Below are 56,290 nucleotides of genomic sequence, written 5' to 3' on the forward strand. Positions count from 1 at the left end.
AACAGAGCCGTTAAGCCCCGTACTGCCGATGGTACTGCTGTCACAAGTGGGAGAGTAGGTAGGTGCCACCTTTGAAATAGAAGGCCTGTCCAGATGGACAGGCCTTTTCTGCGTTTAGCACCTACCCGAAATAAGTAGAGAAAGAAAATCAACCTCTTTTGTTATATTAGCTTTACAGTGTCAATCCAGCATATTCATGGCTCTCTTCAAACTACTCGTAAACGGTCGTAATTATCAGGCTGATGTTGATCCCGATACCCCTCTTTTATGGGTTCTGCGCGATCATTTTGGTTTAGTCGGTACTAAATACGGATGTGGTATCGCCCAATGTGGTGCCTGCACTGTACATCTAAATGGGGAAGCAACCCGTTCCTGTGTGTTGCCAGTCTCCGCAGTTGGTAAATCGAAAGTTACAACGATTGAAGGCCTATCTTCCGATGGAACACATCCCGTTCAACTTGCCTGGGACAAGGTCGATGTACCTCAATGTGGCTATTGTCAGGCTGGCCAGATCATGACGGCGGCTGCCCTTCTTAAACGTAATCCGAAACCAAGCCAGTCCGAAATTGATGACACCATGACAGGTAACCTCTGTCGGTGTGGTACGTATCATCGGATTCGCGAAGCTGTAAAGCTAGCTGCTGAGCATCCTGTATCGGGTTCTTCTAAAACGCCAAAAACGAAATAGTCATGCAGACGATAGCTAATACCAATCGGAGAAACTTTCTGAAAATTGCTTCGCTCGCTGGAGGAGGTTTAGTTTTAGGCTTTAACTGGACAGGCGCCGATGCCGCTACACCGTTAACTGAGGCTGGAGCGGCTGCTGTGCCGGGAGTCGATTTCAACAGTTATCTGTCAATAAATCCGCAGGGAATCATAACCATCCTATCGCCTAACCCTGAGGTGGGGCAGGGTATTAAAACGGCTTTCCCAATTATTGTAGCTGAGGAGTTGGATGCCGATTGGACGAAGGTAGTTGTTGAACAGGCTCCACTCGATACCAAAAAATTTGAACGGCAGGTAGCTGGAGGGAGCGGCTCAATCCCGCATTCCTGGAAACGGTTACGGGTAGCTGGCGCAACTGCTCGCCAGATGCTGCTGCAAGCTGCGGCCAAACGCTGGAACGTACCTGTATCCGAATGCTCTACGGCTAAGGGTGTGGTGTTGCACTCGGCCAGTAATCGTCAGTTGAGTTATGGTGAGTTAGCTACTGAAGCCGCTCAAATACCGGTGCCGACCGATGTGAAGCTTAAAGAAGTTAAGAATTTTAAGTTGATCGGCAGTACTGTTAAGAACGTTGATAACCCAAAGATTATCACGGGTAAGCCACTTTTTGGACTGGATTTCTACCGGGAAGGCATGGTGTTTGCCATGTTACAGCGACCTGCTTTTGGGTATAAACTGAAGTCGTTGGATGCCAGTGCTGCAAAAGCTATGTCAGGTATTATTGATGTAGTCACATTCGATAATAATGTGGCGGTTGTTGGTAAGTCGACCTGGCAGGTGAAAAAAGCGAAGGATGCGCTCAAAGTTGAATGGGAAAAAGCTGATGCCCTGGAAAGTACTGCCGACCATAATCGGTTATTCAAAGAAATGCTCGATAGTTCGGAAGCTACCGTTCGGCGGAAGGATGGTGACGTAGAGACCGCTTTCAAAAATGCGGCTAAAGTCATAAAGGCGGAGTACCAATGCCCATTCCTGCCGCACAATCCGCTGGAGCCGATGAACTTTTTTGCCCATGTTCGTCCGGATGGCGTTGAGCTGGTAGGTCCTACACAAACCCCCGAACTAGCTCGCAATGAAACGGCTAAACTGTTAGGTATATCCCCTGATAAGGTGACTGTGCAACTTACCCGTATGGGAGGTGGTTTTGGACGCCGACTGAAAGCCGATTACGTACTTGAAGCAGTACAGGTATCGAAATTGGTAAAAGCACCCGTAAAGCTCATCTGGACACGGGAAGATGACATGACAGGCGGAAGCTATCGGCCCGCAGTTCGTTATCGCTTTGAGGCCGCTTTGGATGCTCAGGGTAACATGGTGGGTTACAAACTGCGCGGAGTGAGTATCAATGCCGGAAATGCTACCCGTGAAGATAATTTCCCCTCAGGAGCGGTTGATAACCTCCTGATCGATAGTGTAGATCATAAATCGCCAATCACTACAGGGCCTTGGCGGGCGCCAATTACTAATTTCCTGGCTTTTGCTGAGCAGTCATTCCTCGACGAAGTTGCCCAGGCGGCTGGTAAGGACCCTGTTCAATTTCGACTGGAGTTATTAAATAAAGCCAAACAAAAGCCGGTGGGTGCTATCAAATATGATATTGATCGCATGATAGGCGTGATTCAACTGGCCGCTGAAAAATCGGGCTGGGGTAAAAAGAAAGGTCCAGATGGAAAACTCCTTGCCCAAGGTTTTAGTGTTTACTTCTCGCATCGGTCTTATGTAGCTCAGGTTGGTGAAGTGGTGATGCAGAAAGGAAAACCGGTTCTGCAAAAAGTGTATTCTGCGGCTGATTGTGGCGTGGTCGTTAATCAAAGTGGTTCTCAGCAACAGGTTCGTGGCTGCGTGGTCGATGGTATTGGGCATGCCATGTATGGCAATATCACGTTTAAAGACGGTGTACCGCAACAGAAGAATTTTAACGAGTATCGATTGATTCGATTGGCTGAGATCCCAGAGGTCGAAGTGCACTTTGTTCAGAATGAAATCGAGCCGACTGGACTTGGAGAGCCATCCCTGCCACCTGCCGGAGCTGCTGTTGCTAATGCAATCTTTAAAGCGACTGGTAAACGGTTGCGTAGCCAGCCATTTGTCGAACAGGACGAATTCAAAGGGGTATCATAAACCTCTCTAATTGAATAGAATAGAAAGAACCATAGTTTGATTATGTATATTCCTCACCTTTAGCCTGTTAACCCATGTACGCACGCGTTATCCAATTCCCTTTTAAGCCAGAAAGTATTGATGAGGCTGTAAGTTATTTCCAGAATACGGTTGCTCCTGCTTTACAAAATCATGACGGTTTTCGGAGCAGTCGGATGTTAAGTAATCCAGAAACCAATAAAGGATTGATGGTTACACTCTGGGATACGGAGGCCAATCGACAGGCCGCTGAAACCAATGGATTTTTGCAGGGTGTTATCAAACATATGAGTAACTATTTTGCAGGGCCACCTACCATTGATTATTATGAAGTCAGTGTACAGGTTCCGTGACCTGGATACAAATAGATTGATACACAAAAGCCCAGATGTAAACCTGGGCTTTTGTGTTACTGATTCTGTCGATTATTGCATGGCAACAATGCGGGTTACTTTCTGAACGGGTGCTGGCCCTAAGGTAATCTGTTTAATAATGCTGCCTTCATCGGATTTGAATTCTAACTCATAAGTCCCATCTACTAGGTCATCGACATTCAACTTCACAGCATAGTTAGACTCATTCTTACTTAGGCTCCGGCGAAACAAGACTTCATTACTTCTATTCCGAAGTATAATCAGAACTGGTTTGTCACTACCCTTATTGACGGCAAGTCGGATTTGGTTATTGGCGGTAACGAATGCACTTGCATCGAATGAAAGGCTTTTTGGCGTAGTTGGGTTGGTAAAGGTAGAAGCGCTGATCAAAACGGATGCGACAACTTTGCTCATTAGCGTTAACATGGCTGTATTGTGTTTAGTAGTTTAAAATGGTTGCTCACTGTTCATAAGTACCGATCCAAAGCACATGCCAATTAGTTAAATGGTTGATATTTAAGTAATTGTCTCTGGTGACATGCTTGTGCCATGTCCGCAACTGGACAAACCTCGTACAATACCGGACAAAAGAATTGTTAATGTTTTGAGCGCATGCTTGCCTGGGTGAAACTGGACACAATTGGATTTTAAGACCAGGTCAATACAACGGAAAATGAAAACAGTACACTATTTTTGCGGCCTCTGAATTGTTTTCAACGGTTTAAATCAACACTATGTCAAGTTCTGCTAAACCCCTGCGGGTACTCGTTGTCGGTTGCGGCAACATGGGGGCATCGCATGCTATTGCCTACAAAACCATCGGTGGTTTCGAAATTTGTGGTATCGTTTCGACCGGAAATAGTAAGGTTGTATTGAATGAACGTTTGGGTGGCGGGTATACCCTGTATGATGATTACAAAACGGCCCTTGACGAAACTAAACCCGAGGCCGTCTGTATTTCCACCTATCCCGATACGCATGAATCCTTTGCTATCATGGCGTTTGAACAGGGCTGCCATGTGTTTATGGAGAAGCCAATAGCGGATACGGTTGAAGGAGCCAAACGCGTCATGGAGGCTGCACAGCGGGCCGATAAAAAGCTGGTGGTCGGGTATATCTTACGGCATCATCCCTCCTGGGAGAAATTTGTAGAAATTGCCCAGCAACTGGGGAAACCGCTGGTGATGCGGATGAATCTCAACCAGCAGAGTCATGGTACAATGTGGACCGTGCATCGGAATTTAATGAAAAGCCTGAGTCCGATTGTAGATTGTGGCGTTCATTATATTGATGTCATGTGCCAGATGACTCGTTCGAAACCATTGCAGGTCAATGCAATAGGTGCTCGGCTTACGAATGATATTCCGGTTGATAATTACAATTATGGCCAGTTACAGATTCGTTTCGAAGACGGTTCGGTGGGTTGGTATGAAGCCGGTTGGGGACCCATGATGAGCGAAACCGCTTTTTTTGTGAAAGATGTTATCGGGCCTGATGGCTGTGTGTCCATTGTGGCCAAAAATGCAGGGGCCGCCGGTAAGTCGGATAATGTCGATTCTCATACCAAGACGGAATCGTTGCGGGTACATCGCGCTAAACTTGATAAAAATGACCAGTTTACTGAAGCCGATACTTGGATTGATATGCAGGATGAACCAGACCATCAGGAGCTATGTAATCGGGAACAACGCTACTTTTTGAAAGCTATTCGGGAAAATCTTGATTTAACGGATCATATGCAGGATGCAGTCAATAGTTTGCAAATTGCATTTGCCTGCGACGAATCGGTTCGGACTGGTCAGCCAGTTATGCTGTAAAAAGTTGAGCCGTATAGCGGTTGACAGGTTCATTAACGATGCAAGTCCAGTAACTGTACTGCATCGTTAATGAACCTATTAACGTGTAGCCTATTAAACCAAATAGCGCTCGGTGATATGACGAGTGCGTTCGGTCGTTTCGACAAGCAGAGGATGCCTTGGTTGGCCGAGTGCAGTTTCCAGATCAGCAATCGTATCTTTAAAAAGCAAATTGACCGGGATTTCGTGGGATTCCTGTTTGCTTTTGATATACATCAGCGATGGACGGACGGTACCCGAAGCGGCTAGTTCGTTGTATTGCTGTTTGGCTGCAACAAACTGCTCGTCGCTATTGCCAAATGAAACAACGCGCTCCGGTAATGGATTCGCTTTGCGATTAGCTAACTGGGCATCCAGACCAGCCAGCAGACTTTTAAGGTGGAAAGTATCTTTTCCGGTGCGTATGCGCTCTCGCAGAGATTGCCGAATAAGATAGGTCAGCGAATTAGCCAGGTTGAGCCCAATTTCGGCCATCTGCTTAAAGATGAGCGACGAAGGCGACATACCGGGTATGGTGTTAGGATCGTGTAGTAACACATCGCCAGCCGGGGTCAGAAAACCATCAATTCGCGCATACACATTTATACCCAGTCGGGTAAAGACCTGCTCAACGGCCAATTGAATTTTACGATTATTCTCTAAGCTTGTCTCAACCGGTATACGTTTCTTGGTCGTGCTGAGTTTATACTTGGATTCAAAGTCGAAACTCGTCACATTATAAATTTCGGTTGGCGGTAGGGCAATGGCAACCTGGTCGTCATCCTGAATAACTCCACAGGAAAACTCCTGGCCACTGATAAATTCTTCGAAAAGCACTTCATCTTCGGCATTTAATGAAGCAAGGCTAATGCCTGGGTTATTCTGGAGGGCATCAAGTTTTGCAATAAAATCTTTTGGATGATGGATTACTTCGCCCGTTTGTTCAATGACAACCGGAAAGCTAATCCCTGAATCGAGGCTAACCATTTTCTGGGCTAGCTCTTGCTTTTCCTCTGACGACAAATGGCTCCATTCACTCAACTTACTCCAGCCATCGGGTTGAATGCTCATTGTGAAAAAACATTGCTCGACAGACCGGCAAAACTGCTCCAGATCATGTTCACGCACAATGGCTACACCAATCGACGAACCCTGATGGGGCGCCTTAACGACAATTGGTAAGCCTAAATGCTCCGTTAGCGATTGAAAGAACTGGGCTTTGTCGGCTTGTTCATAAGCATCCCGGCTGATCGTCGCTGTTTTTTTCTGCTGACCATTCGCCAGCGCAATGAGTTCGTTTTGCAGGATTTTATTGATACCTACAGCCGATCCAACCAGACCTGGTCCTGTATAGGGCATGTTATACCATTCGAGTAGGCCCTGTATTGCCCCGTCTTCGCAGTTAGGACCATGCATCGCCAGAAAAGCCATATCGAAATGGTCGCGAAACTGTTCGGGGCGAAGTTCGGGAAGGGCTGCATCCAGTGCGTCGATGGCGAGCGATTCGTCATAAACTGAAAATCCAGAATTATCTTGTGGCAGCGCATCCCGAAGCGAAGGGGCCTGTAGAAATTCAGGGGTAACGAGTCTAAAACGACCCCGCCCATCAACGAAAATTAAAACCGGCTCAAATAGGCCTTTATCTAAATTTGCTAAAGCTGTGCGGCCACCCGCAAACGATACCTCACGCTCCCGCGCAGGCCCCCCAAAGAAAATGCCTATTTTCACTGAATTGATGAGAATGTTCAAGTGCAAAGAAACAAAAAAAACGCCTTTTTTGGCGTTCCAGATCATGATATAAGGTCACCGACCGAATGGATTACGAAAGCTGACAAACTTGTACCCATATCAGCCCTATGGTTAAGCACTTATAGCTGATATGGGTATCTATAGTTATGTGGATTGCAGAGATAATCCGCAAATAATAATTAAAAAGCTGGGGTAATATTAACAGCTTCGACTTTATTAATTTCAGGTACAGCCCGTAAGATAGCTTCCTCTAAACCTCCCTTGAAAGTCATAGCCGACATAGGACATGAACCGCATGAACCAACCAGTTCGAGCCGAACGGTTTTATCCTCAGTAACTTCCAGTACTTTCACGTTACCTCCATCGGCAGCCAGATAAGGGCGCATGCTATCCAGAGCGCGTTCTATTTTCGTAATCAGTTCGTCGTTGGTAACTACCGTTTCCATTAAATAGTTGATTTACGGTAAATTTAATAATACCGTTCTATGTGTTTGCGAATCAAGGGGTTAGAAAAAAGGCACTGAAACATTACTAAAACAAGCATTCGAGTTTCTTTGTTCCTTCACGCAAGTTAAGAAAAAAACAAACCCCGACCGCAACCGGGCCGGGGTGTAAAGATTTCACCTTTTTACAGATTAATGATTTTTATGGTACTAGCTGAATTTTTGTCAATGTATAATATCGAGCAGTACTTAGCGCCTTATTGACGTTATCTATGACGGCGAACAACTGCTGCCAATCGAAGTCCTTTAGCGCATCGATACCCATACTGGTATCGCATCCGATTTCGTTTTCTGCTTCACATACCAGATCAAGAACCGAGTCTTTAACAACGTCAGAGCTGATCTTTAAACAATCAGAATCTTTGTCGAATAGTAGCCATTTATACTGATCGAATTCGTCGTCTTCCAGATCGGTAATATCCCGCAGGGTTTGCCAGCCTTCACCGGCTAAGCCGCAATACTCATACCCTTGTTCAATGGCTTGCTGCCGGGTCAATACTTCTACAGCGTCACTACCTGCAATGATGTACCCGGCCCATTCGCCGGTTGTCACTCGCATATCGCCCATACTACCGTATACCCCGGTGAATGGCTCTACTTCAAAAACGTTGCCTATCTGGTTGGCGTAGCTATACCAGGCTAATCGGGTGCTGGCAGCTATGATTTTTACGTTCATTGCTCGCTCAGTTTAGGAATTCCGTATTGTATGGCTACTAGGTTGCTGAGTTTAGCCCGTTGGTAGACGCGGTGGGCCGTCACTGGATTGTCGCCTACTGGCGGGTTAAGTATCCGTTCAATTTCCGTTTCTACCGCTTCTGCGTTTGCGTATAGGGATGCCTGTTCACGGCAGATATGCCGTAGCTTTGCCAGTAGCTCAGAGTCCATTTCCCGGATGCAGGCTAGTCTGCCGGTCTGGTTATCGACCAGCAACATATAAATGCGTTTGCTGATCGACCGCAACCACGGCTTTCGTTCGTCGCCCACAACCTTGAAAATGTTGAGCGTATACAGCATCGTCAGCGGGGAATTCTGAAACGTCAGGCAGATAAAGGGGATGTCCCGGAACTCAGTTAGAGCAACGGCCAGGGTAGCCTGACCCCAGATCGGCAGGTCAGCCTGAACGTCGTTACTGTAGAGGATCAGGTGTAAGCCATCGGCAAAGGTTGCCAGTACTGGCCCCTCCACCCGGTCGGGCAGAGGGTTTTCTATCTGGAAAGGTTCGTTAACCGTGAACGTCAATTCTGGATAATAGATTTGCATCTTAGTACGGGGTTGGAGATACTGGTTTAGGGAAAATGCTGAGTAGTAGTTTCTCGAAAAAGTCGAGGTCGGTAATGTCGAGCGTGCCTGTGTAGAAGGTTGATCGTTTACACTCGCTTACAGTATCGAACGTATAGGGCGATAAGAGCAGACGGTCAAAAATTATGTGCAGGTTAGTATTATATGCCTTCCAGTAATTACAAGGCAGGATAATTCGGGCTATCTCGTTTTTATCGACGCAAAACAGGAACCGTTCAGGTTTGCCGCCTTCTTCTTCGTCTTCTTCATTTGTAAAGCCATGTTCGGCAGCTTTCGCAATCAAGGCTTTGACGGCTGCAATCATGGCCTGTTCGGTTTGCTTTGCTGTTAGAATGTAAGTTTCAGGATACTTCAATTGCCACTCGGTTTTTTCATGTGGTTGATTTTCCATTGTCTTAGGCGTAAATAGGTTGAACGATTGAGTTGATGATTGCCTGTGTTAGCGTTTCCTGTACGACAGGAGCCAGCGGCAGCATACGAACGGGCGAGTACCCACGGCTGATTACTTCGTCGGTGCGTAGGTTGATCGACAGAAGATCCCGGATAGTTGGTTCGTAGTACTTCACTAAGTAGCCGTTGTCGGTCACGGCTTCAATCCGGCCAGTGTACAGGGCGACACAATCGCCGAGGTCAAAACTGAATGTTACTGTGTACATCGTGTTAATCTGTTTGGAGTTAAAAGTAGTATTAATATTACTCTGCCGGGCGTGGTGATACCCGGCAGAGTGGGAGAGGGTTACTTTGCAAGTAAATGGTCAAGTTTCCAGTCTTGAATTAACTCATTGAATGAAAACGCTTTCGGGTCTGCTATCTCGCTGTATTTTTTGCCAAAACGATTAGTGCCATACAGCGATGGAGCATAGAATGTATTTTCGTTCATTAAAACATTAGGCTCAAATCCGGGTAACGAGTCGCAACCTTTGTAGCTATAAAGATTTAACTTCGGGCGCAGCATCATAGCAGCGAAGAAAGCCGTATCTGCCATGCATATGCTGGTTAGATAGGCATAGTTAATTGGCTCGCTATGATCTTTAATTATGGTTGTAACTTCGTAGATTTTACCGACGCTGATTGCGTCCGAGTAGTTGACGCCTATAAGACGAACACGGTAATTTGAATTTTCAAGTGAGTCAATAACACTTATAGCAGCAGCGTAATAGGCGAATGAGTTTTCGCGGCTAATGTTATGGCAAACATCAATATTGATGTAAAAATCTACGAAGCGAGTGTCTGATGATTGGCTATAATCAACCATGCATTCCGGCTCTCCACTCATATACCGGCCAATATCAACGAAGTCCCCAGCTATAGCGTAGTTCGACTCGATATTATGAACTGGCACATCTATTGGATGTTTCTGACGGTACTGTTCAAACAGTTGCAGAATATAAGGATTGCCTGTAATTAGCTGGCCTTTTTGGAAATTTTTTGATGTGTCTCTCTGACTACTTGAGCCAATAATATCGAAGGGGGTTCCTTCGCCTAGATTAACAAAACTTGCCGCCTTTACTCGGTCTGCATAGCTATTTTTAGATATAATTTGGTCTGATAGATTATTCATTGCTGTTTGGTTTAGAGTATGTGTAAAGATAATACTAGTATTACTATTGTCAAGGTGTTTGGCAGGAAAAATAATATTAATATTACTTTTCCTGCTAATAAAAGTTTATTACTTATAGAATTGAGCGAAAACAGTTTTAACGCGCTCCGATAGGTTTACGGCCATTCCCTTTAGAATCCGAGTTTGCAGCACATAATCAGGCTTGCAACCAGCAGCTAACAGTTTGCCGCCCTGGATTGATGCGCGGGGACTAATTACTACTCTTTCTCCTGCTAGCTCTTTTCGCACAGCCTGAACGAACTGGCAGAACGTTTTATCAGGCGAAAGGGCGGTTTCCAGCTTCTCATCATAACCGAACTCGATAACGCTAAAACGGTCGAGCGTTGCGCTGTCCAGTTGATTGCGGCCAACGTATTCCCGGCTGGCTCCCGTTCCGAACGTATTGGCGCAGGCGATCAGAACAAAATCCTCATGCTTGCGAATCATACCGTCAGCGAAGGCACAGTAGTTGTTCGCTAGTGCTGAGTTCAGCACCGCAATAACGTTCGGGTTACCGGCGTCGATTTCATCAAGGACGAAAACCCCGCCATTCTGATAAGCCACCCGGAACTCAGTGCTGACAAAGTTGCCGTTTGCATCCATATAGCCGAGTAGTTCAGACTTCGAGGTTTGAGCGCAAACCGATTTACAGTAGAAATCCAGCGCAAGAGCCTGAGCAACGTTTTCGCATACGGTCGTCTTGCCAGAACCAGCGGGGCCAACCAACATAACGTGGTCACGGACAGCAACGTGTTTCAGGATGTCTTCAAAGCGTTCATGAACCAGCCCGTCAACCTGTACAGCGGCTTTGTCATTGACTTTTACGTGAATGGTTGTCGTGTTGTTCTGAACTTCCTGCTTGATCTGTTTCAGAAGTTCGTTGCACTCGTACAGTTCGTTATTCAGTATGTTGTGGAAACCTTTCGTTTCTTCCTTTACAGCATCCTGAATCATTTGCGCAACCTGTGCAGGGTCGATCTGAGCGTTACCCGGCTTAGGAGATAAACCCGCCAGCAGTTTAGCCAGTTGACGGGCTGTTTCTTCGACATTATCAACATCGGCAGGAACCATAGCAATATCGACAACAGGTTTAGGCTTTGAAACAACCGGCACAGCAACAGTAGCAGGTTTTTCAGGGCGTGGATTCTCAAGAACCCATGCAGTCATAGCAGCGTCGAAATCGTCCTCATTCTGGAAGTCCATACGACGGGGGGCTTTCGTTTTCGGCTTATCAGGAATAGCAACTACTTCGGGCGCTGCATTCGCTACTACTGACGTTTCAGGTTCAGGTGTTACTACTGGCACTTGTACCGTAGTAGCTTTTACTTTCGTAGCTACTGACTTCTTGGGAGTAGTGGCTACATCGGTAGATTGCTCCTGTTGTGCTTTCCATGCGTCATAGATTGAACGACGACCGCCTTTAGGATTGATGGGTACCCCTAAATGACGGGCTAAGTCCATCCATTCGCCTTCTACGTGTTGTAAGCCGGTAGCTGCTTTGTATTCTTCTACTGAATTGAACTGACGGGCGTTAATAATTTGAGCGTTCATGATGTTAATCTGTTATAAGGTGATTGTTAGTCGGGTGTTTCCCCGTTTGCTTGTTGCAAAGTTAATATTAATATTACTATTGTGTCAAGGGTAATGTTGGGATTTTTTCGAGGAAAATTGAGGATTCTTTGCGCCCCACTGATTCAGAAGAGGTTAATTATGCGGTTTTTGCTGCCATTTAGTTTGTATAGGCAAAGATTTAGAGACGGTGGGTATATTTTGCAAAAAGTAATATTAGTATTACTTTCGGGTGTTAAACGTTTTCATGTATGAATCTGGTTATATCGCCCACCCTGGACAAGCTACCCACGATCAATAGTAACGAACTGGAAGACTTGCAGGGTAATTTTAAAGACCTCAGTAAGAGCAATTACACGAAGCTGAAACACTCGCTCGAAACAGAAGGATTTTTATTCCCGCTTTTTGTCTGGAAAGAGCCTGTTTACGGTGTCATGTATTCATTTGACGGACATCAACGCTTGCGGGTTATTCAGCGCGAAATCCCTGGCGGCATTGAATTGCCGTATATTCTCGTTCATGCCGAAACCCGTGACGAAGCCAAGCGTAAGCTACTGCTGTTTAACTCGCAGTATGGCGAAGTCACAAAGGACGGCTGGGACGAATTTATTGCCGACATGGGGGATGCCGTCGATTACGTCAATGAGCTAACCACCTTCGGCGGGTTTCTGGATGAGAATTGGACGCCACCCGGTAATGATGTCACTGACGAAACCAAGGACGCGGGTTCTGCTGGCTCTGACGGCTCAGCCGGTGCCGGGGATGTTACGTATCGAATCGAGGCTATTTGTGTCTCTGAGCGCGAGCAGGAAGAATTGTACAACGAACTAACCGACCGGGGATTCACATGCAAAGTTTTGACACTCTAAAGATGGAAAAGATATATCGCAAATATCTAAAGCGACAATATCAATTCCGGCCCGTACCACTAACACCACGCCAAAGAGTAGCAGCCATGTTCGGGATATTCTACAATAAACGGATGAGTGTCGTGAGCCTAGGTTTGCCAGCGCATGGTAAAAGGTGGTATAGGAGTCAACTTGAAGGTATTCAGTATCAATCGAAAATAATGCGACATAATGAAAGCCTTTGACATTGTAAAAAAGTCAACGCCCCCGGCATCGTTCCGGGTTGCGTCTGTTGTTGGCACGTTCGATCTGCAATCCGAAACGACCGAAGAACGATTTACGGGCAGCATTGACCCGCCAGAAGGCTGGCAGGTTGGGCTGATCGTCGGTGCATCCGGTACGGGTAAGACGACGATAGCCAAAGAGCTATTCCCCGAAGCGTATATAACGGCGTTCCGGTATGATCAACCGAGTATATTAGACGACATGCCGTGGCATTGCCCCGTCAGTGAGATTACCAGCATGTTTAACGCGGTCGGGTTCTCCTCGCCCCCGTCTTGGCTCAAACCGTACGACGTACTAAGCAACGGCGAAAAGATGCGGGTTGACCTGGCTAATGCCCTGCTGCGAAAAGACAACCTGATTGTGTTTGATGAGTTCACATCGGTTGTCGATAGAACCGTTGCTCAGGTTGGCAGTTATGCCGTTCAGAAAGCAATCCGACGAACGGATAAGCAGTTCATTGCTGTAACCTGTCATTACGATGTAGAACAATATCTGCAACCGGATTGGGTATTCGATACCAACACAATGACGTTCAGAGTGCCGGAGGTCACTGCCGAGGGAAAGCCGGAGCCGGGCAGCAATCCGGCGAATCCACGCGTGGCCTCTTCCATATCGACATCTATGCTTGTGAGGGGGCTATCCGTAAGCGTGAGCTATGGAAGGCGTTTAGCAAGCATCACTATCTAGCGCATTCGTTCAATGCCTCGTCCTGGGTCTATGTCGCAACCGTCAACGGCCAGTTAGCTGCGTTTCAGGCGGTATTGGCCTTTCCGCACGCTCACATAAAGAATGGCGTTCGGCTGCATCGTACGGTTGTCCTGCCAGCATTCCAGGGTATCGGGTTAGGAGGTATCCTCACTAAGCATATTGCCGATATGTACCACCGTAGCGGACATGCATTATTCACGACGACGACGCACCCGGCCCGGATTCGGCAGCTTAGCAAATCGCCTGACTGGATTTGTACGCACAAGGGGCGAGTAAGCGCCAATACGACAGCAACCGCAAAAGGCGCAAGTTTCAACAAAAGCAACAGCCGGGGGCGCATTACAACCTCATGGAAGTACGCACCCGGAAAAGGTAAGTAAACGACTACGGCAATGGCACGTAAAGCAATTGTAATCGACTGGGAAGAAGTTAATAAGGCGTTGCGCTGTATGGTGGACGGGCCAGAAATAGCGGCCAAACTCGGCATTTCGGATGATACTCTGTACCGGGCCTGTAAACGCGAGCATAAGATGTTATGGCAGAACTATGCCGCAAAAGTCTATGCCAGTACCCGGCAGATGTTGCGTGAACAGCAGATTAACCGGGCAGTCGGTTACAAGCGCAAAGTCAGTAAGCCGTTCAATACTGCGAAGGGGATTGTTTTCAAAGATGTCATTGAATACGTCGAACCGTCTGACGCCATGCTTAAATGGCTCGGTATTCAGTACCTGAACCAGAAAGACAAAGCCGACGTAACGCTCGATATTCCAAACTTCACGATTGTGAACGATAGCGACGAAGACGAGATAGACGACGAGGAAGAATTAAACGACGAATGAGCCGACCGCAAAAGCGCGAAACTCCGTTACCTCCTCGTATTGATGAACCTGAACGCTCGGCCAGTGGACTACCCAAGAAAGTCAAGGTCGGGCAAAAGGTGTATACCCAGCGGCCTAGCCCAATCATCGACATGCGTAACATGCGGCACAAGTTGCTGCGTGTGTATCATGAACTGAACCGGGTTGCCGGTAAGACTGACTACGTAATCAATTACGGCTCTGGCGGTTCGGGTAAGTCGTTCGCTCAGGCTCAGCATTTAGTACGTCGTCTGCTGACCAGGAAGCACAAGCTGTTAGTCATTCGCAAGTTTGCTACCTCGCTGAATGACTCGGTAATCGAGCAGTTCAAAGCTGTTGCGCTGCCATTCTTTGGACTTCGTGAGGATGTTCACTGGACGTACAACGCGAGCCGTAAGCTGATCAAGTTTGCCAATGGCTCGCAGATCGTCTTTAAGGGGCTGGACGATGCCGAAAAGTTTAAATCCATTGTCGGTATCTCGCTGGTTTGGATTGAAGAAGCAACCGAAATTCAGGAGAGCGAATTTAACATCGTCAATGACCGTATCCGGGGTAAGCGTCCGGTACAAATCTACCTGACTTATAACCCGATCAGCGAGCGCCACTGGCTGCGGAAAATGTTCCACCATAAGGACAATCCGCAGGAAGGGGTAGACGATCAGACGCGGGTTATCTTCAGCACGTATCTGGACAATCCATTCGTCGGCGATAAATATATCCGTCGAATGGAGTGGTATCGGGAGAATGACCCCGACCACTACCGGGTATATGGACTTGGCGAGTTCGGGATTATCCGGCCTGACAATCCGTACTTCACCGCCTGGAAGCCGACGACATTTGTGGGCGAAACGAGGTATAACCCGATGGTTCCGGTTTATGTGTCGTTCGACTTCAACTATAACAACTCGTTTGTTATCAGTCAGCATTACAGCGGACAGTCGATTCAGTACCTCGAAGCCAAACACGGCGGGGGCGATCTGCAAGAACTTTGTAAGTATATCGCCCAGAAGTACGGACGGAATCAGATATTCTTTACCGGCGATGCGTCCGGTAATGCCCGGTCAGCCTACACCAAAGGGAATGTATCGGCCTGGACGCTGATACGGAACTACATGGCCGAAGCCGGAGCGATCTATTGCGACTATGAACGGGTACCGAAAGCGAATGCCAGCCATTCGAGTTCGCGGCATATCTGTAACGCGCTTTTGATCAGGTACGGTAGTAAGATTATCATCGACCGCGAGCACTGCGGATTACTGATTGATGACATTGAAAGGATGAAAGCCAACTCGGACGGGGGATTGGACAAACTGGACGCTGATAAGAACAATTACGGTCACGTCGGCGACTGTTTCCGGTATGATCTAAATAATTTTGAGTATGATACTTACAAATCACTTGGTATTGAAAAAAAACAGGTAGCTTAGAGCATTAATTTAAAATTAAATTCCCGGCCAACTGCCGGTTTTTTCGTAACTATTTGAGTAATAGTAACATTACCTTTTCTGTGATTATTATTACTTTTTTGTCTATTTAAGCATAAAGTTGTGCATGGTAATATGGCAAACGAAATGTTAAATGCTTTTCGGCCTCTGGTTGGACTTCGGGGCGTCGATAATTCAGCCAGCAGTTGGGTCAATGACCTGGCTGGGCTAAGTACCGAACTGGTCGGCGATCTGGCTTTGCCGTCCGACCTGCTCGACGGGGATAATTCGCCCGAATCAGCCGTATGGGAGAGCGTACACCGTAATGCCTGCGAACGGTTGCAGAATGAAGTGTTACTGCAACTCAGCGAGAATTACGACTTTCAGCCGGTTATCATGCGAACGCTGGAACCATCGCGCAAACGCCCGTTTGTGACAAGCTCAATGCAGGATGGCGTATTTCTGGCTACGCTGGTAACGATACCCTACACACCGAACGCAACGATCAATCTGCGTTCACTGACGGTCTCGGTTCCGGTTTTACCCGGCAATCAGCGGGTAACGGCCAGCGTTCGGGTCTATGATCTGGATGCGCAGTCACAGCTATACGCAGCCCCGCACGAATTTGATGCCGGTATCAATACCATTGAGCTAAACGAGACGTACCGAACGGTACTGATGGAGCCGCTACAGTTGGTTGTCATGGTTGATGCCTCGCATTTGCCGTTACATGCGCTCAATGTGTGCTGGAACGCCTGCGATAATGATTGTGCGCTGATCGAGGGCAGGCGCACCATAAACCCGGCAAATCTGGCCGGTACGCTACTGGACGAAGAAATCTATATCGCGCTCGATATTGAAGTGACCCGCTCGCTGGATAAGCTGTTGCCTCGCTACGCAAAGGATATGCAGGCCGCTTACTGTTACCTGTGCGGCTCACTGCTGATGACCGAGAAGCTGGCAACGCCTAATCTGTCGGTCTTCACCCTGTCGAATGCGGTGTTTACCGAGCGCATGGAATCGCAGCTCAGCACGGATTTTAAACGCGCCCTGCGTCCGGTGATGCGTCGGATGTCGAACGATCTGCTGAAAAAGGAAGCCCTCACCGTTCCGACGGCTACCCCTTCGGAAGTGACGTATATCAGTGGCTCTTATGTTTAAGTTTGACGAAACGACCGCAATTGCCGACATTCTGGCCGCGCAACAGACTGTACTTCGTATTGAGCAGGCCCGGCCCCGGATAGCGCAGGATACCGCGCAACATGCCGTGAATCTGGTTCGTGACCGGATTCAGTTGCGGGGCCAGAATGCAGACGGCGACCCGATGATCAGCAGTAGCCCGAAGCGTACCGGACGCTATTCAGAGCGGTACGGCAAAATTCGGCAGCAGGAAGGGCTGCGTACCGACCTGATCAATCTGACCTTTACGGGCGAACTGCTTAACTCTTCGTCCTGGGCTGTACTCGAAAACGATATTGATGAGTTCGGGGGCGGCTTTCTGAATGACGATATGAGCCAGCGAGCCGACTACCTCGAAGACTACTTCGGCCCGGTCTTCATCATGTCAGGGGAAGAACAGCAGGAGAGTACGGATTATTTCACAGAACAGATTAACGATTTGATGCGTGTTTAATGAATGATTTTTTGTTACTCCAAAGCGTTGACGACGAACTGAGAAGCATCATTGCGCCCAGCGTTCGCGCTCAGTTTGCTGGCCGGGTGCAGCAGTTCTACGACCCACAGCAGAAACGCCCTGCCCTGATGCGGCAGGATGCCGATACCGGAAAAGCCGCCCGGTTTACGGTTGATACGGTTCATTATGATGTACAGATCGCGCACCGTATGGTGGGAGGGCAACCGATCAAAGGAGCCATGCGCTGGGGCTCGCGTCAGGAAGTCGCCTTTAACCTGCGCTGGTCAATGATGGTTGCGACCCGGTTGCCGGATATTATGCCGTCGTTTCTGCTGGCGTTCTCGGCCATGACCGAACTGGCAATCAATGAGTTCAGTACCGATACGCTTGCCGTGCTGAAACGAGAATTTCTATTCATACCCGACCAGAAAACAGCCTACGACCCGACACTGCAATGCTTTTCGGTTGACTACCAGATGCTGAACGTGTCGGAGGATGTTTTTAAATCCCTAATAAGTAATCAATTGTTGTAAATATGAGTACAATTGCTGTTCATCCTGAATTCGATAAGGCTCTGTCGTTGGGTCATATCATTCCGGTTCTGCTGCCGAGTGGCGAGCCTTTTATCATAGAAGGCATTCAGTTCTATCAGGCCAGCGACGACGGGGCTAACATGTATCAGGGGCGGTTGATGTCCTTTACTGACGTTATTGAAAAGCATAACCGTCTAAAGCTGGACGAAACCACCTTACGCGCCTATTTTACGTCGATTGCCGAAAGCGCAACGCAGGCCATCCTGCAACTGTCGTCAGACCCCGAACAGGCGGTTAAATACCTGAATGATATTGCTACGCTGTCGAGTTTCGGCCAGCAGCGGCTAGACCTTTACGAAGAAACGGCGGAACTCAACGTCGGCAGCAATACAGCGCGTGTCTATGAACTGGGGTCGATCTGGTTCTTTGCGTCGGACGAAGACCCGGCGTCGTTCGACCCGGTGAAGGGTAAGCGTAACGTCATGCTGATGCTGAAACGCCCCGAGCTGTACGATTTTTTTTTACGCATGCGGCTCAACCGATTCGCGCCCTTAGCATCGGCCTCCGAAGAAAATACCCTGAATGCTATCCGGGCGATCCGGGAAGCGGACTACAATCAGTTTCTCCTATTCACGCAGAGCCTATTGCGGTTCAGAATGAATGGCGCAAATCCAGCTATGACGCAGCGTTTAGAGTCGCTACTGGCGACCCTGGCCGCTTACGATACCTGTTACGATCAACTGTTGAAGACGCTCACGACTACATGGCCGCATTTATCCGAAAGCAACAGTACGACGCCGAGCAGCTAGAAAAGCAGCTAGAAAAACAAAAGGCCGCAGGTTCGCGGTGACTACTCTGAATACCTACTAAACTGTACAGACACCTCAATGCAATCAACTTTTCCCTCAAAACCCGAAAAGGACTACCAATTACTACAACAGTACCTTAGTGAACATTTTTTTAATGATGCCGACTACCTGTACGACGCGCAGCCGGACGAATTGATTGAAAATTGCTTTCGACAGTATTACGTGTTTCTGTCGGGGTCGTTTGTGCTTTCAGACTGGTACGCACTCTTTCAACAGGAAGCCTATCGGACACTCTCCTTACGGGGCATCACACAGGATCAAACCGAGTACAAGCTACGTTCCGCCCGATTTATAAACTACGTTCAAAACCTGATGAACACCCTGCAAAACGAAAAAATTGACGTTTCATCCTACCCCGCCCGCGAATCCGGCGAGGATTTAGCCCATGTCTCAGTATGAACAAAACGTCCGTTTTAACTTCAAACTAGCCTCCGAATTACCTGACGCAATCCAGCAACTCGAACGGATTGCGGAATTAACAAAGCAACAGGGTCAGATAGCCTCCTCGACGGCAGATTTGGTCAAACAGGCTGCACAGCAGCAAAAGAACGACCGAAAACTGTACGCCGAGGAGGAATTGGCGATTACTAAGGAAATCGCCCGGCAGATGACCCTTGAGCGCAAAGCGCAGCTCGATCAGCAGACGGCGCAACTCAAAGCGTCCGAAGCTCAGAATACGGCCTATGTGAAGGCCAGCGAGCAGGAACGCGCTGCTATCGCTAAAGAGATTGCCAAACAGACGACTCAGGAACAGGCCGCTGAACTCAAGCGGCAGGAAATCGAACGGGAAGCATCCGAAACCCGTAAGACGACAATCCTGCGTGAAGAAGAAGAACGCCGTACAGCGGCTGTACGTGCCGCTCTACTGGAACAGGCGCAGATTGCCGAACGGCTGCACGAACAGACTACCCTTGAGCTAAAGGCTGAACTCGAACGGCAAACCTTATCGGTTAAAGCCGAAGCCGATCAACAGACGGCCATCATTCGCGGGGAACAGCAGCGGCAAACGCTACTACTCAGGGGTGAACTGGCCGAACAGAAGGCCGCGATTCAACAACATGGTCAAGCCTTTCAGGAACTGCGCAATTACATCGCCAGTGCCTTCGGCGTGTATGAACTTATTGACTTCACGAAAGGAGTCATTGAAGCCAAGTCGAAGGTTGATTCGTTCCGGGCTGGTCTTCAGCAGATGATCGGCACCAAAGCCGAAGCGGATGCGGTATTCGCCCGGCTGCTGGAAATGGCGAAGACCACTCCGTTCGAGGTTGAGAACCTGATGGAAGCCACGTTCCGGCTGAAAGCCATGGGGACGGCTACCCAGGACCTGATACCGACACTGGAAGTACTGGGCAACATGGCCGCTGTCGTTGGCTCCGAAAAGCTGGGGTATATCGCCAAAGCGTTCACCGACATCCAGAATAAAGGCGTTTTGATGAAGCAGGAGCTTAACCAGTTCGCCGATAATGGCGTTCCGTTGTACGATCTGCTGGCTAAGTCGATGGGCAAAACCCGCGACGAAGTGGTTAAGCTGGCCGAAGCGCACGAAATCACGTTTGCGCAGGTCAAAAAGGCGCTTTTCGATGCCTCGCAGGAAGGCGGTCGGTATTACAACCTGATGGCGATTCAGGCCCAGACGCTGGGCGGTCAGGTTAGCAACCTGAAAGATAAGTTCTTTGTCGCAAAGGCGGCTCTGGGTGATTACTACGAAGATGGCCTACAGAAAGTAATCGGCGGTCTAAGTAGTATGATTCAGTTTCTGGCCGGTTCTGACAGTGCAATAGCCCGGAATGTGGCAATCATCAAAGCCGGTGCATCGGCCTGGATTACCTACCAACTGGCGACTAATGCAGCCGTGATTGAAGAAAAGGCCATTGCTGCCGCGATGGTCGTCAAGAATGCCGCGATAGCTGCGTCTGAATTGGTAGTCGGTACGTACAATCTGGTTATGATCACGGCGACCGGCACAACGCGGGGATTTAATACGGCACAGCTTGAATCAGCCGTTGCTGCCCGTGCAACCTGGGCGGCACTGGCGGCTAATCCGCTGGGGGCGATCATCGCTACCGTCGGTATTGCGATCACAACGTATCAGGCTTGGAAAGCGGCAACGACTGAGGTAACCAGTGCGATGGGTGAACAGGAAGTAGCCCTGAAAATAGAGAAAGCCAACCTGAACACACTGGCACAGGTGGCGCTGAATGCAGCCGCAGGTACGAAAGAACGAAAGGATGCTATTGCGCTGCTGATCAAACAGTACCCGCAGTACTTTTCGGGGCTGGACTCCGAGAAGGTTTCCAATAACGATCTGCGTAAAATCCTTGATTCGGTGAATGTGTCGTACATGACCCGGATTAGTCTGGCCCGGCAGGCGTATAATCTGGAAGGGCTGGCCGCAAAGCAGAAAGAGTTGTTCGATCTGGAAAAAGAGTTCTTTAGCACGCTGCCTAAATCAATTACGGTGCAATTCGACGGGGATATTACCCGGTTCGTGAAGGCGCTGGATGCTGGCGGAGCGCAGGCCAACAAACTAAAAGACCAACTGAACGAAACCGCTGGCGGTGGGGCTGCATTCTTCGGCGAAGCAGCGCGAGAAATCAGTAAGAAGTTTGATGCCGTTGAGAAAGATTATGCGAAGGTCAGCCAGAACATGAAGTCTACCGACGAGGTACGCATAAAAACGGCGCTTGATGCGGAAAACAAACGCTGGGAGGCTCAGCTATCGACGCTCAAGAAAGGCACTGCCGACTACAAAACGGCGGAACAGAAGCACCTTGACGAACTGGCGAAGATCAATGGCACCTACCGCGAGAATCAGGAAGGGGCGGCTACCAATCACGGCGCAAAGATGAAATCCATTGTGCTCAATTCGCAGCTTACGGTTCGTGATATTCTGTTGCAAACCGACAACATGAGTTTCGAGGACAAAAAGAAATATTACGAGAACCTTGAAAAACTGGAAATCGAGCAGATCAACAAAACAAGGGTGAGTCGTAAAGCGTCCGAAGATGAAATTGTCGCCTTACGTGAACAGGCTCTGCAAAAGATTCAGGCAATCCACGAAAAGTATCAGAAGATTCAGGATGGTTTGTTGGCTATCGAACGGAAGTCGCTGTCGGATTCTATCGACGCTGAGATTGTAAAGTTTCAGGAGCGCAATAACGTTTCGTACGACTACATCGAGAAAGAAACGAAGGGTATCAAGCAACTGGCGCAGGAGGCTAAAAAGTCAGCGGCTGAGCGCGAAGCTGCCGAAAAGCAGTTGCAGACCGAGAAGGAAAAAACCATTCGCATGACCGAAGCGGCTGCTGATGCCGAGGAGAAAGCAACCCGGAAAATAATTAATATGTTTTCGGAAATGCTCAGCAAAGCAGACCCGCTGCTAGCCTCGATTGCAAAGGGTTTTATGACCGTCATTGAGTTTACCGATCAGTTGTCCGGCAAATCGTTGCAGGCGTCTCAGAATGCGCTGGAAAACGCGAAGATTCACGCGCAAACGCTCAAATCTATTTATGATGCGGGGATGGGCGGAACGGCTCAGCAGGTCGAGGAGGCCAATCAGGCCGTTCAGAAATCGCGGAAGGATTTGGCCGATGCCAGGATAGAGACGGCTACTACGGTTTTCGCCGTCATGGGGGCAATCTATCAGGTTTTCAGTGCTATCGCTGATGCGTATAACCAGCATCAGAAAGAAGTCTATCAGGCTATTGCGAGTGGTTTTGCCAGAATCCGGGAAGCCTATACCGACCTGTATGCCTTCATTTCCAAAGCTGCGAAAGATTCGCACGACGAAGAAATGAAGAATTTCAAAGGGACGATTGAAGAAAAATTACAAAAAATAGACGACTACTATAAGCGGGAAAAAGCCTATGCTGAAGGTCGCGACCGGATTGATGCAATGCTAGCTTATTACCAGAAAGCAGCTCAAATACAGGCTGACGCTGGCACTGATGCGGGTAAAATCATGAAGGGTTTAACTGAATTGGCGCTTGACCAAATCAAGATGCAGCAGCAATTGATCATAAATCAGGCTGAGCTTGAAATTGCCAAAGCGGGTGAAATTCGAGATGCAAAAGTTCAGTCTATAGAAGATCAATTGAAATCATATAAGGATGCAAAAGAAAAGGAAATTGATGCCTTAAATGATGCTGCTGATAAAGAGAAGAGCCGTATTGATGAAGTATTAAAGGCTAAAACGGAGGCTCTTGAGGCTGAGCTTAGTGCAGTAAAAGATAAGTATGATAAAGAAGTTGCTCTGATCAAAGATACCTATGATCAGGAACTTGCATTGCTCAAAGACCGAGAAAGCCAGGAACGGGCGCAGATGCAGGCAACCTATGATCTGCGCCAGCAATTAATGCAGCAGCGTATTTCAGATGAAATCGAAGAAGTTGCTATTCTTGACCGTGTTCGTAATGAAGCCCTAGAGCGGTATCGGTCTGATGAAATTGCCCGAATTACGGCGACCCGCGACCGTATTCTGTCAACGCTTACTGATGAAACTGAAAAGCAACAGGTCATCACTGAGTACGAAAACCAGCTTCAACAGTTGCATGATACGGTTGAACAGGCTAAGCTCGACAAGTCGAAAGGTGTTGCTCTAGCAACTAAGCAGCTCAACAAAGAGCAGACCGAAGAAACAAAACTGCTGAAAGCAGAAGAAACGGAAGCCCTGAAAAAACTGGATGATGAATATCAGGCCAAGTTTAAGGAGTTAGCCAAAGAGCGCGACGAAAAGCTGGCTCAGATGAAGGCCGATGAACTGGAACGGGAGCAGTTGCTGAAAGATCGTATCAAACAGTTGGAGCTAGACGCGGCCAATCAAAAACACGATCTGGAAATAGCAACGGCCAACAAGATTCAGGAAATCATGGAACAAATGGCGAAGCAGGAAGCTGCTGCCGCCGAAGATCGAGCCAAAGCAAACGCCGAGTATGCCAACCAGGTCATGCAGGCCAATCGTCAGATATTTGAAGCCAACAAGCGCATGAAAATTGCAGAATTGCAAGCTGAAATTGCAATTCTGGAAGGGCAGAAAGGGCTATTCAGCAATAACAGTGCGATTAATGCGGCTATCGATGCGCTCAATCAGGCAATCGGTACAATTACGGCGCTCTCCTACGATACAGGTTCCGCTACCAGCTCCGGTATTAGCAGCGTGTTCGGAAAAACGAACATAGTCAAAGAGACGCTAGGCGGAGGGACGGGAGGGGTTCGTCCAGGCTCCCGGCCAACGACGCCGGTAGACTCATCAGGTAATCAGGTGTCGGCGGCTTACGACGAAAGCGGCAATACCATCGAACTGACGTACGACCCACTGGGTCACTCGTTCAGCGCCTACGACGCCAACAACAACCCGATTACGATCAAGTTTGCAACCGGCTACGCTCCCAAAACAGGCAAGCAGTACTTTCTTGGTACAGAGTACGTAGACGACCCCAGCCGACCGAATGGACGCGATACCGTACCGGCTTTGCTGACCAAAGGGGAGCGGGTATTGACTGTCGATCAGAATATGCAACTGAATGGCATTACTAATGACGAGTTGGTACGCCGGGCGCTGCTGGTTGAAAACCTGAATATGCCGAATATGGCTGATTTCTGGGCTGGCTTTGGCAATATGCGACTCGGTTTGCCTGACGGGTTGCTGTCGGCTGGCGGTCGGGAGTTTCTAAATATTGCCGAACTGATTAACGAAACCCGACGAACGAGGCAGGTCTTTGAAAGTAAAAAGCTGGTGAACATTTCAATAGATCGGCAGGGGTTTTCCGAATCAGAAATCGGACAGCAAAGCACGGTTCGATACTGGAACAACATCTTTAAACGATAATGGAGCGTTTTTTTATCAATCAAACGGAGGTTCAACCCCCGCAGGGAATAAGCGGTCTGGTTCGGGCAAAATCACGAAATCCGCGTTATTTCTCGGTATTGTATAAACAGGTTGGGTATGCTCAGAGCGTTGGCAATGTCACATTTGCCGACGCTCTGAGTCGTCGCCTGCTGCTTGAGCCGTATCAGGTCGCACGCGTTGCGGCAAACACCCGCTTTCGGATGGAGTACGACGGCGTTACCGAGTACGAGGCTTTTGTTGATTACCTGACCTTTTCGCAAAACCGCAATGGAATCACATGCGCTTTTCGCGATAGTGTAAGCACAACATCATTGGAAAGTAATGCCGTAACGCAGTATAGTGTTTCGGCAAAAACAGCCGTAACGCTTCGGACGAAACGGATTACCGGACCCGCCACGCATACAGTCGGCTCAGCGCCAACGGTTCAGAAAGCAATGCCATCGGCGCAGTCGATCAGCCATTCGCTGCCGCTTGTCAGGCCGGAAAAAACGGAAAGCACACTGCCGGGGCAACTGCTGACCGTCGATAGTCCGCTATCGAATCAGCCGATCTACCGCAACACGACCAACGATGCGCAGTCCTTGCAACTGTCGGGACGGGTACAGATGACGTTTAGCGCCAGTGCCAGTACCGGGGCTCGTCTGGTTGTTCTGCTCTACGGGCCGAACGGCGAGTCTACCGAGATTCGGCAGGCTGAACTGCTGATGACAACCGGCCAGAAAACGGCAACGTATGCGCTACTGGCGGGGCTTGTCGTCCAGCCTGGGGGATGGGTTGTGCTCGGCATCCGGGGCGATACCGTCAGCAAGTGGTCGTTTGTGTATGGCAGCGATACCGTTGTTACGCTGGAATCGACCAATCAGGCACCGGAATCGATCTGCCGGGGTTTGCTGGCGGCTGATCTGCTGGCTGAACTGGTGCGCCGGTCGAGTGGGGGAACGCTGGCCTTTCAGAGCGAGTATTTTACGGCTGGCGACGGTAAGGATGTGTTTCTGACCAATGGCGCCAACCTGCGGGGCATTAACCGGGCTATTACCGCCAGCTTGCAGGATGTATTCGACGGGTTGACCGCTTCGGACCCGCTGGCGCTCTGGATTGATGGCGCAACCGTTCGGGTCGAACCGCTGGCTACCTACCTAACCAGTTACGCAGCCGTAAGCTGGCTCGATCAGGAGTCAATCAGTATTACCTACAAGCCGAATGCAACGTACCTGTTCAATGAGGTGCTGACCGGGTACGAAACGTGGCGCAGTAGCGGCCTGCTGGCAAACGATGAAATCAACGGCTCTCGTCGCTACCTGACCAGTTACCCGACTGTGCGGCAAACGCTCGATTTACGGGCTAAAACCGTGATTGCATCCGGTGAACTGATCGAAGAACAACGGCGTAAGCAGTTCAGCGATAAAACGGCCAGCGCCAACGCGTCTGACAGCAACGACGATAAGCTGTTTGTGATCTGTACCGTGCTGAACCGATCAGGCCAGCGGGTGAACGAAACCCGCGAAAAGACGCCGTATCTGACTGGTGTAGTCGATACCGAAACACCCTACAATGTGCGGCTTAGCCCTACGCGCTCGGCCCGACGCTGGGCTAAAATCCTGCCGATTGCGCCGTTGACGCTGGAATCGTCGGAAGGCAACAGTACGGCCAAAAGCAGGTACGGTACAGAAGCCTGGCCGTCGCTGGGTGAGGGGGATTACCTGCCGCGACTGCCGAAGTCGCTGCTCGGCGACGAACTAGCTATCGTCGTCATACCGATGTCACAGACTGAATTTAACAATCTGGGCGACTGGATTACGGTCTATGACGAGGGTAAGCCCGTAACCGGCTTGCTCATGGATGCCACATGGCAGGAAACCGAGCAGGGACAAACCGGCACGATGACGCTGTTTTTGTGATTCTTTTTGTTCTTTTTTTGTAATATTAATATTACCTTCGGGCATGAGACAATTTGTGCATTTTCTCCGATTTTTTGCGGTGTCCGATGATAACCGCATGATTCCGACGAATGCCCTGACCCCCCAGGACGCGCACCCGATCTTGCCGGTTGTCGCTGGTGATGTCATCCGGTTCCTGATACCAAAATCCGACCTGAAAGGGCAGATTCCCGAACTGAGCGAAATTGTACTGCTCAATCCGGCGCAGCAGCCGGTGCGCGTCAATCCGGCGTTAGCGGGCAGTGAACGTATCGGCATCGTTCGTCGGCAGCGCAGTGAGCAGTATGTGCAGTTCGCCTTAACAATCGATTCATTACCGGCCAGTGGGCAGCAGTTCGCTATCATGCGGACGGTATACACAAAGGACTCGCCCAGTGCGGAACCAACGGCGTCGGCGCTATCGGTGCTCGGTACGGTTTCTGGTCAGTTTTCCAGTCTGGACGACTATATCGAAGCGATACAGCGCAAGTACGAAGCCTACCCACACGCGCCGGTAGTGACCATTCGACGGGGCAATCAGTTGATCGTTCGCATTTTCAAGTCAGCCCGGTTTCAGCCTTCGGATGACGAACTGCTAAGCTGGCGTATCGGACTCGGCAAGCTCGATCTGAGCGCCCGGAACACGAACAGCCCGGCACTGAACATGCTCTCTCAGGGCGCGGTCAGCATTGGCGCAACGGATTGTTATAAAGTGGTTGTCAATGACGACATTGAAGCCGGTAACGTTTTTCAGTTGCAGGGGCTGACCTACACGGCTGAGCAGAACGACACACCGGCACAGGTTCTTTCGGGGCTCGGCCTGGGCGCGGATGCTACGTTGCTGATCGATGCAGGTACGCCGGTTGCGATACAGGCCAGTACGGGCGTCTACCGCAGTGAAAACCAGAATAAGCCGGTCTTGCAGTTGCTGTATGACTCAAACAACGGAGCCGGACAGGATAAATACAAGGCCGTCGTCGGGGCCGATGTGCAGGCTGGAAATATTTATCAGGTCGCGGCTACCGGCATGACGACCAAAACCGTCGTAGCATCGGCCAGCGATACCCCGGCAACGATTGCGGCACAGTTCAACACGAGTAGCGGCTTCTGTTTGATTCCAGCCGGACAGAATCCGGTGGCGACGACAGATCCCGGTTCGCAGACGATAGCCAACACCAATGCGCCGAGTATCTACCTGAGTGCAAAGATTACAACGGAAGCCTACACCGCTACGCGCTGGAAAATATTCGTTGGCAGCAGTATTCAGCGCGGTAATGAATTTGTGGTCGAACAAAGTGGCGTGACGACCAAAACCGTTGTAGCCTCGGCTTCGGACACGCCGATTGCGATTGCCGGTAAGCTGGGGTATACCACCAATCCGTTCGTGATTGACGTACCTACTGGTGGCACGCTGGCAGCATACGCCCGGCGCGGTGTTCGGTATAGCGAGCCGGACGACGTAGCGCCGGTTCGGCTGAGTGCGCTGCCAAGTTGCGTCCGACCGAAACAGGTTGTTTGTGAAGTACGGATGCCGTCGCTCAAACCGGGCATTTACTCGCTCGGCCTTCGTGATCGGCAGTTGCGTCAGGTTGTTGGCGTTTCTAACCGGCTGCGGGTGCAGATCGGGCCGCAGGGTACGAGTGTCCTGCGCTGGGGTAGCCTATCCGGTCTTGATCAGGTATTAGGCTACGAGTACGCCGAACCCGGACTGATGCAGCAGCTACGTCTGCCGGTTTACGTCGGGCCAGTGCGTCAGCAGACCCTTGAGACGCAGTACAGCACCCCACGCGGTAGAACAATCCGTACCAGCTTGCAGGTCAACTACAGCCACACGCTGACGACGACCATGCAACCGGCTGCGTTTCATCGGGCGCTGCTACTGGCGCTGAAACATCCACTGCTACAGATCGATGGCCTGCCGTATCGGGCGCAGTCGGATTACCGGGAAACTGAGCCTACGCCTGTCCAGCAACTGTATCAGGCGCAGACAGACCTGTACGAAGCCGAATCCATGCACTTCGATGCGGGAATGGCTGCGCTGCCGGGCAATCGTTCTGCGGCTTTTGTCGAGTCGGTGACTGGAACCGAATCGCTTGAAGGTATCTGGTTGCGCAGCCAGCAGCAACTAATTCCGGTTGAGCAAACGATGACGGTTGACCCGGCGACGTATGACTTACGGGCGCTCTGTCCGGTGGAGCCTTACGTGTTGTCGGCCTACGTGAACGACCGCCTGCGGATTAGTACGCTGCTCAGCCCTGGGGTACTGTCGATGGCCGGAACGTTACGGCTGGAACCCGGTGACCGGCTGACTTTGCAGGCTACGGTGTCGCTGGCTGCGATCAATTCGGCGGTGTGCGGCCCCGATATGGATGTAATAGAGCAAACACAAACAGGTCACGCCGAAACTACGGAGCGCGGACCCGATCATTCCGAGGACTTTAATCAGGATTATCACTAATGTCAATTAATGAAGCAAGAGCGTACGTAAACGCTCATTATGGCTACAATGGTCTGGCGCTGATCGACGGCGATACAGACAAAACTGCGTTACTGGCGATTCTCGACCTGATCGAAATGGATGGTAGCTGGTCGCCGGTGCTGGCGCTAACGGTTAACGGCCCCAATATAGTCATAAAGGTTGTTGACTGGGTTAACGGGACTGGCGTAAAGCCTGCCGTAAATACGTATCTGGGCAGTACGGGTTTCGTCACGGATATTAATCTGGCCGTTAGCGTTCGGGGGCCGCAGGGCTTGCCGGGACTGGCCGGAACCGGCACGGTATCCAGCATTACAAGCCCGGTCGATGGGGGAACGAGTCCACGATTTTTCCCGGTTTGTGAACTACCTGCCATAACGGGGGGGACAAACGACTTTGCCGAAATCGAGTTACGGGCCAAGTCCTGGGCGTCGGCGGAAGGAAACGACATCCTGATTAATCTGTATATCGCCAACCGATCAGCCGGTGACCCTTACTACCAGTACACCACCCAGGGGAGCGCGTCCTATTGCAGTCTGCTCGCCTACCGGGTTGCCGATGGGCGGCTGATCGTATACGCCATGACGGACAATAACTTTCGGGCGATTGCCGTACGGGTAAACAGCTCCTTGCAGGCAACGATCTATGGTTCGCTGATTCCGCAGGCTACCGTTACCGGCACAAAGTATTTCGATTCAGGCGACCCGGCAACCTACCCGCCAATGATGAACCTGAGAAGCCGGTTCACGAGCTTCTACGCATCCAATTCGGACGGCGGCCTGTTTCCGCCAGTCATCACCTCGCCGGGTAATGGGCTGATTAGTATCGGCTCAAATTACATTGCAGGCAATAGCGATGTAGCCCTGATCAATGCCAACCTGTCGGGTTCCGGCTTTAGCTTCTGGCAGATGCTTTCGGCTGGTTCAAAACGGTTTCTGGCTACACTGACCGGCGCTGGACGGCTGGGTATCGGCGTTACTGCTCCGGCTGAAATGCTGGACATTGCCGGTCGGCTAAAGACAAAAGGGGTCGTATCGACGGGTAGCCTGCCAACGGCTTCCGTTAGTACGGCTGGTGCTGGCGGCACGGCCAGCGTTACCGTTGCGGCAGGTAGTAACGATATAGCGGGTAAACTTACCCTGACTACCAGTGCCGGTTCTTCGGCTGGTAATAACCTGCTAACGCTGACCTTCAACGTAGCGTACAGCGCGACTCCGGTTGCGGTGCAGATTTCAGCACGCAATGCAAAAGCGGCTGAGCAGCTTACCCGCGTCTACGTGAGTGCGATTACGCCCAACGGCTTTAGTTTGTCCAGCAGCGGAACCGCTCTGTCGGTGGATAGTTTTGATTTTCAATACCTGGTTATTGCCTAAGATGAACCGCGATGTAATTGCCCGAATTCGCCGTACCGATACCGTATATCGGCTGCGGGTAGCGATGAGCAACCGACTGGAAAAGCCTGATCAGATGGAGCTGACGGCCCCGGTAATTGTGGAAGTGCTCGACAACAAGGAAGTACTGCTGCCGTGCGGATTCGTAACCGATTGTCACAGTGTTCCGTTGTGGCTGGGTAATATCCTGCCCGAATACGATAACCGAACTAACATCGCGGCTGTCGTTCACGACTATCTGTACATGCACTGGGAGGAGTTTGCCCAGCAGCCGGGCCGGTATTACGTGTTTTCGCAGATGAATCGGAAATATGCCGATCAGGTCTATCTGGAACTTATGAACCGCTTTCATCCGGGCGGCTGGCGTAACAAGCTGTATTACCGCGCCGTCCGGCTATTTGGCGGCTGGAACTGGGATAAATACCGGCGTATAAATCAGGAAGCAAATGAAAAAGAACATGAAAAAGTTGATCAGAATCAGTAGTGTTGATCAAACCGGGGGCCGGGTGCTGATCGCGGCCCCCGGCGTAGTTGACAAAACCGGCGTATCGCTGTTTTTAAATGGCGAAGCCGAAGCCTGGGGCAAGGGTGAAATCATCAGCGGAGAAGCGCACATTGTCGGTCGCTCGTCACTGCCAGCAACCTACTCGCTCACGATGGAGATTCATACCGTAAATCCTAAATTGCTGACATCTGAATGAATCTGGCAACCATTACTGCCGGAGCCTATCACGGTTCCGGCTTTGTCACCGTCGCCTGTAATCAGGCCAACGGTACGGCCATTCTGGTGTACCGGGGTACGTCTCTGCTCGGTCAAGGGGTGCTCAGTGCCGGTAGTGTCGTTATCGCCGTTCCTGCGCTGGCGACTAATGACATTATTCAGGCCAGCGTGACCGAGCGCGGCAACGCTGCCGGTGCGCCGGTCGTGGTAACGGCCAGCGCCAACCCGCCGACCGGATGGCAAACCCCGGATACGGTAGCGGTGACGCGACCGAACGGCTCTACGGAGATCATAGCGGCTAGTGCCTACGAAGCTGAATTCGGGGTTAAACCTGCGGCCAGCTACGACCCACGACTAAAAGTTTCGGTGGTGGGGCCGGACCCGGAAACGATTCAGCAGATTGTCAGTACGCCGATTCTGTTCAGTGTGCTGATCGACAAACAGGTCGCACAAACCGTCGTTACGGTATCCAACGTCACCGGCCAGAACGGTACTCCGCTCGTTCGCTGGGCTTCGTCCGAAGCGTTCGGTAATTCACTGAGCCGCACCTTTACAGCAGCCGCTACGGTTACTATCGACGTAAAAGGCGATAGCGACACGGCATTCGTTTCGCAGACGATCAGTGTTACCGTGTTCAGTCCGTCCACATCGACACCCTCGGCCAGCGATATTATCGCACTGGCCTATTCGCGTGGCAGCGGAACCGACATCATACGGGGTATCGTCAACGCTGGCAAAGCGTGTCAGTGCAAGCTGGAACCGTTTACCAGCACATGGCAGGCTATGGAGTTTCACGATTTCGACTGTCAGGATGTTGGCTTTTATCCGGTGCCTGCCGGAACCTACACCCTGTACGCACGGGTGAGCGGGGATACCAATTCGGCGAACTGGCGCTCGCTGACCGTCGTTAAACCGTAATTTATTTTTGCGAATAGGTAATATTAATATTACTTTTTTATTTTTGTCCAAATCAAACTATTTCATTGTCAATGGGAACATTACAGCAATTCATGCCGAACGTGACGCCCGGTTCGGCAGCTACGGCACACCGATCTGCGGATTACGGTTCGATTCAGCCGAAGGGTAGTTATATAGCCGTCGCGCTCGTTGTTGCGGCCAGCCTGCCGGAGTTTGGCATTAACTACACCATCGGCGCAGCGCCAGCCGCACCGCTGACGGCGAGTAATATTGTGGCGGCACTGAAAGACCTGGCCTATAAGGGGCAGTGCTGGTTTCTGGGCAACGGACTGGTGAACGGCAAAGCCGCCAAACCTACCGAGCGGAAGGCATCCCAGACCTACGGTTCGGAGTCGGCTCCCCGGCCTACGGGCGAAGTAGCCGAAAAGGTTGAATTCATGGTACGGGACACGTTCGCCAACGTCGATTTCTGGAACTCACTTCGGGCCGGTGCGCTGGGGCCGCTGGACGTTTATCTGTTTACCAATACGACCGTTCAGGTTATCCGTTACGCCAGCGAAGCGCCGGTATTCGATGGCATTGGTTACGAACTGTCAGGCAACTTTGAGCAGGACATTCCGGGCGGCTTCTCCATTAGCTGGAACAAGGCAAATGGTCAGATTCAGCCGGTAAAGGGCATCAGCATGGCGGGGCTTAAATTTGAAACCCTACGCTATACGTTCGCTGTGGCAACGCCAGCGCCGACAAACCTTGCTCTGGTAGCGGGTACGACCAACCGCTACAACATGGTTACAGGCACGGCTGCCAAGATCAAGCGCGCCGTCAACGAGGGCGGGGCCGTGCGGTATTCGATCTTTAAAAACGGTTCGGACGACATCCCGACCGCTGAACTGGTAACTATCGATAGTGATACCGGCGAGGTAACTATCGGCTCTGCTATGCCGCTGGGTCGCTACGTGTATACTGTTGCAGCCGAAAATACCTGTGGTGTGTACGGCACCTGGACGCTGGAAGTTATTGTCAAGTAAGCCAGCCTAGCGAAGTAAACCTGTGTCTATTCTGAACAAGGCGGTCGGCCACTGGCTTGACCGCCTTGTTTTTTAGCTAAAATCAGCATGTTATCATTTCAGGATTTACTACCCTATCTGCAACAGGGGGCCGGTCGAAACCGTCCCGGCTCGAAGCTGCTGCACAAATTTTACGGAAAGAGCATTTTGCACCGCGACGAAATCGAACAGGTTTTCGGGGATGCCTACCCCAAATACCTGGACAAAGACCGTCCGCGTGAACTGCCGGAGCATAAGAAGTATCGCAAGGAAGTCTACGAGAATGTCTTCCGGGGCTTTAAAAGCCGGGTAATCTCGGCCCTTGACTACATCCGACAGGCTGACGATTTCGATGTTCAATGGCCGACGACTGACATTCAGGAGGTCGATAGCCTTCAGACCTACACCGGCAAGGGCTTTTCGGCGGAAGGTGATTTTGTCGAGTGGTTTTTCTCGAACGTAAAATCGGACTACGTTGATGACCCGAACGCGGTACTGCTGCTGCTGCCGGTCGAGCAGCCGCTAAGTGATGCGGAATACCCCCGACCGCAGGCGATGATTATTCCGTGTCAGGATGTCTGGATGTTTCGCCGGGGGAAATTCGCCGTGCTGGTAGCGCCCGAAAAAACGATGCTGCCGGGCGATACGCCCGATGAACCGACCGGGAACGTACTGTATTTTCTTGACCATGACAGCTACACGATTGCGCGTCAGACCGGACTATCGACCAATCAGAACGGCCAGCGTATCGCTGACTGGCAGATTCTGGGCATGGAAAACCTGTATGACCTGGAAGGCAACCTGCAAGGGCAGTTGTTCAATCCACCCCGGCACTACTGTAGTACGATGCCAGCGCGAAAGATCGGCCTAAAGCGCATCAAAAAAACACCCAAAGGCGAGGAGTATTACGAAAGTCTGATCGCCGATGCCCTGCCGCATATTCGGCTCGGCCAGCGCAATCAGAGCGACATTCAGGTAGAGACCAACTTTCACGTTGCCAGTAAGGAATGGCGACGTAGTACCAGCAAATGCAAACAACCCGGCTGTACGGGTGGCGTGATTCATATCCGGGATGACGTAAAAGGTACGAAGTCAGGCGAGCCGGGCGCGATCATCGACGTTAGAGAATGCCCAACCTGTAAAGGCACCGGCTTTCACGATACGGGTAGCGGTCTGAACATTATGTACGTCGATGCCAGCGATGGCACTACGCCGGGTGATCTGCGTAACGTGCCGAGTGGCGACCCTGGCGGATTTATCAAGCGGCCTATCGAATCGCTGAAAACCTTCGTGGAAGAATTCAAACGCAACTGCGAGGAGGCTTACACCACGATTGATATGCAGTTTATCCGTAAAACGCCCTACGATGAGTCGGGAGCCAGTAAGCGGTACGATAGGCAGGAAATGCTGCGTACGCTGGTCGTTAACGGGGTGCATATTGTCGATCTGATGAGTTTCGGCTACGAATGTATCGATGCACAGCGATTCGGAGCCAGCGGACGGCTCGGCGAGCAGTTACCGGAAGTGCTGGCCCCCGTCCGGCTCGATCTGGAAAATGCGGAGTTGACCCGCGAAGAACTCAACAACGCCAAGGATAAAAAGTACGACCCGACGCTGGTGCAGGCGTACGAAAAAAAGATGCTGCTGTATACGACCGGCGAACAGTCGGACGAATACCGGCGGTATGTACTGCGGACGCAGTGCGACCCGTACCTTGACGTTACCGAGGAAATGAAAGCCTACCTGCTCGGCGTAGCGTTCCGTAACCCGGACAGCCCCGAAAACCGGGCTAAGATCGAACGTATCTACCTGTCGCTGGACTTTGACGGACTGGTTGCCGATGCACTGCGCGAGGATGCCGATTTCTGGCAGAAAAGTCTGACCGAGCAGTACAATGAAATCGTTCGTCGGGGTAAGGCGCTGGTCGGGCCGCAGACGGTCGGGCTGGCCGCTACCGGGGGCGCTGGCGGAGGGGCATTTCCAACGATTGACCCCCTGAGCCTGAAACCACCCGTGGACGTACAACAGATTGAGCAGACCCAGCAAAAACAATTCAATTAATATTTTTGAAAATGTAATATTAATATTACTATTTTTGGTCTGATCAATTGCGAGTATTACAAACGAAACTTTTTCAATGAGTTATGGCAAAAACAACTAAACCGGCGACTCAGCTAGCCGCTGAACTTACGGAAGCGCGTAAGACGACCGAAAAGACCTATGATCAGTTGCCCCCGCATCACGAGATCGTTGTACAGGTTGGCCCCCGGAAGCGAATGCAGCGCAACAAGGTCGTCACCGTCGAGGAGGCCCGAAACGTGATTTTCACCAAAGCCGGGTACGAAGCGATGGACCGGGACGAGGAAACGGGCGACACGACGCACATCCTGACCAAAGTGCTGGGCATTCCCGAATACAAGGATGTCGAAGACTTTACGATTCCTGACGGCAAGCGCAAAGAATTCGACATCCTGTATTTCGCTGAGGTCGATACCGACGAATCCGAGCCGGAAGCCTAAACCCGATTCGGACTAACCCTTACTAATTTTTTCATGCGTACCGGGGCCTTGCTGGCCCGAAACCAATTACCAGAATGAAACGGAGAGCTTTTCTCGAAACCGCGTTAAAGAAATACGGGCTAACAGCCGAACAAGCAAAAGAATTCATCGAAAAACTCGAAGATGAGTACGATGATAACGAGGCCGCTAAAGTGCTGGCTTCGCTGATGACTGCCGACGAAGCGAAGGGCAACGACGACATTTTCAAGGATGTCAAAAAGCGGGTAAAGGCCGAAGCACTGGACCCGATTGACAACATGCTCAAAACCTATGAGTCGAAGTTGAGCGACGCTCAGAAAACGGAGTATGCCAAGTTCGGGCCGAACGATTCGCACAAGAAATATTTGTTCATTTTGAAGGCGTTCGATGAAGCAGGTACCAAAACCGGCGACAAGAACTACGACGACCTGAAAGGCGAATACGATGCGCTGAAAGGGCAGCTTGGTACGGATTATATCAAAAAGACCGATCACGATACGGTACTGGGCAGGCTGTCGCAGCGTGAAACCGAGCTGACGAACGTGCAACTGCTCAATAAAGCCGTCCGTTCGGGCAAACTGCGCGACACATCGGGCGACCGTCATTTCGAGCGCAATTTCATTTCGGATGCGCATGATCTGATTACACAGGTCGGTATCGGCGATAAAAAACTGAAAGGTGTGATCGGTGCTGACGGCAAGATCATGCGGGCCGATTCACCCGAACAGCCGTTGCTGTTGGACGGCAAGGCGGTTGACCTGGCTATGCTGGCCGACCTGACGATTACCGCCTACGATTACGGTAAAAAATCCGACCCCACATCGAAAGATACGGTAAAGATTCCGACTGGCGCAGACAAAGCCACAACGAAAAATTCAGCCCTTGACGCCATGATTGCCGAGGAAATCGCGGCTAACAAGTAACGGGTCGATGGCTGATCTGTAACGAGTTTCAATCTTAATCACAAAATCGCCCAAGATGGCAAACAATGTAAATTTATCGGCGGCTCGAATCCTGCGAGCCTGCATCATGCACACGGCGGAGAACGCGCCTAAATTCAGCCAGATCGGTAGCTTGCAGGCGTTGCGCTCTCCGCAACTTGCCGGACTGCAAACGGCCATGAGTGCCGAAGGTGCTGGCGAGGAGAAGCGGTTGAGCTTTGAAGCCGGAGCCGGAGCGGACGACGTAGTTCCGAAGGTTCGGCTCAACTACCGCAAGCAGTACACGACGGGTACGACCTCATCGACGCGTTCGGTCAATACGTCCGGGACGCGCCCCGGTGCGGTTACTGAGCTGGACGTAACGTATACCGGCTACAAACAGTACGATCTTGAGTTTCGCACGATTGATCTGATGTCGCTGGAAGAAGCGGCTAAACAGTACTACGACGGCGTTATCGCTGGCGCTGTTCAGCTTGACGCTGGCGACGCGGCCAAGATGACCGAAGCCGCACTGGAATTCTACCTGACGGTTGAAAAAGACCTGTTGCAGCCACTGAACACGGCGGCACTGACGGCACTGATTGCGGCTGTCGGCACCAACAAGGTTACCAACTCAGCCGTACCGAAGGACATCTACCTGTATTACACCGATAGCAAGCTGCGCGATGATTTCTGGGGCTACCTCAACGATCTGCGTACGGTTCACGGCGTTACGGGTAAGTGGATAGTGATCGGGGGACTGAAAATGGTTAGCTGGCTGCGTAAGTCGAAGATCATGGATATGAACTCGCTGGGTATGGACGCGAAAGCCATGTACGATACCCTTCCTGCCGAGTTCTACTACGATCCGCAGATCGACACGAGCTACGGTCAGGATAAAATTCTGATCATCGAGCCGGGTTCGGCCTGCTGGCAGCAGATCATGGAACACGAAACGATTGTCAAGAAAAAGAAAGTGGCTAACACCTCGTTCGGTGGGGCTCGTCTCAAAATTGCACAGTACGATTCGCCGACATTCGATCTGAAAGTTGACCTGCGCGTTCGTGAATACGATACGACCAAGTACCCCTACGAGATCGTCACCCCGTCGTCGGGCCTGTACGGGGTCTTTACCCGTCCGGCTGGCTTCGCAAAAGCGTATGACGGTTGGAGTACGTACACAGGTATTATCGGCGCCCGACTGGTCAATACGGAGCCGGTTGTCTAATCTCTTCACTTACCGGGCCGGTTCAGTACTCAATCTGAACCGGCTTTTCTCCTCCTCGAAATGATGATTTTCTGTTTTCTCTCTACTCTCGAAGGCTGGCTGCTGGGGCTGGCAATCCTGCTCGGTATCGCCGGTATGCGGATGTGGAACAAGATCGATGCGCTGAAAGCCCAGGCTAAAGGCGACCGGCCTTTGCACCCGCAAGACCGCTACCGGGCCAAACGTGCCAGAGCGCAGCCGGTGGCGGCTACCGATCACAGGCAGCCCGAATCGAAACAGCCGAACCCGCTGGACTGGCTTAACGTGCAATCGCCCCCGGTGTTTAAGCCGGTGCTTCCCGCTGAATCGCCGAACGATACGACATCCGGCGAAGCGATAGGCGTGATTGAGCGAACCGAAAGCCGGAACGCTTCGCTGCTCGACGGGCTGCTGCCGCATCTGAAGCCTGCCCTGTTTGCGCTGAGTATCGTACTGATCTGGTTCGGGTTCGCCTGCTGGTACGACAACCTGAGTAAATACGCGCCGGAAGCCGATAGCGTAGGCGACTTTCGGATTCTGTACCTCAAGAAAACAATCGGGGCCATCCTGCCGCTGATTTCGGCGGTCGGGGCTTCGCTGGGGCTGCTGTTTATGATTCACCCACGCTATTATATCTACCTGAACGGATGGTACAAAACGGATTACGATTTCTACAACGATTTGCGGTCACTGGATCAGCAACCCGCCTTTCGCCGGGTGCTCGTTTTTGGGCTATTGTTTGGGCTTTTACTGCTGGTTTCGCTCTATGTGCTTCTGCACAGCAGCCCGCAGGAGTTGACCCTGTAGCCATACTCAAACGCGAGAATACGGTGCGGGAAACGACGAACCGGAACGATCACCCGCGCATCGCTATCTACAACACGACGTATCATCCGGGGCTAGCCAAGAACTCGCCCTACTGCGGAACGTCGGTCGAATGGGCGATCAAACAGGCGGGTTGGAATTCGGTAATCGAATACGCACCGATGGCGCGTAACTGGTCGCTCAAGAAAGATTATATCGTCTGGTCGAGAGCGACCGGCCCCCTGACTCGAAACGGGCGGAAGTACACCCCGCAGCGCAACGACGTAGTAGTTTTTTACTCCTCCGGGCGTTGGCACGTCGGTCTGCTGGAAGACTGGCAGGAAGGGAATGCCTATTGTAAAACCGTCGAAGGCAACACGAGTGATCGGGGTGTCAACGGCATTAAAAAGCCTACCGGAAGGGAGGGCGTTTACGATGAAAAAATCAGGAACAAAAAGGACATTTATTGCATTGTGCGGCCTTATTGGATTGCTATGCATGTTAACCCTCAGTAACTGCGTACGGGTCGAACAGAAGCCGGTAACGCTTGAGCAGGTAGACAGCGCAAAGCTGGCGATGCACGTAGACAGTGCAGCCATCTATCGGTGCGACACCTGCGCGTTTGCGGTTGCTTATCTTAAACAGGCATCGGGACAGGTGAAGCCCTGTCCGAGTTGCCCCTGGGTAACGCTCACCAAGCCGAAGCATAACAAGGGCGACGTACCCGAACTAAGTAATCAGCCGGTTAATCCGCTGATCGAGCAGGACGCTCTACAGCACGGTACATCGCATCTGGTCGTTGTCGATACGCTGGGGCAACCTCCTTCGAGAGTGGCGCAGACCAGTCCGGCACTGCGCCCAGGCGACGACATTACGGTAAGCAGCAAAACCAAAAGCGACGGATTCTAATGCAACCAACTCCGCTGCGTTTTCGGAAAGGAAACCCCAACGTACTGGCAATAAATCTGAGCCGGTACGTTGGCGGAAGTACCGTTGCTGTGGTGCCGACGCAGAGCCTGCTGCTGTTTGTCGAGCTTCGTCAGAGCGAGAATATCAACCCGGTCACGGTTCCGCTGCTCAAGCCGGGACAAACCAATGAGCTGGCGGCTGTACTGCCTGACCTGAATGTAGGCACGTACCTGATGACGGTAAAAGTCGTGCCGTCAGTCGGTAGTCCGTATCGATATGCGTTGCCGAAGGTAACGTATATAAGTCCAGGTTCGCCGGAAACCATTCGTGACGTTCAGGGCGTAAGCGTAACGGTCGATGAGTCGCACAAGGTCATTGATGCGGTTATGGATGCCACACCCGCTACCGGGCTGGTGATGTCCTACGCCCAGTTTGCGCAGCAGGCGGCTCAGCAGGTAAGCGAAGGACTGGAAGCGGTTGCCGATCAGTTGGAACAGGCCACCGAGTCGGCAGCTACGATTACAGGAGCGATAGAAACCTGTACGGGGGCAGCGGCTGCGGCTCAACAGTCGGCAGGCTCCGCGCAAAGCAGTAAACAGGCTGCGCACGATAGTCAGGTTGCTGCGGCTGGTTCGGCTCAGACGGCAACTGAACAGGCCGGTGTCGCTACCGGAGCAGCGCAGCAGGCGCAAACGCTGGTCGGTAATATCCTGGCTTTTATTTCAATGGATGCATACGCTATCAAGATGGGTATCGGGGGTAATATCCAGATTGAGAATCATCCAGAAGCGCACTACCCCTACATGAAAGTTAAATTTCTGAGTTAAACGCAATGCCCGGAATCGAAGTAGAATTCTTACACAGACAGGCACTAACGCCTATCATTGCTGATCTGCAAGCAGCCGTAGCTGATTCGGCCACTGCCGCTAACGATAGCAAACTGGCCGCTGCTGGTTTTGCCAATGCCGCCGATGCCAGCAAACAGGCTGCGGCTGGCTCGGCCACTGCCGCTAACGATAGCAAACTGGCCGCTGCTGGTTTTGCCAATGCCGCCGATGCCAGTAAACAGGCTGCTGCTGGTTTTGCCAATGCCGCCGACGCCAGTAAACAGGCTGCTGCTGGCTCGGCCAATGCCGCCGACGCCAGTAAACAGGCTGCTGCTGGCTCGGCCAGTACAGCCTTAGCAGCCGCGACGAATAATCCGGTAAACAGCGCCAGTGTATCAACGAGTTATATAATTGACTTCTTTGCTAATTCAAAGGACAATCAGTATCACTTTATTACGCTGACGGGCAATGTGCCAACGCTGACGCTAACTAATGTGTCGGCTGGGCGATGTGTCTATCTGAAAGTCACTCAGGGCGGGGCCGGGAGTTTTACAATCACGTTTCCGGCAAGCTGCGTGTTTCCGGGCGGGGCTTCGATTGACTGGCATATCACTCCCGGCAAGTCGAATATCTTCTGTCTGGTCGCGGCAAGTTCAACGGTCATTGACGTAACCTACTACAAACAATGATAAAGACATTAGCCGGGAATGTTGGCCTGTTTACGCCTTCATTGTTTTTAGATTTTACAAAAGGCTCGTTACCTAGCGGTGTAACGTTTTCTCGATCATCAGTCGGTACGTATTACAACTCATCGGGCGTTCTAACAGCCGCTACAAGTAATGTAGCTCGGATTGATTACGACCCGGTTACGCTTACTTGTAGGGGAATATTATTAGAGGAAAGTAGGCAAAATTTTATAGTACAAAGTTCTGCTTATACTACTGGTTCATGGGTTAAAAGTAACTGCTCAATTACAGCTAATAGTGATGTTGCGCCTGACGGAACAACTACTGCTAGTCTAATTAATTTTTTCGGCCAAAATGGTGCCTATTGTCAACAAAGTTTTGGTGTTACGACGGGTACTACCTATTGTTTTTCCTTTTACGCTAAAGGGACTCAGATTGTCGCCAGAACAGACGGAGCAATGGGTGGCGGGTCGGGAAGTGGGATTGTATTCAATTTAACCAACGGCACCTTTACTAACGCCAGTGGTCTATATACGAATGTGACTATTACTAACGTGGGTAGTGGTTATTATCGTTGTTCATTTACGAAGGCCGCGACATCAACCGGAACTGGTACGTTTGCTATAGACAATCCTAACGGTTTTTATACAACCGTTGCAGGTAGTTGCATTATTTGGGGTGCACAAGCGGAAGTCGGTTCATTTGTCACTTCGTATATCCCCACAACCACTGCGGCTGTCACCAGGGCAACAGACTACCTCACTATCAATTCAGGTACCTGGTACAGCAAGAACGAATCCAGCGTTTTTGTGCAATACAACAATTTGGGGGGAGGCTACCTATTTAGCTTCGGTGACGGACAAACCTTTCAAAGTGAAATATTAGCAACGCTTAACGCTAGCAATATTCTACGGATGCAAATGCCCAACGGGGGCGGTTATGCCAACGTTACCGGAAATGGAATACAGTACAGCCCCTATACGTTTGGTCAAGTCAGTAAAGCAGCATTTGGTTTTAATGCCGGATCCATTTGCCTGGCTTACAATAATACCCTTGTTACTGGGACGGCAACGGTTATGCCTATAGGCAATGGTATTGTGAATTTCTACATCGGTCGAGATCGAAACAGTACAGCCAACTATTCGGGATGGATTCAAAAGTTCATTTACTATCCCAAACGGCTATCTAATGCTTATCTCCAAAAATTAACTCAATAACGCTATGTTTAAGCCAACAACTTTCGCGCATTTTGCGGCTATATGGCCGTTTTTATCCTTCGAGCAAAAAGAGGCTTATGTTGCAGAAGGCCCGGTTCGACGGATTATCGACGCAACGAATAATCAACGTGTTCTCGGTAGTAACTACTCACTACCCGACAACCGGGCGGCTGTTCGGTCTGTGTACATTTTCGGGCCTGACGATGAGCCTGAAATGATTCTGGGGACGGCTCACGAGTACGATTACGAACGTATCGAGGGGATTGACCCCGGCGTAACCAAACAGGTATTAGGAGCCGGAATTATGCTTGAACCAAGAATCATACCGGCGCTAGTGAAAGTGAACGGCGGAACAATGCCGGTTATTCTCGACCCGGTTATTCCGCCATCGCAACGACCGCAACCCAATCCGGTAGATGCTCCAACAGAAACGCCGGTCGAGTCCAGTCCTGAACCTGAAACCATAGTCGAGCCATGATAGCTGTTATTCTGCAAAAACTTACGCCCCTGCTGGGGTATGCACTCCCGATCTGGACGCACATTAAGTCCGGGCTGCGCTGGCTCTGGAAAATCCTTTGGTACCCGGCTGCGTTGCCGGTGCTGATCTGGCTGCTGATCGTGGGGTTCGGCCTCAAATCGTGCAGCATGTACAACGAAGTAGTTCGCGAAGCAATTGCCTATCAGGATTCGATTGTGAAGGCGCAGGATACCGAACTATGGCGGCTACGAGCCGATACACTGGAAGCGAATTTTGAAATCCGTGAACTCTATAAACGTCTGGACGACCGTGAAAAAGATGAAGTTATTTATTACCAGCAGTTACGCCGTGCTAATGATGCTGGCCTACAGGCTGACCTCGACAGCGTGTTCAATCGACACGTCCGGGGTAGCGTTAATCAGCCAGGTAGACAGCCTGCCAAATCGGTCGGATTCACGCCCATTATTTCAGGCGGAAGTCTTGCCGCCCCGAAGTTTGACCCTAACACCGGATGGGGCAAGGCAGGTACTGTTCGAGCATTTTCAGGTCGTTAAACTAACGGCTGATGTGGCCGATCTGAAAAAGATCATCAAAAGCAAGGATTCAACGATTACGCGGCTGAATGAAAGCGTAAAGCTACTGTCGATCAGTAAGCCATCGGTAGACCCAAAGAGCCGCAGCCCCAGTATCGGGCCAGCCACGACCAAACCTCCAGTCGTAAAAAAGCCAGTTGTTAACTGGCCGAAAGTCGAAAACTGGTGCTGGCGCGGACTGTTTACCTACATCGCGTTTGAGGCTATACGAGCCGCTATACATTAACGAAAAGGCCCCGCATTGCTGTCGGGGCCTTTTCGTTAATGTTTAAAGAGATTCGGTAAGTACAAACTTGTTGATCGATGCAAACGTATCCTTTATTTTCTGGTCAGTGCCTTGCAGGACGCGGATTAGATTTTTTTCGGGCGAACGTTTGTAGCTCTCAATCGGCGTGCCTGGGTAAGCAAACCATGAGTTCAGCAATCTGATTTGACTGACAGTAACGACATATCCGCCGTCAGCAGCATCGAGTGTCATTGTCGAGTGGACGATAAACGAAATCGGCATATCCTTTTTCTCGCTGGGCGCATCAACGAAGCTGTATCCTTTACCAATTAGTTCGCCGGTATTTTCATCGCTAAGCTGCAAAACGTCTTTAGCGGACTTGTAGGTTAATACCCACCAGCGCCGGGCGCGTCGAAAGACCTCTGCTTTAGACAGTCCAGGGGTTTCAAACTTTTGCTTGTAGTATACCTCATTGTTTTGCAGGGGCAAGATACCTTTCAGGGTATTATCCTGCGCATTGGCTGAATGAGATAGGCTTAAAAGAATAATAAAGGCGATGGTCGCAAGAGGTTGTTGGGTTCGTAGAAGCTGTTTCATGGGCGCAAATAAAAAAGAAAAGCCCGAACAAAGCGTCCGGGCGTTCTTAAAACCTTCCTCATTTTTAACCAAACAATTAACAACGCTCCATCAGCATCGCCAAAAGACTTGCCGGTAAAAACCGGCGAGGGGTTAGTTTAAGTCCGTACAACCCCTTTAAAAATGCTGCCCTCGTTTCGTGGGCCGTATCGCGCTCAATCAATTAATGCCCTCCTAAAAAATGGGCTTCTCGGTAGGAGCGGGGGCCGGACTCGAACCGGCGACCTGCGGATTATGACCGCGATGGCGGACCATTCCGCTATTCTAACCTTCTGAACTACCCCGCGCGGTAGATGCTGCTTTGAAAGAAGCGGTGCGCCAGCCTCCCCTGATGCGCACCCCACTCCGTTCTGCTTCAAAACAGCCTCATTGCAAATGTAATATTAATATTACATCACGCAAGAAATTTTTTTATACTTTTTCGTGGGCTAGGCGCAAGTCTTCGCGCTTCTTGCTGATAACGGCAACGGTCGGGTCTGACTTCTTGGTGAGCGTAGCCGTGTAATAATCGAATCCTGCGGCTATTTCATCGGCATCGACAAAGAAGTGCGTCGAAGCGTTATAATGCGGCTTTGTGAGTTTCTGGCCGTTCTCCTCGACGGTAAGGGTTCCGAGCTGTTTTACTTTCGGAAATTTCAGATCGTGCATATCGCCAATGCTGGTGCCGTCCTGCCGGATAAGTAGCAGCCGCAGATAACACTGATCGAGACTGCTACGGTTCAGCCACTCAAAGAAATGCCGGTGAACGGTTTGGCCTTGGACAACCATTGTCTTGACAGTCAGGGAGCGTACTTCAAAATGTGGTTTCTTCATGGTTAATATAAAGTTGTTCGTTGGGTAATCAGGCCGGACTGACGGCAGGACACTTCGAGCGAGTTTAGAAAGGCGTCGCGAGCCTGGGCGTTTTGGAGTTCAAAGAAAAACGTTGTTCCTGATCGAATCTTAAAAATGCCGGGATATTTTGCCCGATACATCAATTCGTAGCCAATAATATTAGCTGTATCATCAGGTAGCTGGTAAAAGCAGGAGCGGGTAAGGTCCAGCCGTTTCGGTATTTTCATAGTCGTTTAATCCAGAACACGTACGGGCCGAGAACGGTTGAGTCACCGCCGTAATGTTCTACGTAGGTCATCAGATGCCTGCGGCTGTCTTTGAGGCAGAACAACAGATTAAACAGTTGAAATCGAAAAATGTGGTTCTTTTTGGGCAAAATACTCATGGCTGTTTGGGAATCAATTGATTGACAAGCTGACTGTATTCGTCCCGGATTTTTGCCAGTAATTGATTATGTTCCGGCTCGAACAGACGCGGGTATGTTTCTACCATTGTTAGCGTCCTGGCGGCATCAGTATGTTGTTTTGTGATGCACTCAAATTGTCGGTCGATCATATAATAGGCTGGGGAACAAACGGATTTTCGGTCATGAAGCCGACCGGGGGCTGTGTATCGCCGGACTGGATAGTAAACCAGATCGTACCTGTATGCTGGATGTAGTCGATTTCATCGTCGGAAAGCTCCCAGTAGGTAATACACTTTTCGTCGTCTTTGTAAAGGATGTTAAGTGCCACCGGCTCCACGACGACCGAATAATTGCGTATCGGACAGATTGCCGATATGTGTATCGGGTCGATCTGGCTGTAAAACAGAAAAACGTAAATACCGAGCGACTGACGAAGCTGCTGCTTTTCCTCGTCGGTCAGTTGCCAGCAGGAAATACAGACAACATCGTTGGTAAAGCTTGGTAAATCCAGTATATCACTCGTTGGGTTGCCCTGTTCATCGCGGGGGCCGTGCAGAATCCGGTTTCGTCCGGGAAAGTCGATTGGTAACATGATCAGAAGGGAGTACGTAGGTCTATGATTTTGCTAAGGACTTTATGCCATGTTTCGGGCGAACCGACCTGCTGGAATTGATTGTGCATGACGAACTCTTTCATCATGTCCAGGGCTTCATTAAATCCGCGTTCTTCGGCTTCGCGGATTTTGTTGCGTAGTTTATTGAACTTGCCTTTCTTCATAATGACAAATAGGTTTTAAAGATGTGTTTGGCTTCGGCTCTGGTGTAGCAGACCCGGCAGCAGTAGCCGAGCTTGGTAAGTCGCTGCATCCAGTAATTCTGTTCGGCAGTCGGCTTGTTGTCGCCGTACTTCATTTCGACGTACAGGCCATGATAGCGACCTTTGGGAACCGGCAGACACAGATCGGGAACCCCCGGCCGTAAACCTTCGGCTTTCAATTTCAGGGCTTCCGGGCAGTACCGGCTGACCTTTCCGGTTTTCTTATTGGTTACGTTCTTGAAGGGTAGTTTTGCCCCGTTGGGAATCGCATACAATAACCCTTCATAGTCCGGGTAATCTCTATCGAAGTCAGACACGACCTGACATTGCAGGTCGTGTTCCGGGTTGCCTTTGGCTGGCTTCTTTTTGTTGAGGGCTTGAAACTGATCGGCGGTGATCAGATCAGGCACTAGGCGTAACGGTGAACGGGTCCTGCTGGAATTTTTCCTGAAAGCTGATGCAGACGCCACCGATGCCGATTTCGTACCTGTCGTCGTTGCTGGAAACGCTCAGATCGGTATTCTGCTCGGTATCAAGCGTCAGGTCACTGGATTGCCCCCCTCGCCAGAACTTGAGGTTGATCTTACTTTCCGTTACCGGGCCGTCGATCTTTAGCGAGCCTTGCGTCGTAATGTGATTGCCTTTGACGCTAACGGTCAACTCGCACAGTATTCCTTCTTTCGTAGCGGCCATTAACACGGCTAGAATGACTTTTTTCATGTAATGTAGTATTAATATGTCTTTTGTGGTGAAACTAACTCTACGCGCATTAAACGGGACTTAAACAGGGAAACCTTATCATTCGGATTAACGGAGCCGTCTGCTTTAATCCGATGCCCGACCGGATTGCCGGTTCCGTCGATTTCGGCCAGCACGTACATGACCTTGTTGTGAATGATGGTTTGCCCCATGCGAAGGCCGAACTCATCCAGTAATCCAGCACAGCGCACAATGAAGTACTGTAGCTGCTCGCGCTTTAAACCGGCTTCGGCTCGCAGTAGCGCGTTTTTGCGAACCTGTAGCATTAAACTGCGTGTGCTGTCTGAATACGCAATCATGCCATTTACTCGCTTTTCCAGTTCGGTCATAACGTTGAAGGCAGTAACGTCATTCTTGACTCGACCACACTGGTAACCTGCACGATAGCATATTTCTGGCCTGATTCAAGCGAATAGTCACGTATGAAATCCTCCGCCTGCTCAGCACTGGCAAACTGATCGTGCAAGTCTGCTGTAAAGGTTGTACCCTGAACCTGACCGACTAAAAACAGGGAACCGGGTTTGATCTTGACCGCCATTGTATTCATGGCGTTAACAAGCGCCTGACGCTGTTCCGGTGTTTTCTCAAGTAAATGCTGCGGCACTGCCGGAGCCGATTCAGGATTAGGGAAATTCTTGAGCCGGAAATTGCGAAGCTGAACCCCGTCAATCTGGCTGAGCAATGGCGTTGCACGAAACATCCTGCCTTTGCCTTTCTGATAGCCCACATCCTGAATAGCTTTCATGGCTACGCACAGCGTCAGGAATGAACTGGTAATCTTGAACGTATTGGCAATTTCGCCGGATTGGAGCGCAGCCGATTGGCCGTTCTTGAGTTCAGCTCGCAGGTAGTCGAGAGCTTCGTTGTAGCGTGATTCGTAGCCGCCCCGACGAATACGTTCTCGTTCTGGCTTTTGGGGCAAAGTCTGACCGATGGGCTTGAAATCGATTGCTGCCTGGGCTGTTTGTGCTGTAGACATGTTAGTAGGGGTTTGAAATGTTGGAGAGTAAAAATTTTAGGGCTTTGAGCCGGTTCAGGGCCGAGGTCATGACGCCGATCCTGTAATCAGCATCCATCTGCGTCATCTGGTTTGCGTCAACCTTTTTCTTGTAGAATCCGTAGCGCAGGCCGATTTCGCGGTTCACTTCGGCAATCTCCTCGTCAATGGTGAACTGCATTGCTTTCTTAGCGGGTTGGGTCTGTTCGGCCATTAGTAGCGTAGGTTTGTCCAGTGGATGAGTTTACGAATCAATAATTTACCTGGCGCATTTTCGATTAGAGGCCTGAACCAGTTATCAAACTCGACTAGCGAATCAAATCCATCATTGAGAACGAACAGTTCGATAGCCTGCCGGTTGAGTGTACGCCCATTTACCTGAATGCCAATTCGTCCAGAATCTATCTCGGTATACAAATACACGGATTGCGTTGCAGTGCATTCGCCAGTCGCAAACTGACGACGATCTTTAGTTCGGTTGCCGACAACGAACTGAATGGAGTTGCCTGCTTTCCACCGATCTTTCGGGTCTTCACGCAAAGTGTGCTTTTTGCGACCGTCCAGGATTTTCTCCTCAAACTCGGTCGGGCGGGGCGGCTTGCCCCATTTAGTGCGGAATCCAAGTGTCATCAGGCGTAGGTGTTTAGCATGACCGGCATTAACAATGACAGGTGTTTTTTATCTGGCTCCCCGTCGCATGGGTAAATGACGCAGGCCCGGTTGGGTGCCGACATTTCGATTTGAATGTGCGAACCGGGAACATGCTTGAGCAGATCGGCCATCAGCAGGCCATTGAACCCGATCTGGAACGTGTAGTCGTCATACTTGACAGCCATTGACTCCGTGCAGTCTTCCGAGCTGTCAAGGTCTTCCGCTTCGACAGTGATCTTGCCTTTGCTGAACGTGAAGGCGACCAGATGGGTAAAGCGGTTGGCAAAATCCAGTGTCCGGGAAACGAGCCGGATTAACGCCTGCCGGTTGATAACTGCCGACATTGAATTGTTGGTCGGAATGGCGTTCTGATAATCCGGGAATCGCTCATCGATCAGGCGAACGATCAGCGTATAATTCGCCCAGGCTAAGCGCATGTTATTTTTTACAACTTCACAGTGAACGTTGTCGTCAGATTTGCCGTAGGCTTTCAGAAACACGCTACCGGCTTTATAGGGCAGGATGAAGCTGACGTAGGTATTGAGTCCATCCACCTGAACACGAATGAGCCGATGCCCATCCGTTGCAGCCATGTTGGAGCCCTCGAAATAAACGCCGGTCATGGCCGGGCGCAGATCGTCGCCACAGGTGAACGGTAGCGTCTTGATCAGCGCATCGACTAAAACCTTTCCGGCCATCGTAAACCTGGCCGGTTCGCTCAGCGTTGGCAGCTTGGGGTAATCAAGCGGGTTTTCGGAAAAGAAATTGTAATAGCCTGAATCGGGGCAGATTGTTACTTTGCTATCTCCGTCGAAGGCTAGCGAAATCGGCTGTTCCGGCAGCTTGGAAAGTAGCTTGTAGAGTCGTCGAGCATTGATGCAGAACTGAACCGGCTTAGTGGTTGGCTTGATGCCTCTTACCTCGACGGGTAATTCGCAGCAGATATTCGTTTGCAGGTCAGAAGCGCGAAGTGTCAGCAGTTCGTCGCTATCGACACTGAACAGGATGTTTTCCAGAATCGGAACAATCGGATTACTCGATACGGCAGACAGTAGCGACTTGATATGCTTATGCAGGATTTTACTGCTGATGATAAAGCAGGTTTTTGTTACAGGGGTGTTGGCAATACTTGCCTGTAGTTCGGCGATTTGCTCGTCAATCGTTGGGTTCGGAGCGGTCATTGTTGCGGTCATTGTGTTAATCTGTTTGATTGAGAATTGATTATCGAACGGTTTCCATTACTTGAAGCTGGGGGTACTTTGCTTTCTTGGCTTCCAGTTGCTCGGGTTTGATCAGAATGATTCGATCTTTACCCATGTCCTGTACGCCTGTCAGGCATCGCAGTTGTCCGGTGAAGTCCGGCAGTGGCCCGTTGTAGCGTGGACTGGATATGTTCGCCCAATTGTTCAGGCCGGGAATGCCACTGATTGTAATCGTCTGAGCTTCATTCTTGCTCGGTTTCACTTTCTTCGCCATTGTCAAAAATTGAGTTTAAAAGTTCGTCGGGGGTCTGATCGAATTCGATCATATCTTTCAGCAGTTCGATAAAAGCGATTTGCTTGGCTTTGGTCGTGATGCGGTCTTTTTGCGGCAGATATAGCTGACCTTGTTCGGTAGCCTGTTTCAGTAGTCCGGCCAGATTGCGAGCGTCCTTATGCTCCTGCATGTTGCCGGTTGAACCGTGTCCGGCTTCTTCGGCCCGGATGCGCTCCTGAGCCTGCTTCATAAATTCCCACTTACGTTCCCGGTTGAACGGAATCAGCCCTTTGCTGTCGAGCCAGTTATAGAGCAGGTTACCCAGATCGTTGTAATCGCGTCCCTGCTGCTGGGCCTGATACGCGAACCGTACCAATTGGGCATTGGCTTTGTCCTGCTGCTGCTGAGAGGGTACGTATTCGGGCAGTAATCCGGCAATCGGTTTTGACGGGGCTGGATTCAGCGTTAACTGCTCGCGTTTGAATTCTTCGTAAGCGTGCAGGACTTTGCCGATGGAGCGCGGATTGAGTTCGGCAAACATTTCGAGCGGCTCGCCGTCCCTGCCCGGTAGTTTGCATTTTACGCCCAGTCGGTAAGCTAGTAGCAGATCGCCCGTCGTTACGCCTGGGTATTCCGTTTTCACGTAAGCGGTTAGGGCTTTCAGTAATTCTTTGTGCTGTTCAATGGACGCGGGTTTATTCTCGACCTTCATGCTTAACAGCAGCATGATTTCATTCCAGATTGATGAAAACTGTTTTAAGTCCGTGTCCGGCAGTTTCTTCGTCAGGCTGGCTTCCCTGATCTGTTGAATCGTCGTTTTCGGCTCCAGTTGTGTCACCGAGGTCGGTTGCGCTGACAAAGGCATGTTGCTTTGTGGTGCCAGTTCGGTTGTTGGTTGCATGTGTCTGGTTTTTGAGGTAAATGGTTTTGTAGGCGTAGGCTAGTTTTTGTCCGAGGCTGGGCAGGAAATAGGCGTCTTTCTCGAAGCGCATCACGGTTCCCCGTTCGTTGGTGACAGTCCAGTACTCGAAAAATTCTCTGTAGAAATCGACCGGATATTTTCCCGGATTCAGTTTGTGATACTCGTTGAGCTTGTCCCGGAATTCGAGTTTGCGTTGAGCTACGGTTTTCTTCGGCTCTTTCGGCTTCGTACGCCGGAGCCACTTACGAACCAAATCCTGCAACTCTTTCAGATCGTTATAGGTGCGTCCGGTGTGTTCGGCTACGAACGGCGCAACCTGATCATCATTGATGCCCCGCAGGCTGACCAGTTGACCGAGTTCCGAAGCCAGTACCGGCTCACTGCCTAGCCAGATGAACGGCTGTTGAGTTGACGCAGGATTTTGCGTGAGGTCGGCATTTTCGAGGTTTTTTGCAAAAAAGTTACTAGTAGTATTAATACTACTTTCTTGTGTAGTATTTAATATATTATTATATATATTATTATCTTTTTTACCTGAAAACCTCGAATCTTGGCCAGGGTTGACGCAAAATTCTGCGTCAACTTCTGTAAATCGTTCAGAATCAGCGCATTGTTCCTTGTTAGCTGACGCAAGAAATTGCGCCAACATGACGCAGGATTTTGCGTCAGGTAGAGCTGACGCAAGAATTTGCGCCAACTTGACGCAAGAATCTGCGTCAGCTAACATCAGCTTTTGTAGCAAAACCGGACTTAACGCAAAATCTTGCGTCAACTCGTTCAGGATAATTGTGCGCTGATTTTTCTTGAGCCTACGATCTACCAGAACGGTTAAAAAGCCTGCCCGGTGCAGGTTGGTAATAAAGGCACTACACGACCGTTCGCTGATGTTCAGACGTGCCGCCAGTTCGTCATTATCAGCATTGGTTCTGCCGTCAGCACCGCACAATACGACCAGACTGGGAAACAGAAGTTTCTCGCTGGAAGTAAGCAGTTCGGACTGCAAAACGGAATCGGGTACCATGATCATCGTTTCAAAAAACAGGGCGCAACCTAAAAAGTAATATTAATATTACAAAATAGTTTACGCGGAATTTTTAACACTGTAGTCGATAATCTTACTGATTAACGCAATCGGGATGTATTGAAATCGTTCGCTAGGCTTGATCAGCTCGCCCCACTGATTGCGCGTTCGTTCGTGCTGAATAAAATCCGTCTCGCTGTATTCGTTCCGGTTTTTCTCGCTTTGGCAGTTCAGAGCCAGTACGGTTCCATCGTCATTTATAGCCAGCAGCTTCCCGCAATGAATGATCTGGTAGCGGCCACAATGAACGACAACAAACAGGTTACGGCCTTTTAGATCGCGTAGTTGCAGGCACTTTTCAGCAACGCTATGCTCGCGGGTGAAATCTAGCTGCATGATTAATTAAAATAACGCATTGCCTGCTCACCGACCCAGCGCCCCATCGGGACGGGTACGGCATTGCCAATCAGTCGGTAACTGCTGTTTTTGCTGTCGAAATGAAAATCATCCGGGAATCCCTGCAACCGGGCATACTCCCGAACGGTAAACGGTCGCGCCCCATGGGGATTTGATCTGTCAACTACCATTCGGGTACTTTGATCTTTCTCGTAGTGCGCTACACAGGTAGGAGCCAGTTCACCCGGTCGGTCAGGGTCGCACAGTATCGGCTTATCTCGATATTGACCTTTCAGCCGCGCCAGTACATAATCTGGCAGGTCAATCATTGGTACGTCACGTTCCAGTATATCGCGCAGTCTGGGGCGCTTGGCGGGCTGTGGATGCATGATAAAGAACGGTTTACGGGTTCCTATCACAATCAATCGCTTGCGCTTCTGAGGTAGCCAGTTGGCCGCTTCGACCGGACAGAACACGTTCACGTAGTAGCCCGGTAGCCGGGTCATGGCCTCCATCACGACCGGGAATTTCTTCATGCCTGGAACGTTTTCAACGACGTACATTTCAGGCTGTTCGATTGCCACATGCCGGAAGAAATGCAGAAACAGATCCTCGCCCGTCCGGGTTTGGCTGATGTCAGCAATCGCGCTGTATTTCTTGCAGGGGTAAGTTCCTACAATGATGTCAGATTTCGGCTGATCAAGAACCCGGCGAGCCTGTATGTCTTCATTCAGTACAGCATGTCCGAAGTAATGCGGATTCTGATTCATGCAGCCGGTAGCGTCGCTATCCAGATCAAGCGACTGAATAAAATCAACACCGCTTTGCATCATGCCGAGTTCCATGCCGCCAGCCCCGGAAAAGTAGCCTTTCCCTGTTGGTCTATAGCTCATGCTGTTGCTGTTTTGATAGACGGTAGATCAGTAGGCAACCGTTGAAAACTATCCGCTTGAGGTAATTACTAGCGAATTCGGCTTCCTGAAAGATGTTATCTTTCTTTTCAGCACAGAGCATGCCTATCTGTGTAGTAATCTCTAAGTGTGCATTCATCGGTAAGCCGTCCGACAGTTTCCAACCTGTAAAAACGAGCTTCAGGACTTCCCGCGAATTGCAGGGCCAGCCTACTAACTCGCTGGCCCATTCGCACATCTGAACCGCTACGGCTGTAACCTGTACGGCTTCGTTCAGCAGGTTTTCTTTCGGCTCCTCGTCAATGATCGCTTTAGCGACTTCGCCTAATTCTTCCTGTAAGATCAGAATCCAGAAATACAGCTTTAGATTCTGTTTGCCCCATTTGGCAATCTGTCGCTCACGTTCAGCGACTACTAATTCAATTACCTGTTCGGTTGTCATGTATGAGTTTAATAGAATGTATTATGGACTAAGAATGTGCTATTGCACTTAGGGCATTCAACCTCTAGGTTTAAGTCTGGTATGTACTGCCCTGGCTGCGGTAGGTCTTCTTTTTCAACCGAATCGTCATCAATCAAATCGATGTCAGCCTTGCAGTGAGGGCATACGACATCAAGCGTAATAGACCAATAGGCGTCTGATTTCAACATGCTTTATAAGGTTTATTGTCAAGGACTCGGTTTGCCAGTTTCAGCAGTTCAGCCGGGTGGTTTTGGTATGCGTCAGAGCTGATCAGTAGCTCACGCATCACCCAGGCATCACGAGGAAAGTCTACCTGCCGTTTAAAATCTTCGTCGGTAACGATGTCCGTCCAGTGGTCGATCTCCTGCGAGAAGGTATGCAGTACGCTTACATCGATATATTCCCCGCAATGGCCGCAACTCACAAAGTCACAATGTTCCGGGCTGCTTTCCTGCCATAGCTGAATATGATGCAACCCTTCGATGTCGTCATACTTGCCTTTCTTTTGCTGCTGGGCAAAGTGCATCAGCCCCCAGGTTACGCAGCTTTCGCAAAGGCTGCCGTATTCATCGTCCTGTACTTCTTCGATTTGATCGCCGTCAGCATCGATAAAAACCGGATAGTATAACTTGTCCTTGATGTAAAAGAACTGATAGGTTTGATGTGCCGATTCAAGCCGGTTTGCGGCCATGTCGATCAGCAGTTTAGCGTCGCCTGCCTTCGTTCGTGGGTACAGTTTCCGCTTGGCTAGTTCATAGCGCGAAGCGTTGCAGTATCCAACCTTCTGCCGACTTAAATCGCCCAGGCTGTGAATCATATTCACGACAGTTCGCGAACGCATAGGCCCATCAAGGGGCGTAATATTGCCGCCGTTGTATTTACACAGATAGTAGCTCATTGCTTTTGAGATTTGAAGTACTTCAATGCTTTTGAGAAGGTCTTGAACTCAGTGTCATTAACTCCGTCAGGAACTTTGTAATTAGCACACCAAGCCCCAACATGATCACAGTAATAGAAGTCTTCCAGAAAAGGATACTTGCGTTTAAGCTCGGCTAGTAGTTGCGCAAACGATGAGGCATTCGATTGATCAATTTGCTTTTTAGTCGGTTTACTCATGATAAGAAATGTGAAGTACTCCACCGACCAGTAGCCAGTACCGAGGTCAGCGCAGATATGGCCGGAATTGTAAAGATTTACGATTTGGACGCGTTGTGGAAACTGGTTATTTCTCTTTCGTAGTTGCAGCGGAGCTTTATCGCTGAGCCCCGTTATAGTTGCGAAAATTTTGGGCTTATGATGATAGCTCATGCCGCACCTCCTTCCCCGCTACCGAGTAGCAGACCATTAGACCCAAGTTCCAGCGGTTTCGATAAGTCCATCAGCGCCAGATTTGCCGGGTTAACGCCCGGATGTTCGGCCAGATATTTACTGACCTGTAGGCCGGTTTCCATCGAGAACAGCGGAACCAGATCAACGACGGGGTACTGTCGATTTTCGCCCGGTTTGTTGGACTTCACTTTCTTGATCGTCAGCGAGAAGGGTAGGAACCGGACGCTGCCGAATGCCTGCATACTACCGTCGAAGCGGTCACGCAGGTTTGGAATCGACGTTTCAACGCCTTTGGTGCTGAACTGCCAGTAACCGAGTACCGGCACGTTTTTGATGCAGAAGCGCATCGTCAGCACATGCGCCCATTTGATGTATTGAGCCTGACTACCTGCCTGCTGTTTCAAATAATTCTCGCAGCTCTCAATCAGATCAGGTTTGTCGCTCAGTTTGACCGACTGATAGCCGCCCTTGTGAAAGACATAGAATGTCTCACCGTCGCCGTAGGCGTAGAGTGCCCCGGCCTTATCGCGGATTTCTAACCGTTCAGTACATACGTCGTTGAAATCGTCCGAGTAGAAAAAGATCGGTAGTTCGGTCGGCTTATCGCCGTATTGTGCCGTTACCTTTTGGTCGAAGCGTGACCGAACAACGAAGTAATCCGTTGATTTGGGAAACGCCCGGTTATCGGCGGTATAGCCCTTTTCGCCGATGCTGATACGGCCTACTTCGGGCAATGTTCGTTTGGCTGCTGGCTGCGCATTGGGTACAGCCTTTTGCAGAGGATTGTTTTGAATTCGCATTGTCTGGATTGTTTGGAGAGGTTAGAAGGAGACATAAAAGCCGTTTTCGTTAGCCCATTGCTCGAAAACAGACAGTAGGTTACTGTAATTCATGCCGTGCTTAACTTGCAGGTGTGTGAGAAACTTGGCGATGTCGGCTTGATCGAAGTCAGGTACTGGCTCA

65 protein-coding genes and 1 tRNA gene (1 of these 66 cut by a window edge) are annotated in these 56,290 nt (G+C 50.4%); 35 read left to right on the top strand and 31 right to left on the bottom strand.

Features of this window, described 5'->3' with window-relative positions:
* The first annotated feature begins 196 nt into the window (after positions 1-196).
* The 3 genes from BGO59_RS35335 (at position 197) to BGO59_RS35345 (ending at position 3,218) form a co-directional block, all read left to right on the top strand.
* Positions 197-688, top strand: coding sequence for a (2Fe-2S)-binding protein (locus BGO59_RS35335; protein WP_293692256.1), 492 nt, complete (start codon positions 197-199; stop codon positions 686-688).
* Between the two features lie 2 nt (positions 689-690).
* Positions 691-2,847, top strand: coding sequence for a xanthine dehydrogenase family protein molybdopterin-binding subunit (locus BGO59_RS35340; RefSeq protein WP_293692258.1), 2,157 nt, complete (start codon positions 691-693; stop codon positions 2,845-2,847).
* 74 nt (positions 2,848-2,921) lie between these two features.
* A complete protein-coding gene (locus tag BGO59_RS35345) occupies positions 2,922-3,218 on the top strand; it encodes an antibiotic biosynthesis monooxygenase (RefSeq protein ID WP_293692259.1) in 297 nt (98 codons plus the stop codon).
* A 72-nt stretch (positions 3,219-3,290) separates the two neighbouring features.
* Here the strand turns inward: BGO59_RS35345 and BGO59_RS35350 are convergent, their stop codons facing one another.
* Positions 3,291-3,653: a hypothetical protein gene (locus BGO59_RS35350; RefSeq protein ID WP_293692261.1), complete on the bottom strand. Its 363-nt coding sequence runs from the start codon at positions 3,651-3,653 to the stop codon at positions 3,291-3,293.
* Positions 3,654-3,973: 320 nt separating this feature from the next.
* Between BGO59_RS35350 and BGO59_RS35355 the strand changes: the two genes are divergently transcribed.
* The gene (locus BGO59_RS35355) at positions 3,974-5,056 is read left to right on the top strand and encodes a Gfo/Idh/MocA family oxidoreductase (protein WP_293692262.1); all 1,083 of its coding nucleotides are present in this window, start codon (positions 3,974-3,976) and stop codon (positions 5,054-5,056) included.
* A gap of 93 nt (positions 5,057-5,149) precedes the next feature.
* Here BGO59_RS35355 and BGO59_RS35360 read toward each other — a convergent pair whose 3' ends face one another.
* The 8 genes from BGO59_RS35360 to BGO59_RS35395 all read right to left on the bottom strand — a co-directional run bounded on the left by BGO59_RS35360 (position 5,150) and on the right by BGO59_RS35395 (position 11,776).
* The gene (locus BGO59_RS35360) at positions 5,150-6,802 is read right to left on the bottom strand and encodes a D-alanine--D-alanine ligase (protein WP_293692264.1); all 1,653 of its coding nucleotides are present in this window, start codon (positions 6,800-6,802) and stop codon (positions 5,150-5,152) included.
* Between the two features lie 200 nt (positions 6,803-7,002).
* Positions 7,003-7,269 (bottom strand): NifU family protein, encoded by a 267-nt coding sequence (locus BGO59_RS35365; protein ID WP_293692266.1) that lies wholly within the window; start codon positions 7,267-7,269, stop codon positions 7,003-7,005.
* A gap of 199 nt (positions 7,270-7,468) precedes the next feature.
* On the bottom strand, positions 7,469-8,002 hold the full coding sequence (locus BGO59_RS35370; RefSeq protein ID WP_293692268.1) for a hypothetical protein: 534 nt from the start codon (positions 8,000-8,002) through the stop codon (positions 7,469-7,471).
* Positions 7,999-8,586 carry a hypothetical protein gene (locus BGO59_RS35375; protein ID WP_293692270.1) on the bottom strand — a complete coding sequence of 196 codons (588 nt, stop codon included), beginning with the start codon at positions 8,584-8,586 and terminating at the stop codon, positions 7,999-8,001. The genes BGO59_RS35370 and BGO59_RS35375 overlap by 4 nt, the downstream gene beginning before the upstream one ends.
* Position 8,587: 1 nt before the next feature.
* Positions 8,588-9,016, bottom strand: a complete 429-nt coding sequence (locus BGO59_RS35380; protein WP_293692272.1) for a hypothetical protein — start codon at positions 9,014-9,016, stop codon at positions 8,588-8,590.
* Positions 9,017-9,020: 4 nt separating this feature from the next.
* A complete protein-coding gene (locus tag BGO59_RS35385) occupies positions 9,021-9,281 on the bottom strand; it encodes a hypothetical protein (RefSeq protein ID WP_293692274.1) in 261 nt (86 codons plus the stop codon).
* An 80-nt stretch (positions 9,282-9,361) separates the two neighbouring features.
* The gene (locus BGO59_RS35390; protein WP_293692275.1) at positions 9,362-10,186 is read right to left on the bottom strand and encodes a hypothetical protein; all 825 of its coding nucleotides are present in this window, start codon (positions 10,184-10,186) and stop codon (positions 9,362-9,364) included.
* Positions 10,187-10,294: 108 nt separating this feature from the next.
* Positions 10,295-11,776, bottom strand: coding sequence for an AAA family ATPase (locus BGO59_RS35395; protein WP_293692277.1), 1,482 nt, complete (start codon positions 11,774-11,776; stop codon positions 10,295-10,297).
* A 269-nt stretch (positions 11,777-12,045) separates the two neighbouring features.
* Here BGO59_RS35395 and BGO59_RS35400 point away from each other — a divergent pair, with 269 nt between their 5' ends.
* The 31 genes from BGO59_RS35400 to BGO59_RS35550 all read left to right on the top strand — a co-directional run bounded on the left by BGO59_RS35400 (position 12,046) and on the right by BGO59_RS35550 (position 43,710).
* Positions 12,046-12,663, top strand: coding sequence for a ParB N-terminal domain-containing protein (locus BGO59_RS35400; protein WP_293692278.1), 618 nt, complete (start codon positions 12,046-12,048; stop codon positions 12,661-12,663).
* 210 nt (positions 12,664-12,873) lie between these two features.
* The gene (locus tag BGO59_RS35405) at positions 12,874-13,614 is read left to right on the top strand and encodes an ABC transporter ATP-binding protein (RefSeq protein ID WP_293692280.1); all 741 of its coding nucleotides are present in this window, start codon (positions 12,874-12,876) and stop codon (positions 13,612-13,614) included.
* Positions 13,615-13,688: 74 nt separating this feature from the next.
* On the top strand, positions 13,689-14,015 hold the full coding sequence (locus BGO59_RS35410) for a hypothetical protein (RefSeq protein WP_293692282.1): 327 nt from the start codon (positions 13,689-13,691) through the stop codon (positions 14,013-14,015).
* A gap of 12 nt (positions 14,016-14,027) precedes the next feature.
* Entirely contained in the window at positions 14,028-14,474 is a 447-nt protein-coding gene (locus BGO59_RS35415; RefSeq protein WP_293692284.1) for a hypothetical protein, read from the top strand.
* A complete protein-coding gene (locus tag BGO59_RS35420) occupies positions 14,471-15,919 on the top strand; it encodes a PBSX family phage terminase large subunit (RefSeq protein ID WP_293692285.1) in 1,449 nt (482 codons plus the stop codon). Before BGO59_RS35415 ends, BGO59_RS35420 begins: the two co-directional genes overlap by 4 nt.
* A 144-nt stretch (positions 15,920-16,063) precedes the next feature.
* Positions 16,064-17,077, top strand: coding sequence for a hypothetical protein (locus tag BGO59_RS35425; protein WP_293692287.1), 1,014 nt, complete (start codon positions 16,064-16,066; stop codon positions 17,075-17,077).
* The gene (locus BGO59_RS35430) at positions 17,070-17,549 is read left to right on the top strand and encodes a hypothetical protein (protein WP_293692288.1); all 480 of its coding nucleotides are present in this window, start codon (positions 17,070-17,072) and stop codon (positions 17,547-17,549) included. The genes BGO59_RS35425 and BGO59_RS35430 overlap by 8 nt, the downstream gene beginning before the upstream one ends.
* A complete protein-coding gene (locus tag BGO59_RS35435; protein WP_293692289.1) occupies positions 17,549-18,082 on the top strand; it encodes a hypothetical protein in 534 nt (177 codons plus the stop codon). Before BGO59_RS35430 ends, BGO59_RS35435 begins: the two co-directional genes overlap by 1 nt.
* A 2-nt stretch (positions 18,083-18,084) precedes the next feature.
* Positions 18,085-18,891 carry a hypothetical protein gene (locus tag BGO59_RS35440; RefSeq protein ID WP_293692290.1) on the top strand — a complete coding sequence of 269 codons (807 nt, stop codon included), beginning with the start codon at positions 18,085-18,087 and terminating at the stop codon, positions 18,889-18,891.
* A 78-nt stretch (positions 18,892-18,969) separates the two neighbouring features.
* Positions 18,970-19,350, top strand: coding sequence for a hypothetical protein (locus BGO59_RS35445; RefSeq protein WP_293692291.1), 381 nt, complete (start codon positions 18,970-18,972; stop codon positions 19,348-19,350).
* On the top strand, positions 19,337-24,778 hold the full coding sequence (locus tag BGO59_RS35450; RefSeq protein ID WP_293692293.1) for a tape measure protein: 5,442 nt from the start codon (positions 19,337-19,339) through the stop codon (positions 24,776-24,778). The genes BGO59_RS35445 and BGO59_RS35450 overlap by 14 nt, the downstream gene beginning before the upstream one ends.
* Entirely contained in the window at positions 24,778-26,697 is a 1,920-nt protein-coding gene (locus BGO59_RS35455) for a hypothetical protein (RefSeq protein ID WP_293692294.1), read from the top strand. Before BGO59_RS35450 ends, BGO59_RS35455 begins: the two co-directional genes overlap by 1 nt.
* A 43-nt stretch (positions 26,698-26,740) precedes the next feature.
* The gene (locus tag BGO59_RS35460; protein ID WP_293692295.1) at positions 26,741-29,173 is read left to right on the top strand and encodes a hypothetical protein; all 2,433 of its coding nucleotides are present in this window, start codon (positions 26,741-26,743) and stop codon (positions 29,171-29,173) included.
* A complete protein-coding gene (locus BGO59_RS35465; protein ID WP_293692297.1) occupies positions 29,173-30,564 on the top strand; it encodes a hypothetical protein in 1,392 nt (463 codons plus the stop codon). The genes BGO59_RS35460 and BGO59_RS35465 overlap by 1 nt, the downstream gene beginning before the upstream one ends.
* Position 30,565: 1 nt before the next feature.
* Complete coding sequence (locus tag BGO59_RS35470; RefSeq protein ID WP_293692299.1) at positions 30,566-31,066, top strand: DUF1353 domain-containing protein; 501 nt, start codon at positions 30,566-30,568, stop codon at positions 31,064-31,066.
* On the top strand, positions 31,041-31,283 hold the full coding sequence (locus BGO59_RS35475) for a hypothetical protein (protein ID WP_293692301.1): 243 nt from the start codon (positions 31,041-31,043) through the stop codon (positions 31,281-31,283). The genes BGO59_RS35470 and BGO59_RS35475 overlap by 26 nt, the downstream gene beginning before the upstream one ends.
* Positions 31,280-32,221, top strand: a complete 942-nt coding sequence (locus BGO59_RS35480; protein ID WP_293692303.1) for a hypothetical protein — start codon at positions 31,280-31,282, stop codon at positions 32,219-32,221. Before BGO59_RS35475 ends, BGO59_RS35480 begins: the two co-directional genes overlap by 4 nt.
* Before the next feature lie 71 nt (positions 32,222-32,292).
* Positions 32,293-33,249, top strand: coding sequence for a hypothetical protein (locus BGO59_RS35485; RefSeq protein WP_293692305.1), 957 nt, complete (start codon positions 32,293-32,295; stop codon positions 33,247-33,249).
* An 87-nt stretch (positions 33,250-33,336) separates the two neighbouring features.
* Positions 33,337-35,328, top strand: a complete 1,992-nt coding sequence (locus BGO59_RS35490; RefSeq protein ID WP_293692307.1) for a hypothetical protein — start codon at positions 33,337-33,339, stop codon at positions 35,326-35,328.
* An 83-nt stretch (positions 35,329-35,411) separates the two neighbouring features.
* Entirely contained in the window at positions 35,412-35,786 is a 375-nt protein-coding gene (locus BGO59_RS35495; protein ID WP_293692309.1) for a hypothetical protein, read from the top strand.
* Between the two features lie 74 nt (positions 35,787-35,860).
* Complete coding sequence (locus tag BGO59_RS35500) at positions 35,861-36,727, top strand: hypothetical protein (RefSeq protein WP_293692311.1); 867 nt, start codon at positions 35,861-35,863, stop codon at positions 36,725-36,727.
* A gap of 55 nt (positions 36,728-36,782) precedes the next feature.
* Positions 36,783-37,952: a hypothetical protein gene (locus BGO59_RS35505; protein ID WP_293692313.1), complete on the top strand. Its 1,170-nt coding sequence runs from the start codon at positions 36,783-36,785 to the stop codon at positions 37,950-37,952.
* Between the two features lie 60 nt (positions 37,953-38,012).
* Positions 38,013-38,777, top strand: a complete 765-nt coding sequence (locus BGO59_RS35510; RefSeq protein WP_293692314.1) for a hypothetical protein — start codon at positions 38,013-38,015, stop codon at positions 38,775-38,777.
* 23 nt (positions 38,778-38,800) lie between these two features.
* Positions 38,801-39,289 carry a hypothetical protein gene (locus BGO59_RS35515; RefSeq protein WP_293692316.1) on the top strand — a complete coding sequence of 163 codons (489 nt, stop codon included), beginning with the start codon at positions 38,801-38,803 and terminating at the stop codon, positions 39,287-39,289.
* On the top strand, positions 39,273-39,683 hold the full coding sequence (locus tag BGO59_RS35520; protein ID WP_293692317.1) for a hypothetical protein: 411 nt from the start codon (positions 39,273-39,275) through the stop codon (positions 39,681-39,683). Before BGO59_RS35515 ends, BGO59_RS35520 begins: the two co-directional genes overlap by 17 nt.
* Positions 39,683-40,510 carry a hypothetical protein gene (locus BGO59_RS35525; RefSeq protein ID WP_293692319.1) on the top strand — a complete coding sequence of 276 codons (828 nt, stop codon included), beginning with the start codon at positions 39,683-39,685 and terminating at the stop codon, positions 40,508-40,510. Before BGO59_RS35520 ends, BGO59_RS35525 begins: the two co-directional genes overlap by 1 nt.
* A gap of 5 nt (positions 40,511-40,515) precedes the next feature.
* A complete protein-coding gene (locus tag BGO59_RS35530) occupies positions 40,516-41,199 on the top strand; it encodes a hypothetical protein (protein WP_293692321.1) in 684 nt (227 codons plus the stop codon).
* Complete coding sequence (locus BGO59_RS35535; RefSeq protein ID WP_293692323.1) at positions 41,196-42,413, top strand: hypothetical protein; 1,218 nt, start codon at positions 41,196-41,198, stop codon at positions 42,411-42,413. Before BGO59_RS35530 ends, BGO59_RS35535 begins: the two co-directional genes overlap by 4 nt.
* A gap of 4 nt (positions 42,414-42,417) precedes the next feature.
* Positions 42,418-42,891 carry a hypothetical protein gene (locus tag BGO59_RS35540; RefSeq protein ID WP_293692325.1) on the top strand — a complete coding sequence of 158 codons (474 nt, stop codon included), beginning with the start codon at positions 42,418-42,420 and terminating at the stop codon, positions 42,889-42,891.
* The gene (locus BGO59_RS35545) at positions 42,888-43,445 is read left to right on the top strand and encodes a hypothetical protein (RefSeq protein ID WP_293692327.1); all 558 of its coding nucleotides are present in this window, start codon (positions 42,888-42,890) and stop codon (positions 43,443-43,445) included. Before BGO59_RS35540 ends, BGO59_RS35545 begins: the two co-directional genes overlap by 4 nt.
* Positions 43,387-43,710 (top strand): hypothetical protein, encoded by a 324-nt coding sequence (locus tag BGO59_RS35550; protein ID WP_293692329.1) that lies wholly within the window; start codon positions 43,387-43,389, stop codon positions 43,708-43,710. The genes BGO59_RS35545 and BGO59_RS35550 overlap by 59 nt, the downstream gene beginning before the upstream one ends.
* A gap of 42 nt (positions 43,711-43,752) precedes the next feature.
* Here the strand turns inward: BGO59_RS35550 and BGO59_RS35555 are convergent, their stop codons facing one another.
* The 22 genes from BGO59_RS35555 to BGO59_RS35655 form a co-directional block, all read right to left on the bottom strand.
* Positions 43,753-44,307, bottom strand: coding sequence for a DUF4468 domain-containing protein (locus BGO59_RS35555; protein WP_293692330.1), 555 nt, complete (start codon positions 44,305-44,307; stop codon positions 43,753-43,755).
* Positions 44,308-44,543: 236 nt separating this feature from the next.
* Positions 44,544-44,633, bottom strand: a tRNA-OTHER gene (locus BGO59_RS35560).
* A 124-nt stretch (positions 44,634-44,757) separates the two neighbouring features.
* Complete coding sequence (locus BGO59_RS35565; protein ID WP_293692332.1) at positions 44,758-45,159, bottom strand: hypothetical protein; 402 nt, start codon at positions 45,157-45,159, stop codon at positions 44,758-44,760.
* Between the two features lie 2 nt (positions 45,160-45,161).
* Positions 45,162-45,407, bottom strand: coding sequence for a hypothetical protein (locus BGO59_RS35570; protein ID WP_293692333.1), 246 nt, complete (start codon positions 45,405-45,407; stop codon positions 45,162-45,164).
* Between the two features lie 324 nt (positions 45,408-45,731).
* Positions 45,732-46,178, bottom strand: a complete 447-nt coding sequence (locus BGO59_RS35575) for a hypothetical protein (RefSeq protein ID WP_293692334.1) — start codon at positions 46,176-46,178, stop codon at positions 45,732-45,734.
* A gap of 2 nt (positions 46,179-46,180) precedes the next feature.
* Positions 46,181-46,363 carry a hypothetical protein gene (locus tag BGO59_RS35580; protein WP_293692336.1) on the bottom strand — a complete coding sequence of 61 codons (183 nt, stop codon included), beginning with the start codon at positions 46,361-46,363 and terminating at the stop codon, positions 46,181-46,183.
* Entirely contained in the window at positions 46,360-46,812 is a 453-nt protein-coding gene (locus BGO59_RS35585) for a VRR-NUC domain-containing protein (protein WP_293692338.1), read from the bottom strand. The genes BGO59_RS35580 and BGO59_RS35585 overlap by 4 nt, the downstream gene beginning before the upstream one ends.
* Positions 46,805-47,122, bottom strand: a complete 318-nt coding sequence (locus BGO59_RS35590) for a hypothetical protein (protein WP_080056842.1) — start codon at positions 47,120-47,122, stop codon at positions 46,805-46,807. The genes BGO59_RS35585 and BGO59_RS35590 overlap by 8 nt, the downstream gene beginning before the upstream one ends.
* 11 nt (positions 47,123-47,133) lie before the next feature.
* On the bottom strand, positions 47,134-47,490 hold the full coding sequence (locus BGO59_RS35595) for a hypothetical protein (RefSeq protein WP_293692341.1): 357 nt from the start codon (positions 47,488-47,490) through the stop codon (positions 47,134-47,136).
* The gene (locus BGO59_RS35600) at positions 47,487-48,140 is read right to left on the bottom strand and encodes a hypothetical protein (RefSeq protein WP_293692343.1); all 654 of its coding nucleotides are present in this window, start codon (positions 48,138-48,140) and stop codon (positions 47,487-47,489) included. The genes BGO59_RS35595 and BGO59_RS35600 overlap by 4 nt, the downstream gene beginning before the upstream one ends.
* A gap of 1 nt (position 48,141) precedes the next feature.
* Positions 48,142-48,372, bottom strand: coding sequence for a hypothetical protein (locus BGO59_RS35605; protein ID WP_293692345.1), 231 nt, complete (start codon positions 48,370-48,372; stop codon positions 48,142-48,144).
* Positions 48,372-48,788 (bottom strand): hypothetical protein, encoded by a 417-nt coding sequence (locus BGO59_RS35610; protein ID WP_293692347.1) that lies wholly within the window; start codon positions 48,786-48,788, stop codon positions 48,372-48,374. Before BGO59_RS35610 ends, BGO59_RS35605 begins: the two co-directional genes overlap by 1 nt.
* A complete protein-coding gene (gene dnaN, locus BGO59_RS35615; protein WP_293692349.1) occupies positions 48,788-50,002 on the bottom strand; it encodes a DNA polymerase III subunit beta in 1,215 nt (404 codons plus the stop codon). Before dnaN ends, BGO59_RS35610 begins: the two co-directional genes overlap by 1 nt.
* A gap of 28 nt (positions 50,003-50,030) precedes the next feature.
* Positions 50,031-50,285 carry a hypothetical protein gene (locus BGO59_RS35620; RefSeq protein WP_293692351.1) on the bottom strand — a complete coding sequence of 85 codons (255 nt, stop codon included), beginning with the start codon at positions 50,283-50,285 and terminating at the stop codon, positions 50,031-50,033.
* Positions 50,254-51,012 carry a hypothetical protein gene (locus BGO59_RS36505; RefSeq protein WP_293871181.1) on the bottom strand — a complete coding sequence of 253 codons (759 nt, stop codon included), beginning with the start codon at positions 51,010-51,012 and terminating at the stop codon, positions 50,254-50,256. The genes BGO59_RS35620 and BGO59_RS36505 overlap by 32 nt, the downstream gene beginning before the upstream one ends.
* A 4-nt stretch (positions 51,013-51,016) precedes the next feature.
* Positions 51,017-52,228: a helix-turn-helix domain-containing protein gene (locus BGO59_RS35625; RefSeq protein ID WP_293692353.1), complete on the bottom strand. Its 1,212-nt coding sequence runs from the start codon at positions 52,226-52,228 to the stop codon at positions 51,017-51,019.
* 60 nt (positions 52,229-52,288) lie between these two features.
* Positions 52,289-52,624, bottom strand: coding sequence for a hypothetical protein (locus tag BGO59_RS35630; protein ID WP_293692355.1), 336 nt, complete (start codon positions 52,622-52,624; stop codon positions 52,289-52,291).
* 2 nt (positions 52,625-52,626) lie between these two features.
* On the bottom strand, positions 52,627-53,517 hold the full coding sequence (locus BGO59_RS35635) for a DNA cytosine methyltransferase (protein WP_293692357.1): 891 nt from the start codon (positions 53,515-53,517) through the stop codon (positions 52,627-52,629).
* Positions 53,507-53,977 carry a hypothetical protein gene (locus tag BGO59_RS35640; protein WP_293692359.1) on the bottom strand — a complete coding sequence of 157 codons (471 nt, stop codon included), beginning with the start codon at positions 53,975-53,977 and terminating at the stop codon, positions 53,507-53,509. Before BGO59_RS35640 ends, BGO59_RS35635 begins: the two co-directional genes overlap by 11 nt.
* Before the next feature lie 202 nt (positions 53,978-54,179).
* Entirely contained in the window at positions 54,180-54,896 is a 717-nt protein-coding gene (locus BGO59_RS35645) for a hypothetical protein (protein WP_293692361.1), read from the bottom strand.
* 406 nt (positions 54,897-55,302) lie between these two features.
* The gene (locus BGO59_RS35650) at positions 55,303-56,127 is read right to left on the bottom strand and encodes a hypothetical protein (RefSeq protein WP_293692363.1); all 825 of its coding nucleotides are present in this window, start codon (positions 56,125-56,127) and stop codon (positions 55,303-55,305) included.
* Positions 56,128-56,148: 21 nt separating this feature from the next.
* Positions 56,149-56,290: the 3' end of a hypothetical protein gene (locus tag BGO59_RS35655; RefSeq protein WP_293692365.1), read on the bottom strand. 209 nt of this gene lie beyond the right edge of the window; 142 of the gene's 351 nt are visible here — the last part of the coding sequence; its start codon lies off the right edge, out of view; the stop codon is at positions 56,149-56,151.

The organism is Spirosoma sp. 48-14 (genome assembly GCF_001898575.1).
Lineage (GTDB): Bacteria > Bacteroidota > Bacteroidia > Cytophagales > Spirosomataceae > Spirosoma.

Coding starts and splice junctions, on each gene's coding strand:
- BGO59_RS35335 (WP_293692256.1), top strand. CDS start 197: ATGGCTCTCTTCAAACTACTCGTAAACGGTCGTAATTATCAGGCTGAT.
- BGO59_RS35340 (WP_293692258.1), top strand. CDS start 691: ATGCAGACGATAGCTAATACCAATCGGAGAAACTTTCTGAAAATTGCT.
- BGO59_RS35345 (WP_293692259.1), top strand. CDS start 2,922: ATGTACGCACGCGTTATCCAATTCCCTTTTAAGCCAGAAAGTATTGAT.
- BGO59_RS35350 (WP_293692261.1), bottom strand. CDS start 3,653: ATGAGCAAAGTTGTCGCATCCGTTTTGATCAGCGCTTCTACCTTTACC.
- BGO59_RS35355 (WP_293692262.1), top strand. CDS start 3,974: ATGTCAAGTTCTGCTAAACCCCTGCGGGTACTCGTTGTCGGTTGCGGC.
- BGO59_RS35365 (WP_293692266.1), bottom strand. CDS start 7,269: ATGGAAACGGTAGTTACCAACGACGAACTGATTACGAAAATAGAACGC.
- BGO59_RS35370 (WP_293692268.1), bottom strand. CDS start 8,002: ATGAACGTAAAAATCATAGCTGCCAGCACCCGATTAGCCTGGTATAGC.
- BGO59_RS35375 (WP_293692270.1), bottom strand. CDS start 8,586: ATGCAAATCTATTATCCAGAATTGACGTTCACGGTTAACGAACCTTTC.
- BGO59_RS35380 (WP_293692272.1), bottom strand. CDS start 9,016: ATGGAAAATCAACCACATGAAAAAACCGAGTGGCAATTGAAGTATCCT.
- BGO59_RS35385 (WP_293692274.1), bottom strand. CDS start 9,281: ATGTACACAGTAACATTCAGTTTTGACCTCGGCGATTGTGTCGCCCTG.
- BGO59_RS35390 (WP_293692275.1), bottom strand. CDS start 10,186: ATGAATAATCTATCAGACCAAATTATATCTAAAAATAGCTATGCAGAC.
- BGO59_RS35395 (WP_293692277.1), bottom strand. CDS start 11,776: ATGAACGCTCAAATTATTAACGCCCGTCAGTTCAATTCAGTAGAAGAA.
- BGO59_RS35400 (WP_293692278.1), top strand. CDS start 12,046: ATGAATCTGGTTATATCGCCCACCCTGGACAAGCTACCCACGATCAAT.
- BGO59_RS35405 (WP_293692280.1), top strand. CDS start 12,874: ATGAAAGCCTTTGACATTGTAAAAAAGTCAACGCCCCCGGCATCGTTC.
- BGO59_RS35415 (WP_293692284.1), top strand. CDS start 14,028: ATGGCACGTAAAGCAATTGTAATCGACTGGGAAGAAGTTAATAAGGCG.
- BGO59_RS35420 (WP_293692285.1), top strand. CDS start 14,471: ATGAGCCGACCGCAAAAGCGCGAAACTCCGTTACCTCCTCGTATTGAT.
- BGO59_RS35425 (WP_293692287.1), top strand. CDS start 16,064: ATGTTAAATGCTTTTCGGCCTCTGGTTGGACTTCGGGGCGTCGATAAT.
- BGO59_RS35430 (WP_293692288.1), top strand. CDS start 17,070: ATGTTTAAGTTTGACGAAACGACCGCAATTGCCGACATTCTGGCCGCG.
- BGO59_RS35435 (WP_293692289.1), top strand. CDS start 17,549: ATGAATGATTTTTTGTTACTCCAAAGCGTTGACGACGAACTGAGAAGC.
- BGO59_RS35440 (WP_293692290.1), top strand. CDS start 18,085: ATGAGTACAATTGCTGTTCATCCTGAATTCGATAAGGCTCTGTCGTTG.
- BGO59_RS35445 (WP_293692291.1), top strand. CDS start 18,970: ATGCAATCAACTTTTCCCTCAAAACCCGAAAAGGACTACCAATTACTA.
- BGO59_RS35450 (WP_293692293.1), top strand. CDS start 19,337: ATGTCTCAGTATGAACAAAACGTCCGTTTTAACTTCAAACTAGCCTCC.
- BGO59_RS35455 (WP_293692294.1), top strand. CDS start 24,778: ATGGAGCGTTTTTTTATCAATCAAACGGAGGTTCAACCCCCGCAGGGA.
- BGO59_RS35460 (WP_293692295.1), top strand. CDS start 26,741: ATGAGACAATTTGTGCATTTTCTCCGATTTTTTGCGGTGTCCGATGAT.
- BGO59_RS35465 (WP_293692297.1), top strand. CDS start 29,173: ATGTCAATTAATGAAGCAAGAGCGTACGTAAACGCTCATTATGGCTAC.
- BGO59_RS35470 (WP_293692299.1), top strand. CDS start 30,566: ATGAACCGCGATGTAATTGCCCGAATTCGCCGTACCGATACCGTATAT.
- BGO59_RS35475 (WP_293692301.1), top strand. CDS start 31,041: ATGAAAAAGTTGATCAGAATCAGTAGTGTTGATCAAACCGGGGGCCGG.
- BGO59_RS35480 (WP_293692303.1), top strand. CDS start 31,280: ATGAATCTGGCAACCATTACTGCCGGAGCCTATCACGGTTCCGGCTTT.
- BGO59_RS35485 (WP_293692305.1), top strand. CDS start 32,293: ATGGGAACATTACAGCAATTCATGCCGAACGTGACGCCCGGTTCGGCA.
- BGO59_RS35490 (WP_293692307.1), top strand. CDS start 33,337: ATGTTATCATTTCAGGATTTACTACCCTATCTGCAACAGGGGGCCGGT.
- BGO59_RS35495 (WP_293692309.1), top strand. CDS start 35,412: ATGGCAAAAACAACTAAACCGGCGACTCAGCTAGCCGCTGAACTTACG.
- BGO59_RS35500 (WP_293692311.1), top strand. CDS start 35,861: ATGAAACGGAGAGCTTTTCTCGAAACCGCGTTAAAGAAATACGGGCTA.
- BGO59_RS35505 (WP_293692313.1), top strand. CDS start 36,783: ATGGCAAACAATGTAAATTTATCGGCGGCTCGAATCCTGCGAGCCTGC.
- BGO59_RS35510 (WP_293692314.1), top strand. CDS start 38,013: ATGATGATTTTCTGTTTTCTCTCTACTCTCGAAGGCTGGCTGCTGGGG.
- BGO59_RS35520 (WP_293692317.1), top strand. CDS start 39,273: ATGTTAACCCTCAGTAACTGCGTACGGGTCGAACAGAAGCCGGTAACG.
- BGO59_RS35525 (WP_293692319.1), top strand. CDS start 39,683: ATGCAACCAACTCCGCTGCGTTTTCGGAAAGGAAACCCCAACGTACTG.
- BGO59_RS35530 (WP_293692321.1), top strand. CDS start 40,516: ATGCCCGGAATCGAAGTAGAATTCTTACACAGACAGGCACTAACGCCT.
- BGO59_RS35535 (WP_293692323.1), top strand. CDS start 41,196: ATGATAAAGACATTAGCCGGGAATGTTGGCCTGTTTACGCCTTCATTG.
- BGO59_RS35540 (WP_293692325.1), top strand. CDS start 42,418: ATGTTTAAGCCAACAACTTTCGCGCATTTTGCGGCTATATGGCCGTTT.
- BGO59_RS35545 (WP_293692327.1), top strand. CDS start 42,888: ATGATAGCTGTTATTCTGCAAAAACTTACGCCCCTGCTGGGGTATGCA.
- BGO59_RS35555 (WP_293692330.1), bottom strand. CDS start 44,307: ATGAAACAGCTTCTACGAACCCAACAACCTCTTGCGACCATCGCCTTT.
- BGO59_RS35565 (WP_293692332.1), bottom strand. CDS start 45,159: ATGAAGAAACCACATTTTGAAGTACGCTCCCTGACTGTCAAGACAATG.
- BGO59_RS35570 (WP_293692333.1), bottom strand. CDS start 45,407: ATGAAAATACCGAAACGGCTGGACCTTACCCGCTCCTGCTTTTACCAG.
- BGO59_RS35575 (WP_293692334.1), bottom strand. CDS start 46,178: ATGTTACCAATCGACTTTCCCGGACGAAACCGGATTCTGCACGGCCCC.
- BGO59_RS35580 (WP_293692336.1), bottom strand. CDS start 46,363: ATGAAGAAAGGCAAGTTCAATAAACTACGCAACAAAATCCGCGAAGCC.
- BGO59_RS35590 (WP_080056842.1), bottom strand. CDS start 47,122: ATGAAAAAAGTCATTCTAGCCGTGTTAATGGCCGCTACGAAAGAAGGA.
- BGO59_RS35595 (WP_293692341.1), bottom strand. CDS start 47,490: ATGACCGAACTGGAAAAGCGAGTAAATGGCATGATTGCGTATTCAGAC.
- BGO59_RS35600 (WP_293692343.1), bottom strand. CDS start 48,140: ATGTCTACAGCACAAACAGCCCAGGCAGCAATCGATTTCAAGCCCATC.
- BGO59_RS35605 (WP_293692345.1), bottom strand. CDS start 48,372: ATGGCCGAACAGACCCAACCCGCTAAGAAAGCAATGCAGTTCACCATT.
- BGO59_RS35610 (WP_293692347.1), bottom strand. CDS start 48,788: ATGACACTTGGATTCCGCACTAAATGGGGCAAGCCGCCCCGCCCGACC.
- dnaN (WP_293692349.1), bottom strand. CDS start 50,002: ATGACCGCAACAATGACCGCTCCGAACCCAACGATTGACGAGCAAATC.
- BGO59_RS35620 (WP_293692351.1), bottom strand. CDS start 50,285: ATGGCGAAGAAAGTGAAACCGAGCAAGAATGAAGCTCAGACGATTACA.
- BGO59_RS36505 (WP_293871181.1), bottom strand. CDS start 51,012: ATGCTGCTGTTAAGCATGAAGGTCGAGAATAAACCCGCGTCCATTGAA.
- BGO59_RS35625 (WP_293692353.1), bottom strand. CDS start 52,228: ATGGTACCCGATTCCGTTTTGCAGTCCGAACTGCTTACTTCCAGCGAG.
- BGO59_RS35630 (WP_293692355.1), bottom strand. CDS start 52,624: ATGCAGCTAGATTTCACCCGCGAGCATAGCGTTGCTGAAAAGTGCCTG.
- BGO59_RS35635 (WP_293692357.1), bottom strand. CDS start 53,517: ATGAGCTATAGACCAACAGGGAAAGGCTACTTTTCCGGGGCTGGCGGC.
- BGO59_RS35640 (WP_293692359.1), bottom strand. CDS start 53,977: ATGACAACCGAACAGGTAATTGAATTAGTAGTCGCTGAACGTGAGCGA.
- BGO59_RS35645 (WP_293692361.1), bottom strand. CDS start 54,896: ATGAGCTACTATCTGTGTAAATACAACGGCGGCAATATTACGCCCCTT.
- BGO59_RS35650 (WP_293692363.1), bottom strand. CDS start 56,127: ATGCGAATTCAAAACAATCCTCTGCAAAAGGCTGTACCCAATGCGCAG.